Source organism: bacterium (genome assembly GCA_028820935.1).
GTDB lineage: Bacteria > Actinomycetota > Acidimicrobiia > Spongiisociales > Spongiisociaceae > Spongiisocius.
On sequence record JAPPHZ010000036.1, the window covers coordinates 1 to 57,163 of the forward strand.

The window sequence follows — 57,163 nt, forward strand, 5'->3', positions numbered from 1 at the left end:
GGGGTGGGGAACTTCGACGATCAACTCCGGGGAATCTCACTGATCGCCATCACCATTCCGTTCAACTCCTCACTCAAGATGGAGTATCCATCCGGTATTGCGTTATTTATGACTCCTATACCGAACAGATTGGGTTGAGAGCGGGCTGAGTCTAGGCGGTGTGGCCACCGCGCCGATCTGGTCAGGGGACCGGGTCTGTGGCGGTTGAAGGTGCCGTCCCGAAAGGATCGCCCTCGAGCAGGCTCAGGTCGCAGTCGCGCGCCTGCTCCGCCATCGCTACCGACTTCCGGATGCCGCCTATCGTTACGCGGATGGGAGGGGAGTTGACAGCTGTCGGACGCAACATGGCCGGCCTGAAGGACGGCCGGTCTCCGCTTGTCAGACCTGGCGAGGGCGGTACCTCTTAGTGCTCTTCCTTGCCGTCGCGGTCCTGCTGGTTGCGCGGCCGGCAGTTGGCCAGGACGATGACGGGACGGATCCGCTGGGCTTGATCACCGGCTACGACCTGACCTCGCTCTACAGCCTTGGCGATGATCACTGGGAGGTCTGGATCTGCGAGTCCCCCGAGGGTCAACTCGACATTTCTGCGGCTGCGCTTACAGATGTACTGGAGACGGAACTGGTGCCTTACTTCGATTGGTTATCAGGTGGTCGCTACGTTCCGGTGTTCACGACCGGTAACCCGGGCCAAGTCGCCGCTCCGGGCTTCAGCAAATGTATCGATGAGATAGGGGAGCGGTCGAAGCCGGGCACCGAGGGTGTCGTCGCGCTCGTCAACCAGGAAACCAACTGGTGGCAGGGTCGACCGGGAGACGGCCCAACCTACTATGTGGAAGCGCGATCCTTACGGCTGTCCAGCACTTCATTTCCCGATAACGGACGTTACGTGATCGGAGGTGGAGAGGTTGTCGAGACACCTTCCAACCCTGGCGATGGGAACTCATCCGCGATTGCGATTCTTGCGCACGAGCTGGGACACGCCCTGTGGCTCCCTCATTCGTACAACTTCTATGCAGGTGACTATGACAACCCGATGGACATCATGGGTGATCCCGAGGCTGCTCCCGGACTGCAAGTGGGCACTATCGCGATCAACCGTTATGCCGCAGGTTGGATCGACGGAGAGGACGTCGAGATCTACGGCGGTACCGCAAGAGAGCGTTTCGTCTTGGCACCTCCTGGACACAGCGGAACACAGATGCTCGTGATCCGCTCTGACGATGGCGGCTTCATCACCCTCGGGGCCCGCGTGAAGAAAGGCTACGACTCCGGTATACCCAAGGAAGGGGTGGAATCCTATTTCATCCACACCACCACACCGGAGTGTGGCGTACCGACCGGGTTCCCCTGCTTCGGCCTGACGAGGAATACGCAAACCGTGATCTCGTATCCGACCGTTCCTCTCGACTACTCCGATACCACCGGCCATGTCATGCAAGTAGGCGATGGTTACGAACACGGGAACATGTCGGTCGAAGTGGTTGCTCGCATGGGCGACCGGTTCGTAGTCGATGTGGTGGATACATCATCTGTCGACGTTCCTCGCCGCGATCGCCCGTCGCCGCCGATAAACCGCGACGAGTTGCCGGGATTTGATAGCTCGTCCTACAACGCCGATCCGCTCGGTCTGCTGGCCGGTTACGACGAGTCGACCTTCTACACACTTGACCGTGACCTGTGGGAGGTATGGATCTGCAACGATCCCGAGGGCGAACTGGACATTCGAGCCTCCGACGTCATCGGCGTTCTGGAGTCTCGTGTCACCCCATACTATGCATGGCTTTCACGCGGACGCTACCGGCCCGTATTCAAGGTGGGTGGTGCGATTGACATAACACCGAGTCCCGGTTGGGAGTACGGAGACTGCGAGACGCGGGTCACAGCTGAAATCAGGGATCGGAAGGGTACGGAGGCGATCGAGGGAGTCATCTACATAATCAACAGGGACATAGGCGTCAGTTCAGGAGGCATGGGCGACAACGACAGAACGCAGAACCGAATCTTGCGTAAACACGCCCACGAATACCCCGAGAGCAATCGAGATGTGTGCCTGTCAGGAGGCATCGTATCTGTCTCCGGAACTTCCTCTTCACGGGGATCGGAGGACGGTGAACTCGAGTTCCTGGCGGTGGCAGCCCACGAGCTGGGCCACGCTCTGGGGTTTCCACACACCGGGCGGCTCAGAGACTACGACAACCCGATGGACATCATGAGTCGAGTCGATGACCGGTCACAACTGCAGGTGGGGACTATCGCGATCAACAGGTACGCGGCAGGATGGATCGACCCTTCCGAAGTAGCGATACACGAAGGTACGGGTGCGCGAAGTTACCTGCTGCGGCCGCTAGGTGATGGTGGTGTCCAGATGCTGGTCGTGAAGTCGGGGGGAAGCGGCTTTCTTTCGCTCGGCGTCAGGGTCAGAAAGGAGTTCGACGCTCTGGTGCCGAAGGAGGGAGTCGAAGTCTATCTGGTCGATGAGCACTCTCCGACTTGTCCCCACTTCTGGTCATGTGTCTGGACGGGGCGCTTCACACGAGCGGTCACGACGAAAACGTCCGTACCACTCGACGTGCACGACAGCGTTGGACATGTGATGGACGTAGGGGATGGATTCACAACCTGGAACAACACCTCCATCACCGTCACACGGCGGATCGGTGACGACTTCGTTGTCGACGTGCGTCGTGGGCAGCCTATCGCTCCAGGGCACCACGGGACCTTCGCCGACGACGATGGGAACGTTCACGAGCCCAACATCGAGACTATCGCCACCTTGGGTATCACCACCGGATGTGGCGAGTTTGAGGACTACACCTACTGTCCGTCGAGCCATGTGACGAGAGCGCAGATGGCGGTCTTTCTCGGCAGGGCGCTAGGTATCCGTCCGGAGGAGAGGACGGCCAGCCGGTTCCACGATGTCCCCGCCGACGCCTGGTACACGGCGTACGTGGAGGGGCTCGCTGATCTGAGTGTCGTCAGAACGGTCCCTGGGCAGGCATTCAGACCGTCGGATCCGATCACACGCGCAGAAATGGCCGTTTGGATGGCGCGGGCATTCGACTCCATCCACGAATTGAGTCCCACCGGGGCCTTCTCGGATGTCCCGGTGGACGCGCCCTATGCCGGCGCCGTCGAGGGTCTGCTCGAAGCAGGCGTCACCAAGGGGTGCGCCACGGACCCACGGGCCTACTGCCCCGATGAGCCCGTCAAGCGCGACCAGATGGCATCATTCCTCGCTAGAGCTCTGGCGGCAGAGGCCTAGCGGGCGTCTTCTGGAGTTTCCTATCCCCGGTTGACCACTCGCACCCTTCGACCCGTTGGGATGTGCCCGATAGTGGATTGCTGTTCATACGCTGCCTCCCCCGCGTGGGGTTAGCACTCGCCACTAATAGCGGAGCGTACTATTATCCCGTGGTGATTCGGAGCTACCGGAACAAGGACACACGGGCGGTTGCCGAACGCCGCCGTGTCCGCAGACTGCCGGAGGATATCCAGCGTCGAGCACAGAGGAAGCTGATGGTCCTGAACAACGCCATGAACGTCAACGATCTACGGGTGCCACCGGGAAACAGGTTGGAGGCACTGTCCGGAGATCGCGATGGGCAGCACAGCATCCGGATCAACGACCAGTGGCGGATCTGCTTCGTCTGGAGTGACGGCAACGCGTACGAAGTCGAGATAGTGGACTACCACTGACGTGGAGGAACGATGAGCACCCAGGCGAAGCTACCCCCCATTCACCCCGGAGAGGTTCTCAATGAGGAGTTCCTCGGCCCTATGAACATCACCCAGTATCGGCTGGCGAAGTGCGTAGGTGTGGATCCGAGGCGTATTCATTCCATCGTTCACGGGCAGAGGTCCATTACCGCGGAGACGGCCTTGCTGCTGGGGCGCTTCTTCGGGAACTCCCCAGCCTTCTGGATGGGACTACAGGCCCAATACGATCTCGAAGTCACCCGAGACCGCCTAGCAGAACGGCTTGCTGGCGTAGTCGTTCACCCTGCCGCTCGCGCTGTTTAGCCACCCTCCCCGCTGGACTCAGGGCGTAGAACCGGGTTCGGGAAACTCGCTCACCGGGAACACGCTGTTGACGATCTGCAGGTCGGCATTGGGGCAGTGCGGGAGCCATGTCCGGCGCCACTCGTCTTCGGGGATGTGGTAGAGGATCTCGCCACCGGCAACGATCTCGGCCTCCAGCTCGTACCTGCTGTGGCGGCTGATCTGCACGCCTTCGTGGGGGAGTGAGAACTCGATCGGGAACTTGTCGAGGTCGCCCCGGACGGTCTCGGTGACCAGGAGCGGAGTTGCGGGATCGGTGACGTCGATCAGCCGGACGTGGAGCACGGCCTCTTGGGGCAGGTCTTCCTCCTCCATCTCGACGTGAATCTGTCCCGGTAGGGGCTCGATGCAGGTGTCGAAGGGGTTGGTGGAGATGACCACCACATCGGAGTTTGCGGGAGCGCCCCCGGTAAGCACGGGGTGGACGGTGTCGTTGACGTACAGCAGGTCATCGCCGAGTCTGACGTCGGCGCTCAGTGAGTACTCGTTGCCGCTGACGATCAGGTCGCGGTCGTACTCGATGCGGAAGCGGGCCGGGAGGCGGTCGGCGTTCTCGATGACATCGAGCCCCAGTTCCACGGATGGGGCATCGGCCAGCGTGATGTCCAGCAGTCGGACGGTGATGACCGCGCCCTCGGGCAGCTCGACCTCGCGGGCAAAGCGCACCTCGCCGGAGATGGATCCCGAAGACCCCTGCGGCGCGCAGGCAACCGTCGCCGCAAGAGCCGTGACCACGACCGCCATCATGAATGGACGCGCTAAACGATGAGCCACCGGGTCACCAGCGAATCGGCTCCTACGGCGCCGAAGAGCAGGGCCAGATACAGGAGTGAGAACAGGTACAGCGCCCTGGCGCCCTCGGTTCCCTCACCGCGTACCAGGCGGACCGCCAGGACTATGAACCACACGCCCGGGCCGACGGCGCCGACCAGGTAGATCCAACCGACGGCGCCCGTCGCGACGAACGTCGCGGAGAGCACCACCAGCACCACGGTGTAGGCCAGGATCTGGCGCTTGGTCGCGGCCAGCGTGGCGACCACCGGCAGCATCGGGATCCCGGCGCGGGCGTAGTCGTCCTTGATCAGCAGGGCCAGGGCCCAGAAGTGCGGCGGCGTCCACAGGAAGATGATGGCGAACAGGTAGACGGCCGGTAGCTCGACCGTCCCGGTCACCGCCGCCCAGCCGACCAGGGGCGGGACCGCGCCGGCGGCGCCGCCGATGACGATGTTCTGGGGCGTTGTCCGCTTGAGGCCCTTGGTGTACACGAACAGGTAGAAAAGGGTGCCGACCATGGCGAGCAGGCCGCTCAGAACGTTCACGAAGGCAGCCAGGATCACGAAGGCGCCCAGGTTGAGGAGGATTCCGAAGCCGTAGGCCTGCCATTTGGAGACCCTCCCGCCTGCAACGGGGCGGGCGCTGGTACGGACCATCTTCTGGTCGATGTCGCGTTCGGCGCCGTGGTTGAGAGCGTTGGCGCCACCGGCCGCCAGGTAGCCGGAGACGATGACAAGGGCGGTCACCAGGGGATCGGGCCGGCCCTCGGCGGCCAGGAACATGCTCCCCACGGCCGTGATCAGGAGCAGGACCGTGATCCGGGGCTTGGTGAGCGCGATGTAGTCGCTCACCACCCTGGATGCGCGAGTGCCTGGAGCGAGCATCAACCGGCGCGCCCCGGGTACCGGGACCTCACCCGGAAGGTTCCAGGATCGAACTGCACCGCGACCATCAGCACCATCGACACCCAGGACATCGTCGCGAAGACCAGATGCAGGGACGCGATGAGAGGGGTCGAGCCCATCCATGCCGTCAGCGCGCCGACCTCGATCTCGATCACCAGGAACCCGGCCGTGAGCGCGGCCAACCAGCGGAGCTGGCCCCGCGCCGCGCCCTGTTTCCAAGCCACGTAGCAGGTACGTAACACGAGCACGGCCACGATGGCCACCATGTATCGATGGGTCATGTTGATGACGAAGGGCGTGCCTCCGGGGATGCTCGTACCGATGCAGAGCGGCCAGCTCGGACACGCGGCGCCGTAGTTCATCCCCACCATGTAGGACCCGAAGAGGATGGTTGCCAGCAGACCGCTCAAGCCGGCCCACGCCAACCTCCGATCCTGCCTGGAGACCCCGGTGTCGAGTTCCTGCGGGCCATCGGACCGATCATCGGGCGGACCGGCCAGCCAGGCGACGGCGAGGCCGGCCACGGTCAGCTCGGCCAGCCCCAGGTGGATCAGGCGCGTCCACCAGGAGAGTTCGCTCAGTACGGTGAGGCCACCGAGGACCGCCGCCGCAACCACCAGTGCCGTGCTCGCGGCCGTGGCCATGATGGCGGGTTTCGACGTTCGCAAGTGCCGCCAAGCCAGCACTAGCGAAGCCACCACCAGGACCCCCACGGCGGTCGCTGCCAGGCGGTGGGTGAACTCGAGCCAGATGTGGTAGTCGAAGGGTGGGATTATCTGTCCGTGACAGAGCGGCCAATCCGGGCATGCGTCTCCGGAACCGGTCACCCGGACGACCCCTCCCAGAGCGACCTGAGCGATCGCCGCTACCAGGCTTGCCAGCGTCACCGTTCTGTATCTGGCCCGACCCGATCGTGTACCCGCGGCGACATGTGGCATGGCTGATCCGCTCCGAGATTCGAATAGGGATTCCCTCTGCGCCATCCTGAATTCGCGGTTGCAGGAGGCTCCCGGAAGCTACCGGATCGGATCCCCTCCGATTCTAATCCGTCCTGCGTGATGGACCGGTCGCCGAGGACCGCCTGCCGGAGCGGTCGTTCCGCCACGCCGCAGGCTGGACGTATCGTCCTCACGGACCCGAGCGGTTCAGGCATCCCGACCAGGACATGGGGTCCCCATATAGTTGCCAAATGGAGGTACTCACCGTCATCGGCCGACCTGATCGGCATCTGTGGTGAGCCCGCGATCAGCGTTTCCCGCCGCGCCCGAGTTGGCGGTTACCCGCTGGTTCAATACCGCCGCCAGTCCGACCCTGGCCGACCTGCGGGGCGAGGTCGTGGTCATCGAGGCGTTCCAGATGCTCTGTCCGGGTTGTGTCTCCCACGGGCTGCCGCAGGCCAAGCGCATCCAGCACGTGTTCGGAGACGATGTCACCCTGCTCGGGCTCCACTGTGTGTTCGAGCACCACGAGGCCATGACCCCGGTCTCGCTCGAGGCGTTCCTCTACGAGTACCGCCTCACCTTCCCGGTCGGTGTCGATGCCCACGATCCCGGGTCGGCTCTGCCTGTCACGATGCGTCGATTCCAGCTCCGGGGAACCCCGAGCCTGGTTGCCATCGACCGGGCCGGACGTATCCGCCTCAACGCGTTCGGCCAGGTAGACGACCTCATCGTCGGCGCGACCCTCGCCCGTCTCATCGACGAGCCCCGGCCAGTGGCGGCGGATGAATGCGAGCCCGACACGGGAAACGCGTAACCCCGAGGTTCGGAACGCTACCGAGGTCGGGGTAGAGTTCGCGGACCGTGATTCATACATCTGGCACGAGTTCACGCTCCCTCGGCTTCCTCGGACCCGCCGGTACTTTCACCGAGGAGGCGCTGGTCACCCGGAAGTACCTGGCCGCCATGCGCCGGCAACCGTTCAACTCGATGCTGCAAGTTCTGAAGTCCGTGGAGTCCGGCGTGGTGGACGTCGGTTTCGTACCGATCGAGAACATGATCGAGGGGGCCGTCACCTCCAGCATCGACACCCTGGCCTTCGGAACCGGCCTGTTGATCCAGGACGAGGTGATAATGGATGTCAGCCTGGCGCTGATGGCGCTTCCCGGCACGGAACTCCGGAATGTCAAGTACATCCTCTCCTACCCCCTCGCCTCGGCACAGTGCAGCCGGTTCATCACACGGCGACTACCCGGCGCGGTGATGGTGGCGGCCAACTCGACGGCCGGCGCCGCCCGCGACCTGGTCGCCCGGGGGGACCCGGACACGGTGGTGATCGCTCCGCAGAGAGCCGCCGAGGTCTACGGTTTGGAGGTTCTCGAGGCGGGTATAGAGGATCGGTCCGGCAACCAGACGCGCTTCCTGCTGGTGGGCCGCGACACCGTCCCGCCACCGACCGGCCGGGACAAGACCAGCCTGGTCGTGTATCAGCGCGCCGACGCACCGGGGTCGCTGGTGGGGATCCTGGGCGAATTCGTCGCCCGGTCAATCAACATCACCAGCCTGCAGAGCCGTCCCACCAAGGCCAGCCTGGGGAGCTACTGCTTCCTCATCGACTGCGAGGGTCACGTAATGGACGAGAAGCTGGGCGACGCGCTACGCAACCTCCAGATGAGGGCGGCCAGCGTCAAGTTCCTCGGCTCCTACCCGGCGGACTCGGTCAGCCCGGTCGACGGTCCGGCCAACCGAGCATTGCGCGAAGACGTGGATGCTTCCTACGTCGACGATGAGGGATACCTGGTCCTGGCGGGCGTGCCCGACCAGACGAGCCGCGACGAAGCCGATGCGTGGCTGGCCGAAGTGCGCTCCAGAGTCGCCTGACGACGAGTCGGGGCGTCCGGGCTCAGGACTCGATCAGACCTTCCTGAGGCCGCGTCCAGGGCAGTGTGCTGACATACGCGGCCAGCGGGGCCGATGGGATCCGCATGGTGCCGAAGGGCACGTCGATGACCACCGGCGCTTCGCGTTCCAGGGCAAGCGGGATCAACGTCTCGAGATCGTGGGGGTCGTCCGCTCTCATCCCTACCGCTCCGAAGGACTCGGCGAACTTGACGAAATCCGGGTTGTGCAGGTCGGTCCCGTAGGTCCCGCCGAACGACCGGTCAAGGTCGCGGGCCACGTTGCCGTAGGAGTCGTTCCTGAAGACGACCACCACCACGTTGAGACCGTACTGGACCGCCGTGGCGAGCTCGGAGGAGTTGTACATGAAGCCTCCGTCTCCGGCCACGCACACCACGGGGTGGCCCGGCTTTGCGACCTTGACCCCCAGAGCAGTCGGGAAGGCGTAGCCGAGGTTGAACGAGTAGCCGGAGTCGATGTACGTCTTGGGCCGGTACACCTTGTAGTGCGTGCGGGCGTAGAAGCCGAACTGCGTCACGTCCCAGACCACGAACGCCTCCTCCGGGATGCCGCGCTGCATCGCCTCCAGGACCGCGTACTGGGGTTCCTTGAGCCGGATGTCGTAGTAGGCGATGAGCTTGCGGGCCGCCGTGACGGCCTCGGCCGGTGACGGGCGCTCGCCCGCGCCGGCCTCGACCAGGAGAGGAAGCAGCGCATGGATGGTGGCTCTGGCATCGCCGTGCAGGGGGATGGTGTTGGACTGGATCCTGCCGAGTTCGCTGTCGTCGATGTTGATGTTCACCAGGGTGGACGACTCGCCGGCCGGATTGCCGAGCGAGAATCGTGAGCCGATCCCTATGACCACGTCAGCGGACTGCATCACTTCGTAGAGCTGGTTCATCTCCTGCCGCTCGCCTCTGGGGCTGAAACACGAGCCGTAGGACAGCGCATGGCTGTCCGGGATGGTCCCCTTGCCTCCACTGGACGTCACCACCGGTATGTTGGTGGCCTCCGCCAGCTCGACCAGAGCGTCCTCCGCATTCGAGCGCGCCACACCGCCGCCGGCGAAAATCAGCGGCGTGCGAGAGGCGGCGATGACACGGGCGGCCTCCCGGAGGTCGTCGCGGCTCGGCACGATCCGGGGAATGTGGGCGGGGTTCCGCAGCCGGACCTCTTCCCGTTCCACTCCGGTCTCGGGCGGGATCTCGATCAGGACCGGACGCGGACGGCCCGTACGCATCTGCCTGAACGCTTCGAACACCGCATCCGGCACTTCGCGGGGTCTGAGCACCCGCCGTTGCCACTTGGTAACCGAGCGCACCGTGCCCGGCTGGTCCATGACCTCGTGAACGGCCCCGGCACCCTTGCCGATGGCGCCGCGCGGAATCTGGCCGGCGATCACGAGCACCGGCGAGGAGCGCGCGTACGCGTTGGTCAATCCGGACGCCGCGTTGTACAGGCCCGCCCCCGGAACCACGAGGGCCACCCCCGGCCTTCCCGAAGAGCGGGCATAACCGTCGGCCATGAAGGTGGTGGCCTGCTCGTGGCGGGTCGTGATCATCCGGATGCCCGGCTCGTCCCGCAGCGCGGCGACGATCCCGTATACCTGAATGCCCGGCACGCCGAACACGACCTCGACACCCTCGTTCGCGAGGGACTTGACGAGTGCTTCGCCGCCGCTCAGACTCACCATCGCGACACCGCAACCAGGCTTCCACCCAGATCAAGCATGCTCGCTCCGCTGGATCGACCCCGAACAGCGGAGTCCGACGCAGCATCGCACTCGAAACGCTCTCCAACTCTCAGCAAGACACCGGGCACACTACAACACGGTTCAGCGAGCAAGGGCACCAATCCGGATCGCCTAGGAAGGCGCGAGCCAACTGCCGGGGCCGCCGGCTGGTCTAGGACGGTTCCTCGGCGGCCTCGTTGCGGCGGTATATGGCATCGATCGCCTCGTCGAGTTCGTCTGCCCAACGCTGCGTCCTCGAGCGGAGTCGCATGTTCTGGTAGGCGCCCCACAGTGTCATGGCGGGTGGCACCAGCACGATGGAGACGATCAGCGAGTACGCGATCGTGATGGCCGCCGTGATGGCGAACTGCTGGGATGCGGCCAGGGGGGAGAACACCAGCACTCCGAGCCCGAGCGCCGTCGTCATGGCGGAGCCCAGCAGCGCCGATCCAGTGACCGAGAGTGTCTGGACCGCTGCCCTCTCAGGGTTGCGGTGGTGCCCGTACTCCTCGCGGTAGCGATGGATCATGTGGATGGTGTAGTCCACCCCGATCCCGATCGAGAGCGCGGTGATGATGGACGTGATGAGCGTGTACGGGATGTCCAGCAACGCCATGGTGCCCAGGACCGAGACAAGCACCAGCACTATCGGGAACACCGCCACGAATCCCAGGGCGGGCTGGCGGACCGTCATCCAGAAGAAGAGGGCGAGGACGGTCAGGGCCACCGCGATGGTGGTGCTGATGGCCTCGGTCTGCTGCTCGGTGATGGCGTCGGTGACGGTGAACGAGATGATGCTGGACGAGGTGGCGGTGAGCGCGCTGTCGTCGCCGAACCAGAGTTTCTCTATCTCGCGCTGGGTGTTCCTGGCCTGGGAGGTATCGCCTGCGAAGGCCGGGAACTGGAGCAGCATGGCATCGATTCCGTCCGGGTTGTTGACCAGGAGACGCCCGATGACGGGATCGACCGCCACCACCCTGTCGAGCACCTCCTGCATCAGCCGCGCATCGAGTTCGATTCCCGCAGCGGCCTCCTGGAACAGGGCGGCGAGCTCCGGGTCGTAGTTGTCGCCGGGCTGCCCGCTGTCGTTGATCCAGTCGTGCACTATCAGGTCGAAGGAGGCCTGGATCGGTCCTGCCGCTGCCCCGGGGCGGCGCGCCTCGTCCGCGAAGGCGGTGGTGAGGTCATGAAGGTCGATGAACGTGCGGGCCTCGGTGGCCTCGGCCTTCAGCAGCAGGGTGACCATCTCCGTCGAGCCGCCGATGGCCACATCGAGCGCCTCCATATCCTCCAGTAACCCCCCACCCCTGGGAAGGATGTCACGGATGCTGAACTCCGACTCGAGGTCCCGGGCCGCGAACCCGAGCCCGATCGTGATCGCGATAACGGCCACGATGTAAGGCGTGGGCTTGCGCGTCACCCCTTTCCCCAGGAATTCCGCCATCCGGCTGACACCGGGCAGGGCGGTCGATATCGGGCGGGGCTCCTTCAGCTTGCCGCGAGCCGCCCGCCTCCGGTCGATGATCGTCCGTCCGGCGGGAATGAGCGTCAGCATCACCAGGAGGGCCATTCCCACGCCCAGCCCCGCGATGACACCGAAGTCGTTGACTATCCCGATCGGGGAGAACAGGCTCACCAAGAGGCTCACGATCGTGGTGACCGCGGCCAGCGTGAGGGGCAGGCTGACGTGCCGAAGTCCCATCTGGACAGCCCCGGCGACATCCTCGCCGGCGAGGCGTTGCTCGCGGTAGTGCGAGACGATCTGGATGGCGTAGTCCACCGTGAGGCCGATCAGGATGATCGGCACCATCGTGGTGAGCGAATTGGGAGGGCCGACCAGGCCCAGCGCGTTGGGTCCTAGCCATCCCTCGGCGCCGACGACCCAGATGATCGACAGCAGGAGTCCTCCCAGCGTCAGGAGGAGGTCCGATACCGTCCGCATGAAGAGCAGGATCAGCACCGCAATCAGGAGGAAGGCCGCACCCACGAGCGGGGCCATTCCTTCCTCTGTGGCCTTCTTGTACTCGTCTTCTATTACCACGGGCGAGATGCTGCTCACCCGCAGCGGGCCCTCGTCCGCATCCGCCAAGTCGTCGACCGTCCGCGAGGCGGCGTAGATCCGCTCGTCGTTGGTGTCCGTCAGGTTGATAGTGGCGATGGCGATCGGAGTCCCGTCCGCGTCCACTCCGGTCATGGCGTCGAGTGCCTCTCCGATGCCCGGGACGTTGCGGACGGAGTCGATTTCCGCCTGCGTGACCGACCCGAGGGCGTCCACCTGGAGCACGGCCTTGACCAGGAACGAGGGCGCGAAAACGGGATCGGGAGGCGCTAGCATGTCCCTTACGCTGGGATCGGTGACGATCTCTCCGATCAGGCTGTCCATCTGGGAGAGCCCCTCGGGCGTGAGCGCATCCCCGCGGAAGATGAGCGTGGCTACGTGCGCCTCGGCCTCGCCCCCGAAGAGCTCATCTATCTCGTCCAAAGCCTGGGCGACGGCGCTGCCGTCGGGAAGGGTCTCGGCGGTCTCCGGCGGCTCCGCGCGCTGTGCCGAGCCGGCGCCCAGGAAAACGGTGACGACGAGGAGCGCGGCGATGGTGACCCATGGGTAGCCGGTCACCAGCCGGCGCAGCCGATCGAGTGCCTTGCTCATGGCTGAAGAAGGATCACGTCGCTACTAATCATCCCAACTTCCCCTAAGAGCGGACCCTTTCATGGGCTGAAAGCCAGACCCGAATTCACCTTGAAGTCATGGTTCAGCGCCACGAATCCTAACAGTGACCTGACTCGGCCATCGATCGTGTCATCCCTTGGCCTTCTTGAATCGCCAGCCGTGCATAAGGCTTCCATAGTGGTTGAACGAGCGCTTTGCCTCCAGGTCGTCGAAGGGGTAGTCCGCGCCCATCTGGGTCGCGGCTGCGAGTCCGCTAACGAAGCAGGTCTCCTGGCTGTTAATCAGCGTGTGGGCTCCACAGTGCCAGGTTCTTCTCTTGCCCTGGATGAAGCGGAACAGGTAGATGAGCAGTGTGGCCTGGCGTACGTCGTGCACGATGTGTTGAAACCACCACCTCCCTACGATCTTCTTTTCATCGATCCGGCTGGTCGGGTTGTAGGTGACAAGGCAGGGTTTGTCGGACTGGTTGGCCCACGGCTGCTGGTTGTGCATAATGTACGTTATTTCATAGTTGTCGGGCCTGGCACCGTATTGTTCGATGTGGTTACTCCGCGTCTTCAGCGGCCTCACCTCATTGTCCGGGAGGACCGTGAAATCCGAGTGCACCACCGTGTGGTTGTGGAGTTCGCTCTCGTAGCGTATCGACGACAAGATGTAGCGCTCCAGCATCGTGGGTTTGTCGAGGATCATCATCGTCTGGTTGGCATTACACGCCAGAATCACGTCATCGAACGTTTCTTTCACACCGTCCTCATCCTCGATCACGACGCAGGATGCCTGGCGATACACCTTCCGGACCGGCCGGTTGAGATAGATCTTGTCCCTGAACTCGGCCGACAGGTGCTCGTAGATCCGTCGCGTGCCTCGGTCCCATGTCTGCATGGGAGTCGCCGCTTCGATGTCGAAGAACTCGAGGTACCTCGAGAACAGGGCCGCAGGCATGTCGAACACATTGGTCGCCATCAGGAAATTGACGAACATGGGCTTCAGTATCTTGTACCGGAAGTCCCCGGAGAACCCACCCATATTCAGCACCGTTCCCATGCTGATGTAGTTGAACGGGTTGAGAGCGTTCACCAACTTCGACCGGGAACGGCTCAGGCGGCCGAACCGATGCAGGCGCCTCAGGATCCGTTGGAACTTCTGGATCTCGGATCCGAGCTGCGTCCTGATCTCGGAGTCGAAGTCGTGGGCGTAGACATCGCCACGGTATCTCACGCTGTAGCTGAACCTGGTGTCGACCAACTCGATCCCGAATCGCTCCATCAGCAGCACGATGTGGTGGTAGACCGACGGGATGCAGGCGGTCACGGAGATATCGAACGGGATCGAACCCCCATCATCCTGGGGCATCTCTACCGTCACCGCATTCCCCCCGAGCCGGTCCCCAGCCTCGAACAGCCTGAAGTCGAACCGGTCAGGATGATGATGCAGCCCCCAGGCGGCGCCCAGCCCGGAGATCCCCCCACCAACAACAGCAATACGCCTCGACATCGGTTAGCTCAACCTTCGGAGCGGCTCTCCGTCATCCCGGTGTCCTCCAGCTTCATCGACAGCGCCGGCAGGATGGCCAGGAGGGAGAAAATTCCGGCCACCCTGAACAGGCTTTGGAACACCGTCACGCCGGCTTCGATCAGGGGGGCCGCCGTTTCTTCGTACGACCCGCCGATCGTTACATCGGCGGTCATGCTGTAGAACTGTTCTATCCCCCAGGTGGACAGGGCGGCGAGGCCCAGCGCCATACCCACCATCCGGGCCGCGGTGATCAGCGAGGCGGCGGTGCCCCAGTAGTGGCTGGGGGCTGCGCTGAGAGCTGTGACGCTGATGGGGGGGATGACCAACCCGAATCCCAGGCCCGCCGTCACGAGCGGCCCCGTCAGCTCGAATTGCTGCACCTCGGTTTCCCAGTTACCCATGAAGATCAAGCCCACCCCGATGAGCACCAGCCCGGCGATGGTGGCGGCCCTGACTCCTGTCCAGCGCATGATGTAGCCGCCTATCAAGGCTCCCGGCGGGATGGCGGCCGTGAGGCGGACCAGATGGAGGGCGGCCTCCCAGGTCGGCTTCTCCATGACGGTGTTGGCCATCAGGGGAACGGCGACCAAGCCGATGATCAGGGCTATACCCACCACGAACTGGACGGCGTTGGCGGTTACGAACGCCTTGGAGCGGTGCAGGAACGCGGCCACCAGCGGCTGCTCGGCCCGCTTCTCCACCCTGACCAGAAGGGCTACGAGGCATACACCCACGGCCAGCATCAGGTACGGGACGATGGACTCGAGAGAGAATATGGCCCGCTGGGACAGTGCGGCGGTGATAATCAGGAGCGCCGCTCCCAGGAGTAGCGCGCCGAGGTAGTCCATCTTGGCCTCGCGGTTGGGACGGTTCGGCAGGACGGCCAGAAGCGCCATCAGCAGCAGGCTCTGTGGTACGTCGAACCAGAAGATCCACCTCCAGCCGATCCACTCGATGATGGCGCCACCGTAGAGAGGACCGAGGACCGACCCGGCCTCGGCCGCGGCGGCCACAAGACCGAGCGTCACCCCTCGGTGGCGGGCCGGGACGGCCGCCACCGCCATGGCCATGGCGATCGGCACCGTGGCGCCGCCGCCGGCGGCCTGGAGGACCCTGGCCGAAACGATCCACGGAAAGTTCGGCGCCACCGCCACCAATGCCGACCCGATGGCGAACACGAGCAGCGCCAGCTGGAAGATCTTCACCCGGCCGTGGACGTCGGACAGGCGCCCGGCCAGCGGCATGGCGACGGTGTAGCTGACCAGGTACCCGGTGATGATCCACGAGGCCGAGTCCAGGTCCGTCAGGGGGATCTTCAACTCCAGCATGACGGTGGGCAATGCTGTGTTGACCACCGTCTGATCCAGGGCGGTCGAGAAAACCCCTAGACAGATGATCGTGAGGATCCCCGTCTGGGAAGACCCCCACGCGACGAGGCGTGACCTGACCGCGTTCACATTCAGGAGGTGGAATCCGGCAGTTGAATGTCGACAGGTGTGTTGTAGTCCGAGAGGATGATCAGACGGCTGGTGCCCTCGCCGTCGTCATCGAAGATCTGGCCGGCTATGCGGATCTGCCGCAGTTCGTGGTCCGTCTCACCGATCCAGAGGCTCAGATCGATCGGGTGACCGGTATCCGCGGACGTGATGAGGGTGGACAGGTCTTCGGACATGAGCGTTCCATCAACCCGGATCGCCGGGCCACCCCCGATCGACTCCGTGGCTGTGATGGCGGCGTCCTGGACCAGGGGCAGCAGATTGCTGAGAGTGATGCCCAGTCCGACGAAGTTGAAGGGAACCTGATCCAGGGGCAGGGGGCTCCAGGGTGCCCCGGCCGAGAACTTCATGAAGGCGACGTCGCCGACAGCCACGATCTCTATCTCCGCGAATCCCATCGCCGGGGACTCGACCTCCACGACTATGTGGGCGCTGTCGGGAGACTCAACTTCTCCGTCCACGTTCTTCAGCGTCGCGCCGAAGAACTTCGCTCCCGTCTCGTTCTCGTCGATCATCTGGAAGGTCGCCGTAGAGAAGCTGGCCAGATTCTCTCCCGTGCGCGCCAGCACCTCCTCCAACGACAACTCGGGTTCCGGTTCGGTCGTCGTGGGAGCAGGGTCGCTCCCGCAGGCGGCAACGAGGAGCAGGAAGGCCAACGCCAGTGCGACGAGCGATGGGATCCGGATAGCTGATCTGACTACGTTCATCCGCCCACCTCCGTGGCCATATCGGCACCGCCCCGGTGCATCGAGGCCCTAGTCCGAAACGATAGCCGCCGGAACTGCGCGAGGCGGGTGGCTCCGACTCTCGACATTGTTCACCGTGTCGGGTTAAGCCGCCGTGGGTAGACTTCCTGATCGGTAGCCAAAGACGTCAGCGAAAGGTGGTTGCCGTGGCGGACACACGCCCTGACGAGCACGGATCTCGCGAGCATGATCCTCCCGGCCACGATCACCATGGGCATGATCATTCCCGGCATGCTCATGATGAACACGACGACCACCACGGCCATGACCATTCCGGCCACGATCACGATGGGCATGATCATTCCGGCCACGATCATGATGACCATGGTCACCATGGGCATGATGACCACTCCGGCCATGATCATGACGACCACGACGACCATTCCGGCCATGACCAACACGGCCACGACCACCACGGGCATGGTCATGGGCATGGTGGCCATGACCACTCTCACGATCTGCGAGGCGTCAGCAAGCGCGCCCTGACCATCGCGCTAATACTCATCGCCGGGTTCATGTTCGCCGAGGTCATCGGCGGCGTACTCACGAAGAGCCTGGCCCTGCTTTCGGACGCCGGCCATATGGTCTCGGATGCCATGTCGATTGCTCTTGCCCTGGTAGCCCTTCGCTTCGCGGAGAGGGAGGCCACGGTGGAGCGCACGTTCGGCTACCAACGCCTTGAGGCTCTCGCCGCGATGGTAAACGCCCTCACCCTTTGGATCGTCGGCTTTTGGGTGCTCATCGAGGCCTATCACCGGGTACAGGACGTCCCGGATGTGGAAGGTGTCGGCATGCTCATCGTGGGCGTGCTCGGGTTACTGGTCAACGTGTTGGCGGCGTGGGTGCTCCACCGTTCCGCCAAGGACAGCATCAACGTAGAGGGCGCCTTCCAGCATGTCATGGCCGACCTGCTGGGGTCCGTGGGTGTGGTCATCTCGGGCATCGTCATCATCACGACCGGATGGAACACGATCGATCCCATCCTCAGCGTGGTCATCGCCCTCCTGATCCTCCGGAGTGCTTGGCCGCTGTCGGTCAAGGTCTTCCATGTGCTGGTGGATTCGGTTCCCGCGGACATCGACGTCTACAAGTTGGGGAGCGATCTCGAGGTCGAGGGGGTCACCCTGATCCACGATATCCATGTCCGGGCCGTCAGCTCGGATGAGACAACGTTCTCCGGCCACATCATGATCGATCCGGATTACGAGGGAGACGCAAACCAGCTGCTTCGCAGGCTCCGTGACATCATCAAGGGACATGGCATCAACCACATCACCATCCAGGTGGACAAGACCATGTCACCCAGTGGCGAACTGGGATGCGATGAGAACCACCACGTCAACTACCTGGCGGCCCGCTCGAGAACTCGTTTGTAACGAGTTCTCGGTAGCCGGCAGGACCAATTACCGACTACCGACCAGCAACTAGTAGGGGCTACTCGTCGTCGAAGTTCTCCGGCATGAGGACGAACTCGGGATAGGACTCCATACCGAGTTCGGCCACGTCCTGGCCCATCTGCTCGGCCTGTACGGATACCCGCAGCCCGATGGTCCGGTCGAGAAGCGTCCAAACAGCCCACGACACGGCGAACACGAACGCTCCGACCGCGATGATCCCGACCAGTTGTACGCCGAAGTTGATGTCGGGGCTGGCGATAGTGGCGGCCAGAGTCCCCCAGATGCCGCAGACAAGGTGGGCGGGAATCGCTCCCACGACATCATCGACCTTGAGCTTCTCGAGGCCTTTGATCCCCAGCGTGCAGAGGACGCCGCCGACAGCGCCGATGATTACCGCCCAGTAAAGACTGTTGTGGGTCGGGGCGGCGGTGATGGAGACCAGGCCGGCGATGGCGCCGTTCAGTCCCGCAAACAGATCGATACGCCCCAGGAGCGGCCTGGAGACGGCCAGGGCGGCCAGCACGCCGGCGCAGGCGGCCAGGTTGGTGTTGACCAGCACAGTGCCCATCGCCACCGCGTCGAGGGCCGACCCGAGGGCCAACTGGGAACCACCGTTGAACCCGAACCATCCCAGCCACAGGATGAACACGCCCAGCGTCACCGCCAGAACGTTCGAGGGTGGAGTGGGCTTGACCGATCCATCCTTTCGGTACTTGCCCAGCCGGGGGCCTATGACCAGCACGCCGGCCAGGGCCGCCCAGCCTCCGACACTGTGCACGATGGTCGAGCCTGCGAAGTCCGAGAACCCCATCTCGGCCAGCCATCCTCCGCCCCACGTCCATGCCCCGACGACCGGGTAGATGAAAGCGGCCAGGATGAGCGTGAATCCGAAGAAGGGCCACAGCTTGGCCCGCTCGGCGATCGCTCCCGACACGATGGAGGCGGTCGTGGCGACGAACACCATCTGGAAGAACCAGTCGGACAGGACGCTGTAGCTGTTCGAGACGACATCCTCGACTGCCCCGGCGGAGCCGGAAAGGAGGTCGATCTCGGCAGGGGATGACGAGTAGAAGAGTTGGAAGGACCCGATCAGACTGCCCACGTCCACGTACATCAGGTTGTAGCCGATCACGAAGAAGGCGAGACAGGCGATCGAGTAGATCCCGATGTTCTTCAGGCAGATCATCGACGAGTTCTTGGTCCGGACCGCGCCCGACTCCAGCATGGTGAAGCCGGCGCACATCCACATCACGAGCGCAGCCCATACCAGGAAGGAGAAAGTGTTGAGGATGAAAGCTACCTCGCCCTCCGCCATCTCCGCGGCCGAGGCCACGGTGGGGCGCAGGAGGAGCAACCCGAGGGTCAGTATCCCTGCCACCATGATCCTCATCCTCGACTTGGAGCGCCCCCTCTGCGCAACTAGGTCCATACCAATCCTCCCTCAACGAACGGATTCGCCGAGTCTAGAGGATCGGATTGCGCGGGGCCGGTTACGGAGGCTCGCAGTGGCCTCGTGTTGCGATTGCGATATCCCGTTCTACACTGTGGGTCCCGCACCCGCACCGATCCGGGGAGTCGACATGTCCAGAATCTGCATGGTCACCGGCAAGAAGCCGACATTCGGCAAGAAAGTGTCGTTCTCGCACAAGCGATCCAGCCGGCGCTGGACTCCCAACGTTCAGAAGAAGCGCTACTGGGTTCCCTCGCAGCGGCGCTACGTGACCCTCACGGTCAGCACCAAGGGGATCAAGACCATCGACAAGAAGGGGATCGAGGCGGTGATGGCGGATCTCCGGCGGAGGGGCATCAAAGTCTGATCCCCCGGCGCCGGTCCTGCCCGCCCGCCCGGTGTCCTGATTCGGTAGTTCGCCATCGACACCCCCGAGCCGACCAGAACGCGAAAATCGCCGGAACACGCCCCTCCCCGGCGGGCCCATCCCCCAGCCACCACCTCCTTCGGTCCGAACGCGTTCCGCCATCCCCTGACGGGTCCGCTCCCGAATTGATCCCGGTTCCGGTTTCCTCGACGTCGAAAAGCAAGAAACCGGCGGTGCTTGTGACTGCCGGACAGTATGCGACGGGTCTGTGACGTGTTCAACCCCCTTGTTGGGCGCCGGACCCACGCCGCCCGCGACGGGTCGCAGAACGCGGCGAACGAAAGACACGGGACGTCTTTAGTACGCGCCCATCGCCTGATAGCGACCGTTCGACGACTCCACCACCAAAGGCATGCCGTAGATGGCGGTCAGGGTCTCTCCCGTCATTACCTCCCGGACCGGACCCGAGGCCCGTACCCGTCCCCCTGCCATGATCAGGATGTCCTCGAAGCCGGGTGGGATCTCCTCCGCGTGGTGCGTCACCAGGATCACCGTCAGGCCGCCTGCTCCGTCGCCCATGGCGGCCAGGGAGGCGATCAGGCGTTCCCGGGCTCCGAGATCGAGGCCGGTTCCGGGCTCGTCCAGTAGCAGCAACTCGGGTCGCGCCATCAGTGCCCGGGCGATCAGCACCCGCTTCCTCTCGCCCTCCGAGAGGGTGGCGAACTCCCGGTCCGCCATGGCGGCCACTCCCATCACCTCCATCTGCTGCTCGGCGTAGCACCGGTCCTCCGGTGTGTAGGAGTGCCATCTGGTGTCCACGAACGCGGCGTGGAGCCCGGTCATGACCACGTCCCGGCACGGCAGGTAGCGCCGTACCAGCGAGGACGGGGCGGGGCCCACGTATCCGATCCGGGGCCGGAGCCGGCGGACGTCGGTGCGTCCCATGCGTTCGCCCAGGATGGTGGCTGTGCCGCCGGTCGGGAACTGGTAGGTCGATATGACCTGGAGGAGGGTGGTCTTGCCGGCGCCGTTGGGTCCGAACAGTACCCAGCGCTCACCGGTGCCGACCCTCCAGTCGATGCCGGAGACGAGCCGCTTGCCGGCCTTCAGGACGGTCACGTCTCGGAGATGGATGGCCGGGACGCCCATCCCGGCCTCAGTAGCCTTGTCGCGGGTCGTAGACGGGGAAGGGCGCCTCCCCGCGCTCGAGGCGCCGGATGTTGGCCGCGATCAGGGGCGCCGCAGTCGGTGCCCTGGTGAAGCCGCTGGTGTGGGGGGTGATACGGACCCGGGGGTGGTCCCAGAGCGGCGATCCGGGGGGGAGGGGCTCGGTCTCCGTGACGTCCAGCACCGCGGCAGAGAGGACACCCTTGTCGAGTGCCGAAACGAGGTCGGGCTCGATCGTGGTCGCGCCCCGACCGAGGGAGATGTAGATCGAACCGGGCGCGAAGTGCGCCAGGACGCTTGCATCGATCAGCCCTCGCGTCGCGGGCGTGTCAGGGAGGACGTTGATGACGGCCCTGGAGGCGGAGACCATGTCCTTGAGACCGTCGCGACCCCGGTAGTGGGTGACACCCTCATCCTTGCCTCCGGTCCGGGTCCAGGCGTTGATCGGGTAGCCGAGTCCGGCCAGGCACTTCCCGATGTGGCGACCGATGGCGCCGAAGCCGAGGATGCCGACCGGGAAGTCGCCCGTGGCGGTGGCCCGGATCGGCCTCCACACTTTCTCGTCCTGCCGGTCGAGGTAGGTATCCATCTTGCGATGGAAGTGCACCACCCAGTGACCGGCGTAGGCGGCCATTTCCCCTGCCATCGTCTCGTCGGCCAACCGCACGATGGGAACGTCCGGGTAGTCACCGCCGGCGAACTGCTCCACCCCGGCCGTCGTCGCCAGGATGGCGCGCAGGTTCGGGTAGCGGCGCATGTCTTCCGTGTCGTGGACCCAGAAAATGGCGTACTCCACGGAGTCAGGGTCGTGGATGTCCGGCCAGAGCTGGATGTCCATGTCAGGCAACTCCCGAGCCAGCATGTCGAACCACTCGGCTCGCTCCGAATACGGGTTCAGCATGATCGACACGGGACAAGTCAACCAGATTGTGGGGACCGTTACGTCGAATGGCCGGACGGCGTGGCCCCGGACCTCTGCCCCGGCGCATCGGGCCCAAGCGGAGGTACCCTCAGAGCGAGGCATGCCGCTTCGGGGCCTACCCGGGCGACCTGACTCGATTCGACGAAACCGGGGCGATCGCTCCACAGAAAGGGAGGATTCATGCCCGACGCGCTTCCGTGGACCTCTTCGGAGGATGCCAACCGGCTTCTCGCCGCCAGTCCGCTGGCTCTCATGATCGGGATGCTGCTGGACCAGCAGGTGAGGATGGAGGTGGCTTTTCACTCCCCGCACGCCCTTCAGGAACGGTTGGGACAGCCGCTGGACGCGGCCGGCATCGCCGCAGTCGACGGGGACGAGCTGGAGGCTATCTTCCGGGGCCCGCCCGCCCTCCACCGCTTTCCCAACGCCATGGCTCGGCGCACGCAGGCGCTGTGCCAGGCGCTTTCCGATCAGTACGACGGTGACCCGGCCGCCATCTGGAGGACCGCCTCGGATGGCCGCGAGCTGCTGAGGCGGCTCAAGAAGCTCCCCGGATTCGGCGACGCCAAGGCCCGCATCTTCGCGGGCATCGTCGGAAAGCGGCTCGGCGAGGGCCCGCCGGGCTGGGAGGACGTGGCCGCCGACTGGCCCTCCATCGCCGACATCGCCGAGTTCGACCAGATCGATGCTCTGCGCCAGGCCAAGGCGCGCATGAAGGCCGAGCAGAAGGCGGCCAAGGGCAGGCGGTGAGGACGTCCGGCGGGGTCCGGGTGGGGGAGGGAAACCGGGACCGGTCGGAGGGGCGCCCCTTCGTGATCGGTGTTGCGGGCGGGTCGGGCTCGGGCAAGAGCACGATCTGCAAGGCGATCGTCGACCGGATCGGCCCTGAACACGTGGCGCTGATCGCCCACGACGCCTACTACCGGCACCGGCCCGAGATCTCGTACGAGGAGCGGACCAAGGTCAACTACGACCATCCCGACTCGCTCGAGACCGAACTCCTCCTGGTCCACCTGGAGAGCCTGGCGGCCGGGGAGACGATCCAGCACCCCCTGTACGACTTCTCCCGGCACCTGCGCAGGTTCGAGACCGTTTCCATCCCGTCGCGGCCGGTGATCCTGATCGAGGGGATACTGACGCTGGTGGAGCCCGACGTGCGCAAGGCGCTGGACCTTCGAGTGTTCGTGGACACCGACGCCGACCTGAGGGTGCTGCGCCGGGTGGAGCGTGACATGCGGGAGAGAGGGCGATTGCTCGAATCGATAGTCGCCCAGTACCAGGCCACCGTGAAGCCCATGCACGAGCGGTTCGTGGAGCCCTCGAAGCGGCACGCCGACCTGGTCATCCCCGAGGGTTACAACCGTAAGGCCGTCAGCGCGCTGGTGGCCATGATCCGCGAGGTCCTAGACCGTCGATAGTCCCCCTGGGACGAAGTCCTGGCGAAGCCGGATCGGTCCTGCGGCGCGCCATATACTCCGACCATGGATCGGTCCTCCATCGCAATCGTCGGGGTCGGCGCCATGGGCGGCGCCCTCTTGTCCGGCCTCCTCGAGGCCGGCTGGACCCCTCCGGACCTGACGCTGATCGAGGCCTACGAACCTCGGGCCGCGGAGCTGCGCGAAACCACCGGCTGCCGGACCGTGACCGCACCGGCCGATGGCATCGACGGCCAGGACATCGTGGTGCTGGCGGTCAAACCCCAGGACATCCACGGTGCCCTGCTTCAACTGGCCGAGGTGTTGACCGCCGATCAAGTACTCGTGGCGCTGGTCGCCGGGGTTCCGATCAGCGTGTACGAGCGGGCTCTCGGCGAGGTGCCGGTGATCCGGACCATGCCCAACACGCCCGCACTGGTAGGTGAGGGGATCACCGCCTGCGCGGCCGGCGCCCACGCCACCGCCGATCACCTGGCTATGGCCCGGACCGTACTGTCGGCCGTGGGCCTGGTGGAGGAGGTCGACGAGGCCCTGATGGATGCGGTGACCGCGGTGTCGGGGAGCGGACCGGCCTATGCCTACCTGCTCGCCGAGGCGATGGTTGCCGAGGGAATCCGCCAGGGACTCGATCCGGCGACAGCGCTGCGGCTGACGGCGCGGACCATCAGGGGCGCAGGGACGATGATGGAGACCTCCGATGACGACCCATCCGTGCTGCGCCAACGGGTGGCGTCTCCGGGCGGCACCACCGCCGAGGCCCTGGCGGTCATGGACCGGCGCGGTTTCGTGGACGTGGTCCGTGAGGCGGTAGCCGCCGCGACGGACCGCTCCATTGAGCTCGGAGAGATCGCCGCCGGCTCGTAACCGTTTGGTCGACAAGTCCGGCAAGGCTGCGCTCTACACTCGGGCGACCGTCCGAAACACGGAGGGAGCCCGGATGCGCCGCAAGTTCACCGCCGCCGAGATACTGGTGTTCCTGGGAGTGCTGGCGGCGGTCGGAACCCTGGCGAGTTGGTTTGCCGGACAGTTTCCGGGCCACGCCGAGAGCCCCGTATCCCGCAAGGTGTTCGTCAACATCCCGGCCGCGCTGGAAGGCATGTTCTACGTGGCGGTGGCGGGCTTCCTGTTCCTGACCTTCTACCTGTTCGCGCTCCGGGCCAAGAACTGGCAGCGGGGCGCGCCCGACCGGCGCACCGGTCACTGGAGGGAGCGGCTGGAGGCCATGGGCGCCGGACTCCGGATGCAGACGCTCATGCGCGACCGCGGCGCCGGGCTGATGCACTCCATGGTCTACTACGGGTTCGTGGTGCTGTTCCTGGGTACCGTGACCCTGGAGATCGACCACCTGCTACCGGCGGCTTTCAAGTTCCTCCAGGACGATGTCTACCGGGCCTATTCCTTCATCCTGGATGCGGCGGCGCTGGTGTTTCTCGGGGGGTTGGCCTGGGCCTTCGTGAGAAGGTACGGGCAGGCGCCGTGGCGCCTGCGGTCCAAGACCCGACCCGAGGACTTCTGGATCCTCGTGACCCTGGCCCTGATCGGCGTTAGCGGGCTGGCAACCGAAGCGGCCCGGATCGCGGTCGAGAACCGGCCGTCCTATGAGGTGTGGTCATTCGTGGGCTACCCGCTGTCGCTGCTCGTGCCGCAGGTGTCGGCTGCGGGGATCCACCAGGTCATCTGGATAATCCACGTGGCTTCCTTCCTGGCATTCCTGGTGGTGCTGCCCACCACCAAGCTCCGGCACATGGTCACCTCGCCGGTCAACATGTTCCTGGGCCCCAAAGAACGGCCACCGGGGGCCATGCGGGAGATGCCCAACCTGATGGAGGTCGACGACATCGAGACCGTGGGCGCGTCGCTCGTGGGGGAGTTCACCTGGAAGCAGCTGCTCGACACCGACGCATGCACGGTGTGCGGGCGGTGCACATCGGTATGCCCTGCCACCGCCACGGGCAAACCGCTGGATCCGCGCGAGATCGTGCTCAAGCTCGGTGAGGTGGCGGCCCGGACGGCCGACCCGGCCGTCACGCCCCCGGTCTCGGTGGACGAGGCCATCACCGTGTCTGCCGACAACGTGTTCGAGCGGATCACCCCCGAGGAGCTCTGGGCCTGCACGTCGTGCAAGGCATGCGACGAGATCTGTCCGGTCGACATCGAGATCCTGGACAAGATCCTCGATATGCGCCGCTACCTGGCTTTGATGGAGGCGGACTTCCCGGCCGAGTTGGGGAAGGCCTACCTGTCGATGGAGAACTCCTCCAATCCTTACGGTATGGGCCAGGCGGACCGAGCGGCGTGGACCGCCGAGTTGGACTTCGAAGTGCCCATCCTCGGCCAGGATGTGGACACGGCCGAGTATCTCTACTGGGTGGGTTGTGCCGGCTCGTTCGATGACCGTAACCGGAAGGTGACGGTGGCGACCGCCCGCCTCCTTCATGAGGCCGGGGTCAGCTTCGCCATACTGGGTCCAGCCGAGTTGTGCACGGGTGATCCGGCCCGGCGGTCGGGAAACGAGTTCGTCTTCCAGATGCTGGCCATCCAGAATGTCGAGACGCTCGAGGACCGGGGGGTGCGGAAGGTCATCACCCAGTGCCCGCATTGCTTCAACACCCTGAAGAACGAGTACCCGCAGTTCGGCGGGGACTACGAGGTGATCCATCACAGCCAAGTCCTGTCCGACCTGGTGAGCCAGGGCCTGCTCCGGACCAGGAACGGGAAGTCCAAGACGGTCACCTATCACGATTCCTGCTACCTCGGGCGCCACAACGGCGTGTACATGGCCCCCCGGGGAGTGGTGGCTTCCATCGGCGGGATCAACGTGGTGGAGATGGGCAGGTCCGGGACCCGCTCTTTCTGTTGCGGCGCCGGCGGTGCACAGATGTGGATGGAGGAGCGGGTCGGCAAGAAGGTCAACATCGACCGGGCCGAGGAAGCGGTGGCAACCGGCGCGGACGAGGTAGCGGTGGCGTGCCCCTTCTGTTACGTGATGCTCGATGACGGCGTGCGCGAGCTTGGCGAGGAGGAGTCGGTGGCTGTCCGAGACATCTCGATGATCCTGGCCGACTCCGTCTTCGAAGACTAGTCTCTAGTTGTTAGTCTCTAGTCTCTAGTTATGACTAACAACTACCAACTAGCGACTACACGTGTGGGGGGAGTGACTGCCAGAGGTCGTCGAGCTGCTTATGAAGGACGCCGGCCTCGGGCGCCACGTATCCGGAGTCACCGCGACGCTTGACGATCACTCCTATCTGCCTCAGCCAGCCCAGCACGACATGTCCTTGGTAGGCAGGAGGCGTCGAGCCGTCTTCGGAGAGGGCGGTGAAGATGTGCCGGGTGGGGATGGGGTTGTCGGGCCCTCCGTTGGCGGCCAGGTAGCCCACGATGGCCTCCACCTGCTGCCGGGACGCCCGTACGGTGTAACGGTTCCCGCTCTTCTTCGAAGTCACGGTCTTGACGAGGACGTCGCGGTCCCTGGTGTACCAGGCCGGCCGTCCGGTGCTTCTAGCGAGGTAGGAGGTCAGCCGCGGGTCCTCGAACTGAGCGTACGAGAGGGCCTGGCGGTTGCCGGACACTTTGGAGAGGCGGACGCTCTCGGCGCGGGTGGCGGTCTCCTTGACCGCTCGGGCGAAGGAGGCCAGGTGGACAGCGTCGTCGTACCGCCCTCCGGACAGGGCGGTCTCGGCCCTCGCCCTCAGTATTTCTTCACAGGCGCGAAGGGCGGCCTCGGCCCAGGCCATACTGTCGGTTTGTGTCGAAGTGTTTCGGCGTGCCATACTTGTCCGAGACTATTGAACGTGTCCGATCTCCATAGGACTCTATTAACTGTGTGATAGGACGGTTCGGGAGTAGTGACCCGGCTCGACGAACCTGTCTCTGCGAAGAATCAGGCTCCCAGCCTCTCGCCGGCTCAACGGAGCTACCTGCCGGATCCCGCCACAATAACCACGGCCTAGACCGCGAAGGTAGCACCGAACGGGCTCCATTCACAGGATTTACACACCGGTCTCGCCTTGCCGAGTGGACATCCGTTCCGATTACCCTCCGGCCCATGAGGATCGGTTATCAAGGCGAAGGCCTTTCATACTCGGACCAGGTGGCGATCCGGCTCTTCCCGGAGGCACAACGGGTCGGTTTCGGCAGCTTCGCTCGGGCCTTCCAGGCGCTCGGGCACGGTGATGTCGATCGGCTGGTGCTGCCGATCGAGAACTCCACCGTCGGGAGCATCCTGCCGGTTCTCGACCGCCTGGCCCGGCACCCGGTATCGATCATCGGCGAGCACCTCATCGAGGTGCGCCATGCTCTGATCGGCCTCCCGGGATCGACCATCGACGGTATCGAGGAGGTCTGGTCCCATCCCCAAGCCCTCTCACAGGCGGACGACCGCATCGAGCAGGCAGGATGGAACCCGATTCCTTTCTATGACACGGCGGGCGCGGTAAGGGCCGTTGTCGAGAGAGGCGATCCTTCGGTGGCGGCGCTTGCCCCCCGCCACACGGCCCGGCGCCATGGCGGGAAGGTACTCCAGGAGGACTTCCTGGATCGGGACCACAACACCACCCGGTTCGTGATCCTGGCCAGCGACGGATGGGAGGTGAGCGAGGACGCAAACAAGACTTCGATGGTGTTCGAGACGGCGCACTCACCCGGCGCGCTGGCCCTTGCCCTGACCGAACTCGGCCTGCGGGGCGCCAACCTGACCCACCTGCAGTCGCGGCCCGCGGACGAGGCCTGGAAATACCGGTTCTACGCCGACATGATCCACAAGCCCGGTCCGCAGGGAGTGAAGGACGTCCTCGAGCCCCGCCCGGCCACCCTGGCTGCGTTGCGGATACTGGGTACCTACCCGGCCGCCGAGGTCCCCTGATAACAAACGAGCCCAAGAGGTGGGACAGGTTCCACCCTGGTCGACCTCGCCGCCCATGCGTCGAGGGGAATCAGCGCCCGCCGGCACTCCCATTGTGGCCGACGCTCTCGATGTAGAAGAGGGCGACATCGACCGGCCCGTCGCCGGTCTGTATCTCGGCGAAATCGACCCCCACCTCGGTCAGCACCCCGGTGAAGGACCTACCGCCGGCAGTGCGGAGTCGGATCGGATGACGGAGCTGTTCCGCTTCGATCAGGGAGTCCCTGAGGGTCCGCCGCAGCGGTGGGGTACGGGTCGGGGGGTGGTGGTCATGTGTAGCACTCATGACGTCAGCGTGCCGAGGATCCGGCCGGGTTTCAATACCCATGTGTCCGGCGCCACCCGAGGAGGGTGCCGGAAGAGACGGGATGGGTTGGTCCTCGAGGTCTTGACCTGGGGTCTCATCTCCTACTAAAGGGCCAGCGGGACATTTGTCAGCCCCCCTAGCCTCGTGGCCGGCGCCCGGATATCCTGCGGTCATGAGCCCGATCATCAGGAGGCCCGCGGGGTCGCCGGCTGCCACGATCGCGCCCGAGCGGATCGATGTACCGGAGGTGGACGATCGAGCCGTCCATGATCGTGGTTGGAACGTGGTCGTCTGGAACGACCCCGTGAACCTCATGTCCTACGTGGTGCTCGTGTTCCGCCGGATCTTCGGCTACTCGGAGGAGAAAGCGACCCGGCTGATGCTCGAGGTGCACCACGAGGGCCGCTCGATCGTCAGCACGGCGCCGCGCGAGAAGGCGGAGATCGACTGCTACACCCTGCATCGCTACGCGTTGTGGGCGACCATCGAACGGGCGTGATGCCACGCTTCAAGGTATCGGCGGATCGCATCGAGATGCGTCCCGTGGGAGACGACCTGATCGCCCTTTCCCTGATGCAGGAGACGCTCGCGTCGGTGGGCGAGCAGCCTGACGACCCGGCGGTCGGGCGGCTGTCGGTGGCGGCGTATCCGGATGATGGGGACGCTCAGTCCGAGTACGAACGGCTCATGAATCCGGAGTTGGATCGCCAGCGACGCATGGACCGGGACGCGGTGGCTTCCGTCCTCAAGGCGGCCGAGAGCGGGAGTGTGGACCTCACCCCTCCGGAGGCGGAAGCGCTGTTGATGGTTCTCAACGAGGCTCGCCTGGCCCTCGGCGCCCGGTTGGGGATCGTGGAGGATGGCTGGGGGTCCGACGAGAGGCGAACGTCCGATCCGGTCGCGTTGCTACTTCGTTACCTGACCGCCTACCAGGACGATCTCATCCGGGCGCTTTCTAGTTTCTAGTTGTTAGTCTCTAGTTTCTAGTGTATAGGTTGTAGTTATTACTAGCAACTAGCAACTAGCGATTAGCAACCAGAATCAAGCCTCGGAGGTGCCGGTGACCAGGGCCACTCGTTACGGGATCTGTACCGATCAGTCGCTGCCCTATCGCACTCTCGTGGACCGGTGGAAGTACTACGAGGAGCTGGGGTTCGACAGCATCTGGGATTGTGACCACTTCAACCGGCCCAGCAATCCCTCCGATCCCTACTTCGAGGGGTGGACTCTTCTGGCTGCGCTCGCCGCGGAGACCGACCGGATCAGGGTCGGCGTGCTCGTGGCCAGCAACACCTTCCGGCATCCGGCGCTGGTGGCGCAGCAGGCCATCACCATCGACCACATCTCGGGCGGGCGCCTGGAACTGGGCCTCGGGGCAGGGTGGTTCGAGGCCGAACACGAGCAGTTCGGCATACCGTTGGAGGACCCGCCGGTCCGGGTAGCCAAGTTCAAGGAGGCGGTCGAGGTGATCGACTCCCTTGTCCGCGGCCGCACCACGACCTACGACGGCCGGTATTACCGGCTCCGGGACGCGCAGCTGCGACCGCCTCCGCTCCAGTCACCCCGGCCCCCTCTGACACTGGGCGCCCACCGGCCCCGCATGTTGCGGATATGCGCCGAATTCGCCGATCGCTGGAACTCGCACGGCACGGTCGGCGAGATGGCCGAGCGCAACCGTTTGCTCGACGAGGCCTGCCTGGAGATCGGGCGGGATCCGAGCGAGATCACCAGGTCCCTCTACGCGTGGATACCCAGCCTGACGACCGTGGGGATGCCGGATCCGTGGACAGGGCCGGAGGCTTTCGCGGAGGTGGTGGGCCGTTACTCGGAGGTCGGGGTGAACGAGTTCATCTTCGATCAGCCCCGCGCCGACCAGCTGGGGAATGCGGAGGCGATCGCTGCCCGGGTTCTTCGGTAACCGTAGGCGTCCGGATTCCCCGTTTCACCCGGCGCTGATCCGGCCCGGCCGGACGTCAAAACACGGGCATATCTCGACAAGAATCCGGCGATTTTGATACCGTTTAGGTAGCCAGCCGCTCCGAAAGGAAGACGCTTGATGAAGGTGTCCATGTCAGTCAATGGAAGGCAGGTCTCCGGGGAAGCCGAACCACGCACGCTGCTGGTTCACTTCCTACGGGAGACCCTGGGGTTGACGGGCACGCACGTGGGATGCGAGTCGTCCTACTGCGGTGCCTGCACCATCAGCCTGGACGGCAAGGCCGTGCTCTCCTGCACCATGCTGGCCGCCCAAGCCGATGGTGCGGATATCACCACCGTCGAGGGTCTGGCCAGCAACGGCGAACTGCATCCGGTCCAGGAGGGCTTCTGGGAGCGCCACGGCCTCCAGTGCGGCTTCTGCACCCCCGGGATGATCATGTCGGCCGTCACCCTCCTCGAGGAGAACGACAACCCCTCAGAAGAGGAGATCCGGCGCGGCATCGAGGGCAACCTGTGCCGTTGCACCGGGTACCACAACATCGTGCGGGCAATCGAGTACGCCGGCGCCAAGATGCGCGGTGAAGAGCCCGCCCCGGCCGAATGGGAGAACGCATGAGCTCAACGAGTGTGCTTGGCGGGGTCGTACGGCGCCGTGAAGATCCTGCTCTGATCCAGGGCGGCGGTCGCTATACCGACGATGTGAAGCTGCTGGGCACCGCCCATGCGGCCTTCGTCCGGAGCCCGTTCGCCCACGCCAGCGTTCTATCGGTCGACACGTCCGCCGCCGCGGCGATGGACGGGGTGCTGGCCGTCTACACCGCGGCCGATGTGGAGCACCTGGGGCCGCTGGTGGCTCAGGCGCCGGTCGGTGCCCTGCGGCCGCTGCTCAACAACGGCACCGTGAAGCACGTCGGCGAAGCGGTGGCGATGGTCGTGGCCGAAGATCCGTACGTGGCCCGTGACGCCGCCGATGCGGTCGATGTCGACTACGACGCTCTGGCAGCCGTGGTGGACCTGAAGCACTCGCTCAGCGACGAGGCGCTTGTCCACGAGGACATGGAGTCGAACACCCTGGTTTCCTGGACGGGCCCGTTCGGCGCGGACGCCGATGCCCTGGCGGCCGTCAAGGCGGGTATCGATGCGGAGAAGTCCAGGGACGATGTGGTGGTGGTCTCCCAGGAGATGATCAACCAGCGGCTCATACCGGTTCCGATCGAGCCCCGCTCGGTCATGGCCGACTACCAGGCGGGCTACGGACGCTTTGACGTCTACTCGTCCACCCAGATCCCGTCGGCGCTCGCCGGGGCCATCGGCAAGTACTTCGGTCTGGCCCTCAACCAGGTGACCGTCAAGGCGATGGAGGTGGGCGGCGGTTTCGGCTGCAAGCTCAACGTCTACAACGACGAGGTGCTCGTGGCCTTCGCCTCCAAGCAGCTGGGATGCCCGGTCAAGTGGACCGAGACCCGCCGCGAGGCGGCCAACTCGACCATCCAGGGACGGGGCTGGATAGCTACCGCCACCATGACCGGCACGACCGACGGTGAGATTCTCGGATTCGAGTTGGAAGGCATCGCCGACATGGGCGCCTACTCCCAGAACTTCACCGTCGCCATCCCGTTCCTCGGGGTGTTCGTCGGGTCGGGCCAGTACTCCTTCCCCACTCATTGGAAGATGGACTGCGTCACCACCCACACGATGACCACCGACGCCTACCGGGGCGCCGGCCGGCCGGAGGCCGCCTACTACCTGGAGCGGATCCTCGACATGTACTCGAGGAAGATCGGGGTGGATCCGGCGGAGGTGCGGCGCAAGAACTACATCCCGGCGAGCGAGTTCCCGGGGGCGGTGTCGCCGATGGGGTTCCCCATGGATACGGGGGACTACGAGACCAACCTGGATGCCGCCCTCGAGTCGGCCGGCTGGTCCGGCCTGCTGGCCGAGCGGGACGCCGCGCGCGCCGAGGGACGCCACGTCGGGGTCGGGATCGCCACCTATGTCGAGGTATGCGGATTCGGACCCTCGGGCCTGGTGGACCTCGGCTTCTCGTGGGCCGAGTACCAGATGCCGTCGGCGTTCAACGGCTCAAGCCTGGTGAGAGTGCATCCGGACGGGTCGGCCACCGTGTCGATCGGAACCGGACCCTCCGGCCAGGGCCACCAGACGACCTGGGCACAGATAGTCGGAGACGGCCTCGGAATGGATGTCGACCGGATCCGGGTGATCCACGGCGACACCGAGGAGTCCCCGCCCAGCATCGGCACGTTCGGGTCCAGGTCCGCAGCTGTGGACGGTTCCGCCTGCTACGAGGCCACCCAGAAGGTCCAGGCCAAGGCGGCCAGAATCGCGGCTCACCTGCTCGAAGCATCCGAGGATGACATCGAGTTCGCCGACGGAGGCGCCCATGTGGCGGGGACCGACAGTTCGGTCAGTTGGGGCGAGATCGCCAAGACCGCCTACCAGCCTCATCTCCTGCCGGAAGGTATGGAGGGCGGATTGGAGGCGCACGCCATCTTCAGCCCCGGCAACGCCACCTGGCCGTTCGGCACGCACATCGCCATGGTGGAGGTCGATGCCGATACCGGGGACGTGAGGCTGTTGCGATACATCGGGATGGACGACTGCGGCAACGTGATCAGTCCGATGATCGTGGACGGTCAGATCCACGGTGGCATTGCGCAGGGTGTCGGCCAGGCCATGTTCGAGGATGCGGTCTACGACATGGACGGGAACCTGTTGTCGGCCTCGTTGGTGGACTACATCCTGCCTACCGCCGTCGACCTGCCTTCGTTCGAGTTGGGCCGCACGGTGACGCCCACCGATATCAACCCGCTCGGGGTGAAGGGCATCGGCGAGGCGGGCACCATCGGCGCCGCGCAGACGGTTGTCAACGCGGTGGTGGACGCCTTGGAGTCGTTGGGTGTGACCCATATCGACATGCCGTTACGCCCCCAACGGGTGTGGCAGGCGATCCAGGACGCCCAGGCGTAGGGAGGAGGAGCCCATGTATCCACGACAGTTCGACTACGAAGCGCCCTCCAGCCTGGATGAGGCGCTGGCTGCTCTCGATGCGAATCCGGGAGCCAAGGTGCTGGCCGGCGGCATGAGCCTGCTGCCGATGATGAAGATGCGGCTGCTGTCGCCCGAGATGGTGGTGGACATCGGCCGGATCGGCGGGTTGGGTGACATCACCGACAACGGTGATTCCATCTCGATCGGTGCGCTGGTGACCCATGCCGAGGTTGCGGCCAGCGGCCTGGTCCAGGACCACGGCGCGGCGCTGGCCACGGCTGCTTCCTGGACGGGTGATCGCCAGGTCCGTAACCGGGGTACGTGCTGCGGGTCGATGGTCCATGCCGATGTGGCGGCCGACCAGCCGGTTGCGGCACTTGCTCTGGGCGCCACGATGGTGGCGGCGTCGTCGGGTGGCACGCGTGAGATCGCGGCTGCCGACTTCTTCGTGGACACGTTGATGTCCGCGTTGGAGCCCGGCGAGATCCTGACCGAGATGCGGATTCCCAAGGTTGGCGCCGGCACGGGTTCGGCTTACGACAAGCTGGGCCGCCGGGGTGGTCACACGGACTATGCGGTGGCCGGCGTTGCTGCTTCGGTGACCCGTTCCAACGGTTCGGTCAGCGCGGCCACGGTGGCGGTGACCGGTGTGGGCAACCGCCCCGTTCTGGTGCCCGAGGTTGCGGACGCACTGGTCGGTTCCGACGGATCCGACGCCGCCGTCGAGGCGGCGGCCGCCCACGCGACCGCCGGGATCGATGTGCTGGAGGACCTATACGGGTCGGTCGGCTACAAGACCCACCTCGCTCAGGTGTTCGCAGCCCGCGCAGTCAAGGCAGCCCTGGCCGCAGCCGGGTAGCCCGCAAGACCGAAGAAACACAGCCCAACAGAGACCGGCCGCCCCACCAGACCCTCGGGGCGGCCGGTTCGCGTGTTGGGTGCGAGTCTGATGCAGCGTGGGTCAACTCGCTTCGCCTCGCCGGATGAGGTGTTCCCGGTGCTTCCCGGATAGGCCGCGACGAAAAGCTGTACTCGAAGCTGTGAAATAGTTGTACTCAGGATGGCGAAAAAGCCGCACTCGAGCTCGATCGGCGAACGGGCGGCATGAGATGGCACGCCGTGGGCATAGGCGCGGACGTCTCTTGGTAGGGGACGTGTATCCTCTTCTCGATGATCCCCGCCACGGTCCGAGAAGTCGCCGACGCGCTCGCCGGCCAGCGTTACATCGCCGACCGCTCGCTGGCGGTCACGATCCACCTCGCCCTGCAGATGGGCCGTCCGCTGTTCCTAGAGGGAGAGGCCGGAGTCGGCAAGACCGAGGTTGCCAAGGTGCTGGCCGCAATCCTCGATCAGCCCCTCATCCGGCTCCAGTGCTACGAGGGTCTTGACGCCGGACACGCCCTCTACGAGTGGGACTACGCCCGCCAGATGCTGGCTATCCGGCTGATCGAAGCTCGTGGCGAGGGCGGAGGGGCGGCCATCTCCGACATCATGAGCCGCGAGTACCTGATCGCCAGGCCGCTGCTAGAGGCTGTGGAGATGGCGGCCGGTGGATCCCGGCCGGTCTTGCTCATCGACGAGCTCGATCGGGCGGATGAGGAGTTCGAGGCCTACCTTCTGGAGTTGCTGTCGGACTTCCAGGTCACCATTCCGGAGGTTGGAACGGTGGCCGCCCAGGAGCCCCCTGTGGTGGTGATCACCTCCAACCGCACCCGAGAGATCCACGACGCCCTGAAACGCCGCTGCCTGTACCACTGGATCGACTATCCCAGCTTCGAGCGAGAGATGGAGATCGTCACGGCCAAGGTGCCCGGCATCGACCAAGCCCTGGCCGCCGATCTGGCCCGGGCGATGGAGAAGTTACGGGACCTGGACCTGTTCAAGCCCCCCGGGATTGCCGAGACGCTGGACTGGGCGGCCGCCCTGAACGTGCTAGGCGCGGAGGTGCTTTCGCCCGAGGCGGCCGGCGATACGCTAGGGGTCATCCTGAAGTACGAGGAGGACATCGAACGGGTACGCACGGCCGGGGTCGGGGGACTCCTCGTAGCCGGTTGATCCCTGATGACCGTCGGCGTGTTCGCTCAGAACGTGATCCACTTCGCGCGCTACCTGCGCGCCAAAGGCCTCGAGGTCGATCCGCGTACCGGCATGGAACTGCTCACCTCGGCCCACGTGTTGGGTCTCGAAGATGTTCGGGACATCAGGTGCGGGTTCCGGTCGCTGGTGGTAACCCGTCCCGATCAGCTGCCGGTGTTCGAGCAGGCGTTCGACCTGTTCTTCGGGTCGGGAGGGCGGAAGCGGCCCCCCGTGGAGGCGGAGTCCGACCGGATGGTTCAGTCCTACCTACCCGTGCTGACCTCGGCCGGCCAGCTCGACGACGAGGACACGGAGGACAGCAGCGAACAGATGGGGGCTTCTCACGCGGAGCGTCTCGGCACCCGCGACTTCGGCGAGCTGACACCCGACGAGATGGCCGAGGTGCGGAGGCTGATTTCTCGCATGGTGTGGAGACCCGCCGAAGCGCTGAGTCGCCGCTGGATGCCCGACTCGATGGGACGCCGCCCCGACATGCGGAGGACCCTGCGGAATGCGGTCGGTCCCCGCGGCGAGCTGCTGGAGATGGAGTTCCGATCCCGCCGGCCTCGCCGGCGTCCGCTGGTGATCATCGCGGACGTGAGCGGATCGATGGAGAAGTACGTGGAACTGCTGCTGTACTTCGCCCACTCGGCCCCGGCACGGATGGGCCGGGTCGAGACCTTCGTGTTCTCCACCCGGCTGACCCGCATAACCCACGAGCTGCGCAGGCGGGATCCGGCCATGGCGCTCCGGCTGGTGGCAGGCCGCGTGCACGACTGGTCGGGCGGCACGCGGATCGGAGAGGCTCTGGCAACCTACAATCGGCTCTGGAGTCGACGGGTGGCTAGAGGTGGTCCGATCGGAATTATCATCAGCGACGGATGGGACCGTGGAGATCCCGAACTGCTGAGCCAGGAGATGGCGCGGTTCTCGCGCTCCGTCCATCGAACCATCTGGCTGAATCCCCTGGCCGGCCGCAAGGGGTACTCGCCGGAGACCCGAGGGCTTAAGGCGGCGTTGCCGTACGTGGACGACTTCCTGCCCGCCGCCCGGCTGGTGGATCTAGGTGGGGTCATCCGGCTGTTGGAGTCGATACCTCCCCACCCGAACCAGGCCGCAAGACGAACATCTAGGCGAGGAGCCCGGGCATCATGAAGGATGAGCTGAGTGTCTACAACCGATGGATCGAGGAAGGGAAGCAGGTCGCGGTGGCGACCGTGGTGCGGGTCAAGGGTTCGGCTCCCCGGCCCGAGGGCGCCAAGTTCCTGGTGTCGTCCGACGGTGACATGGAGGGCTCGGTCAGCGGGGGATGCGTCGAGAACGACGTGTTCCTGCACGCCCAGGAGGTGCTCGCTACGGGAGAGCCTCGCCTGGTGACCTACGGCATCGCCGACGAAGACGCCTTCGAGGTAGGCCTGGCTTGTGGAGGGACCATCCAGGTGCTGGTAGAGAAATGGTGAGGACCCAGTTGGAGGCGGTCCGTAGCCTCGTCGAGAACGAGCGGCTGGGGGCGGTCATAACCGTGGTCGAGGGTCCCGCCACCGGCGCCAAGGCGGTGCTGGATCGGGCGGACGGGCTGGTGGCCGGGAGCATCCCCGGCGAGATACTCGATGCTGTAATGGCTGATGCGGCCAGCCTGATGGACCGTGAGCAGAACCGTACCCTCGGATACGGGGAGCACGAGGTCTACATCGAAACGGTGGCGCCCCAGCCCCGGCTCCTGATCATCGGTGCCGTTCACATCGCGCAGGAGCTCTGCCGGATTGCCCATAGCCTGGGCTTCAGGGTCGTCGTCACCGACTCCCGTCCGTTCTTCACCACGCCCGAGCGCTTTCCAGAGGCGCACCAGGTGATCGTCGGGTGGCCGGGAGAGATCGAGGACCAGTTGGACATCGACCGTCGGACCTATGTGGTGATGCTCAGCCATGACGCCCGGTTCGAGGATCCGATGCTGCCCCTCGTCCTACCCAGTGAAGTCAGATACATCGGGGTGATGGGAAGTCGCCGCACCCACCGGAAGCGGGTGGAACGGCTGCGCAAGGCTGGATTCCCCGACGACCAGATCGCTCGGATCCGCGGACCGGTCGGCCTCGACATCGGCGCCGAGCAACCCGGTGAGGTGGCCATATCCATCCTGGCTGAGATGATCCAGGTCCGGTACGGGTCGGGTACCGGGGAGTCTCTCGTCGGGCGGAAGGGCCGTGTCCACCTTCAACGCACGGAGGATGCCGGCGACCTATGACCGTTCCTGGTCGGGTTCCGTCCAACCGTCAACGCTCGTTCGCCTGGTCATGATGACTGCGGCGCTCGTCCTGGCAGGAGGTGAGTCGAGGCGCTTCGGCCGCCCCAAACAGCTCGCCGACTGGAGAGGGAAGCCGCTCCTGGCGCACGTGGTGGCCCAGGTGCAGGGTTGGCCGCAGGTGGGCGCGGTCTACGTGGTGCTGGGCGCCCGTGCCGAGCAGATCATGCAGACGGTCGATCTCGGCGATGCCGCGGTCATAGAGAACCTCGAGTGGCAGGAGGGGATGGGTTCGTCGCTACGGGTCGGACTGGACTTCCTGATCGGCGAGCGTTCGGTCGATCAGGCCCTGGTGGTGCTAGCGGACCAACCGAACGTGCCCGGTGACGTCGTGCCGAGGCTTCTCGAGGCCCGGAGGCGCTCCCGGCGACCGGTTGTCATTCCCCGATACCGGTTTACGCGCGGACATCCGGTGCTGGTCCATCGTTCGCTGTGGCCCGCCCTGATTACCGGGCTGAGCGGTGACCGGGGGGCCCGCAATCTCTTCCTGGCCCATCCCGAATGGGTGGAGGAGGTGCGGGTGGAAGCCATTCCTCCCGGCGACGTCGACACGCCCGAGGATCTCCGCCGCATCGACAGATCCTGACAGCCAGGCCACGTCGCGACGCGCTAGCCCGGTTGCCCCGATCTTCATGGATGGGGGTTTGCAGGCCGAGTGGGGTGAAGCCTCGGACGCCTGGCCGGGGTCAGCGATCTCGACGGCTCCGATCGGGTCTATCCTCTCGGGATAACGCGCGGAGGATGTCAGATGATCATCGTCATGAAGTCGGGGGCTTCACAAGAACACATCGACAAGGTGGTGCGACGCCTGGTTGAGATCGGATGCGAAGCCCACATCTCGGTGGGACAGGTCCGTACTGTCATCGGGGCGATCGGGGATCGAGAGGTGATCCAGCAACAGCCGTGGCTGGCCATGCCCGGAGTGGAGCGGGCGGTACCGGTGCTGAAGCCGTACAAGTTCGTTTCCCGTGAGTTCCAGCCCGAGGACACGGTCATAAAGGTAAGAAGCGCCCAGATCGGAGGCGGGGTTTTCGCTCCGATCGCCGGTCCATGTGCGGTCGAGACCCGGGACCAGCTGTTCGAGACCGCCGAAGCGGTGCTCGAAGCGGGCGCCACCATCCTGCGGGGGGATGCCTTCAAGCCCCGGACTAGCCCCTTCTCCTTCCAGGGCCTGGCGGAGGACGGTCTTCAGCTCCTGACGGAGGCCCGTGAGGAGTTCGGCCTGCCGTTCGTCGCGGAGGTCCTTGACCCGCGGGAGGTGGACCTGGTCGCCGGCTACGCCGACATGTTGCGAATCGGCACCAGGAATATGGCGAACTTCGCGCTGCTCTCGGAAGTAGGCCGGGTCCACAAGCCGGTGCTGCTCAAGCGTGGGTTCACGGCCACTATCGATGAATGGCTCAACGCCGCCGAGTACATATACAAGGAAGGGAATCACGAAGTCGTCCTGGTGGAGCGGGGGATCCGGACCTTCGAGACCGCCACCCGGAACACGCTCGACATCTCGGCGGCGCCGGTCATCAAGCATATGTCCCACCTGCCGGTGATCATCGATCCCTCACACTCGTCAGGACGACGCCACCTGGTTGCCCCGCTGGCTCGTGCCGCCATAGCCGTGGGTTCCGATGGGTTCATCGTGGATGTGCATCCCAATCCCGAGACCGCTCAGGTCGACGGTGATCAGGCTTTGCTACCGGGCGAATTCGCCGAGCTGATGGACCAGATGCGAAACCTGGCCGCAGCTCTCGACGTCACCATATAGCTGACCAGAAGTCCGGATGCGTCGCGCCGCAATCTTCGGCACGGGGTTGATCGGGGCCTCGCTCGGCATGGCCCTGCGGCGGGTCGGCTGGACAGTCGCCGGGTGGGACCCCGACCCGACAGCGCTGGAAGTGGCAACCGAACGCGGCGCGGTAGATGACCCGTGCGAGCGGCGGGAGGACGCTCTGGAGGGATCGGACCTGGTGGTTCTGGCCGGTCCCCTCACCGCCACCCTCGAGACCCTGCCGGGCCTGCGCACCGACGCCTTGGTAACGGATGTGGCCGGTGTCAAGGGTCCGGTAGTCGATGCACGACCGGTGGGTTTGCGAATGGTGGCCGGGCATCCGATGGCGGGTCTCGAGCAGGCCGGTCCGGCCGCGGCCTCGCCCTCTCTCTTCAAAGGCGCCGCCTGGGTCATCTGTCCGGATAAGGCTGTTGCGGACGATGTCGAGACCCTGGAATCGATAGTCGAGTCGGTAGGCGCCATACCGTACCGGCTTCCGGCTGCCGAGCACGACCGGGTGGTGGCCGACATCTCGCACCTTCCCCAGGTACTCGCCGTCTCGTTGATCAACCTGATCACGCGCCAGGACCCGGCCGCGACACGCCTGGTGGCCGGTTCGTTCCGCGACCTGACCCGGGTGGCCGCCTCCGAGCCGCGCTGGTGGCCGGAGGTCCTGGCCGCCAACGAGGGCAACCTCAGCGACTCCATCGAACGGCTGATGAGCCTGCTCGAAGAGGTTCGTCAGGAGGTGGCGCATGGTGATTCCGGTCCGCTGACCGCCCGGATCGAAGAGGCCAGGAGCAGGCGGCAGGCCATGGCGCCCCCGGTGGTGAGGGTAGGAGTGGTGCTCCAGGACCGTCCGGGCGAGATCGCCAAGGTGGGGCGGGCACTGGAGCGGAGTGGCGTGGACGTCCGCGACCTCCAGCTCCGCCATGCCCTCCACGGGGGAGGCGGCATCCTGACGCTGTCCGTACGACCGGCGGAGGCGGACGTGCTACGCGCCGCGTTGCTGGAGGCGGACTTCTCGCTGGAGTAGTCGGCCCAAGGCAAACGAAGGTGGCTCTGGTCCGTTCACAGCGGCAGTTCTCGGCGGGCCTGTTCGAGGCCTTGCGCGGCCGGGGGCCTCGGGCATGGCTTTCCTCGGTGCGTTCCAGAAGTCCTGGGAGTGGTTGCGTCGAATGAGGTCGGGTAGCCCCTCAGGTGGAGACGAGATGGGCCGTGGCTTGGGGTTCCGGGACGAGGTCTCCATTCGCCCGGAGCATCTCGATGTGATAGCCGACGGCTTCACGGATCAGGGACTCCGTCTCCTCCAAGGTGTCGCCGGCGGCGATACATCCCGGCAGGTCCGGAACGTATGCGCCGTAGCCGTTGCCGGTTCGTTCGATGACCGCGATGTAGCTCGTCATAGGGACCCTTTCTCGAGGCCGGCTTGCTTGACGATGCTGGCTCTCATGTCCGGCGAGAGGTCTTTGCCCATGTGCCCGGCAATCGTAACGGTGCCTGGCTTGTCCGGGTGGTTGTACTGGCGGTGACTTCCGCGGGTCCGCACGAGGTACCAACCATCGCGCTTGACCACTCGGATCGCGTCTCTAACTTTCGGCGGCATATCCGAGCTCCCACGAGTGGTCTGCGAAGTTGAGTACATATCCGTACATTTGTTCATATGCTAAAATATGGGTGTGACATAAACAGACCGATACATTTCTTGATCGTTATATGATTTACAGAATCATGTCTTTGATGAGCACAGCTCTGGGACACCGCGGAGCCGCTGCCGGAAACCTGCCGACCAACCACGCAGAAGCTCCGGCTCCGTAGCGCCTCCTAGACTCCGCGGACTATGGAGACCATCCGGGTGGCCGGGGCTCAGATCAACCTCCGGGTCGGCGACCTCGCCTATAACGAAGGCCGGATTCGGGACGCGATGAACTGGGCGGAGGCAGAGGGCGCTGACGTACTGCTCCTGCCCGAACTGGCCATTCCCGGCTATCCACCCGAGGATCTGGTGATCCGAAAGGGTTTCGTGGACGCCAACCTGGGGGTGCTGGAGCGGCTCGCCGGCCATGCCGGGTCCACCGTCACGGTGGTGGGATTCGTGGATCGGGTACCGCCCGCCGGTCCGGTGTCCACCGGTCGTGACTCCTGTCCGGTAGCGAATGCAGCAGCCTTACTCCACCGAGGTCAGATCAAGGGGATCTACAACAAGGTTCTGTTACCCAACTACGGCGTGTTCGACGAGGAACGCTACTTCGTGGCCGGCTCCGCGCCGGGGGCGGTCTGGAACGTGGGCGGCGTGGTGGTGGGAGTCTCCATATGTGAGGACATTTGGGTGCCCGATGGACCACCCTCCGCTCAGGTCGCGGCGGGAGCCCGGCTGCTTCTCAACATCAACGGATCGCCCTTCCACGTCTCGAAGGACGCGGAGCGGGTTCGCCATATCGAACGGGAAGCTGTCAGCGCCCGGGTACCCGTGGTCTATCTCAATCTGGTGGGCGGGCAGGATGAGCTGGTCTTCGATGGCGGGTCGATCGTGATGGACGGGGAAGGTTCCATCCAGTACCGGGCCCAGCGCTTCGAGGAGGACCTGTTCGTGGTCGACGTCGAGGTGGGTGATCCGGCCGGCGAGCAGGCGGAGGCACCCGCAGCCCGGGCCGACTCGTTGCGCCAGGGTTCCGGACTCCGGTCCTCCGGCCCCGCTCCTGCCGCGGAACCCATCGAGCTCATCTACCGAGCGCTCGTGCTCGGGCTGGGCGACTACGTGAGGAAGAACGGCTTCTCGAAGGTGGTGGTGGGCCTCTCAGGAGGCATCGACTCGGCGCTGACGGCCGTGGTCGCCGTCGATGCGCTCGGTCGGGATTCGGTCCGGGGCGTCACGATGCCCTCCGAGTTCAGCTCCCAGGGATCGGTACGTGACTCCGAGGAGCTGGCGCGCCGGCTTGGAATCCGTCTTGATCGTATCGCCATCGGCGACCTGTTCGACGGATACCGGGACGCGCTCGAAGCCGTGTTCGCGAGCAGCGAGTTCGGGGTCGCGGAGGAGAACCTCCAGCCCCGGATCCGCGGCACCCTGCTGATGGGCATATCCAACAAGCACAACGAGATGGTCATCGCCACCGGAAACAAGTCCGAGATGGCGGTGGGCTATGCGACGCTGTACGGCGACATGGCGGGCGGCTATGCGGTGCTGAAGGATGTCTTCAAGACCACCGTCTACGAGCTGGCCGATTGGCGCAACCGCGCCCGAGAGGTGATCCCCGAAGAGATAATCCGGAAGCCGCCGTCCGCCGAACTGAGGCCCGGCCAACTCGATACCGATAGCCTCCCGCCCTACGAGGTGCTCGATCAGGTGCTCGCCGCCTACATCGAGGAGGATCGCTCCATCGATGCGATAGTGGATGCCGGGTTCGACCGGGACATCGTCACCCGGGTCGCGGCCATGGTGGATCGCAACGAGTACAAGCGGCGCCAATCCCCACCGGGAGTGAAGATAACCCCCAAGGCGTTCGGGCGGGATCGCCGCCTGCCGATCACCAACGGATGGCGGGGTGGTTGACCAGGTCTTTGCCCGGCATCGCATGGTCCGGGGGGTTCGAGTCGCCTAAGTGTGTCAATATCGCACCGGACAGGGTTAGCCTTTGGCTGGAAGGCGATCAGGGACTGATGCGATGATGGCTGTTCGAAGGGCCGTACCGGTTGTCGCGGTTGTCCTGGCGCTCGCCGCCTGCGGCGGGGATGACTCGACGTCCGAAACGACTGCGGCTCCGACAGGCGCATCGCCGACCACCAGCACCGCGGTCACCGAGATGGTGGAGACCGGTGCCGATACCTCCGTCACCGCGGTAACTGCCGCAGAGGACGCTGTCGAGCCGGAGGGTGAGGGCGACTCTCAGGAGGAGGGGCCGGACACGACCTTGCCACCGGCCATCCCACCGTACGAGGTGATACACCGTCTCATCGTCGATGATCGCACCACCCTCGTGATCCTGGTCGAGCCCGGCGCCTATTCCACCGTCCAGTTGGAGAACCTGGTCTACGACATCGTGGATACATATTCCCCCAATACGGCCATCGTCGTGGACGACCGGGCGGCCGCCGACCTGGCCATCGAGGACGATCTGACCACCGAGGAGCAGTCGACCCTCGACGATCGGACGTTTCTCCGGATCGAAAACGGAGTTGACGTCACGTTCCACGGGCCGTATGCCGATGCCGGGGGCATGACAGTCGGTAGCTAGCCAATCGTGGTCGGTCTGTGCGGCGGTCGGCGTGCTCTGGACCGCCATCGACGCCTCTGGCTGCGTCCTGCCTCCTCAACGTACCCTGCGGGTACGCCTTCGTCAGCAAGTCCTTGCCACAGACGCCGCTGGCGGCGCCATATCCCACCGCCACCCCACAGACTGACCACGGGACCCGCGATTACCTACGAACGCGCATAGCGTGAACACGCCCTAGTGTCCTGAGTCTTCGGCCACCGCGTTCCATGACCGCCGCCGCCGGACGCAGGCCGGCCGCGGGACAAAGGGGTTGAAAGCTTCACAAACCCGTCGCATACTGTCCGGCAGTCAGAAGCACCACCGGTTTCTGCTTTCGACGTCGAGGGGACCGGATCTGGGTTCAATTCGGGAGCGACCCCGGTTGGGGATGGCGGGACGCGCTCGGCCCGAAGGAGGTGGTGGCTGGGGGATGGGCCCGCCGGGGAGGGCGTGTTCGCGCGTTTTTCGCGTTCTCGATGCCTGGGGTGTGGGTAACGAGCTATCGAATCAGGACGGTAGTTCCAAGGACACCTAGTACATCGTCAGCGCGCCGCTCACGTTGATGGTGGCGCCACTGACGAAACTGGCGTGTTCGGAAGCCAGGAAGGCCACCACCCGGGCCAACTCCTCGGGTCGTCCCATCCGCCCCAGTGGGCATTGCTCGACTCCGGCCGCCACGATTTCGGGGGGAGCGTCAATGTGCTGCATGGGCGTGTCTACCTGCCCGGGCGCCACGCAGTTCACCAGAATGTCATGAGGACCGTAGGCCCGGGCAAACCCCCGGGTCATGGAGACCACGCCCCCCTTACTGGCCACGTAGATGTGGCTGCCATGCACCGGTCCGGTCAGCCAAGCTCCGGACGTGAAGTTGATGATGCGCCCCCCTCTGCCGGTGGCGATCATCGCCTCTCCAACCGCCTTGTTGAGAAAGAATGACCCCTTCAGGTTCACATCCAGCTGAGCGTCCCAGTCCTCCTCGGTCACATCTCCCAAATCCTTGCGCCTCAGGTACGCCGCCACATGAGCCAGCACCCACAGAGGGCCCAGCCTCGCTTCGATTCCGGCCACCATCGTCGGCATCGATCCGCTGTCAGCCAGATCGAAGACCAGCGGCAGATGTCTCCCGGGGTCCTCCAGTTCCGCCACCACCTCCCGCACCGTTTCCTGAACGTCCAATGCCGCCACCCGGGCGCCCAGGGTGGCCATGACCTGGGCGGTCGCCCTACCGATGCCGCTCGCCGCTCCGGTCACCAGCACTACCCGGTCTTGGAGACCTGCGCCGAGCGACCAATCCTGTGCAGTCATACCGGTCCCCATCCGTCGGCGGTTTCTTCGGACCCGAAGCCCGAGATCATTTCGGCGGGCATCTGGAAGGGCTCGGGATCGAGGAAGCGGTTGAGGACGTTACGGCTCACCGCCGCCACGTTGTTGTCGTAGCCCGCGGCGCTCAGACTCCCCGACCAGGCGATCGAGCCCACCGAGAACACCGCGCCACCTCCGGCGGTCTCGTAGAACACCATGTCGGCCCGGATGCGGTCGGGATCATCGGGATTGCTGGGCGGCAACGTATCGACCAGGGAGGTGACCATCAGGTCGTACAGGTTGGAGTGGCCCTCCGAAGAGGCGACCACCAGAGCATGCCGAGGGGTGCCCATGAGGGCGTCGGCACGGTCGATCTCGTATCCGGCCGCCCCGCCCATGAGCAAACCGAAGTCGCCGATGAGTTCGTCGTCCACTCCCTCGAAGATGAAGGCGGCGCGCTCATCCTGGGAAGCAGGAGTGCGCCGGTAGTAGGAGCACTCGTCGAATCCCTGGGTTATGAAACACACCCCCAGGAAGGTCTCGGGGGGACGGCCCGCCCAGGACCAGGTACCGGCGCGCTCCCCGGAGAACGAGAGATGCCCCTGGCTGACGTCGGCGGCCCACAGGCGGGGAGCGTCGGGCCGGCGCACCTCGACGATTCCCGAGCGGGTGGGGTGATAACCGGTCACCCAGTACCAGCCGTTGCCTCCCAGGTACATCATCCGCCCACCCTGCCTGACATGGTCCTCGGTGGCGTCGAACATCTGGGTGCTGAAGTATTCGGGATGGGAACTGGTGATGACCACCCGATAAGGCGCCAGGGCGGACAGGCCCTCGCGGTGCACATCCTCGTCGGTGATCACGTCGTAGTCGTACCCGTCCTCCTCGAGCCAGGAGACCAGCAGCATGTCCTGGCAGAACTTGTAGATGCGGCCCTTGGGGCGGAAATTGGTGACCGGGCGCCGCATCGAGGCATAGACGACGGTGCTCCCGTCGGTGTGGCTGTCGTAGGTGGAAGAGCCGATCTCGGGGAACCGGAGCATCAGCAGATCGGTGTCGTCCAGCACCGTCAACCGGCCGTGGATCAACTCGTTCCAGGGGAAGACGACCCGAAGCCTCAGGTTGGCGTAGGCGCCGTAGGTGGCGGTGGCGAGCAGCAGCACCGCGTCGGCCTCCCTGCCGGGAGTCGGCCGCACCACGAAGGGCACGTAGAACTCGGCGTCGTCGGCCCGAAGGCGAGCCGCATAGCATCCGCTCTTCCAGTCCTCGGGTACCACCAGCGTGAAACTGGTCCGCCACCGGGCGTCGTCGACGTCGTCGTCGTGAAAGTGGATGGCGCCGTACTGCTCGGTCCGCAGTTGCCAGTTGTCGGTCTCACCCGCCCAGTTGGAGCCTCCCACCGCGCGGGTGGGCAGGTTGACCGTCTCTCCGTGACGGCCGTTGCCCGACACGTCGGTGACCGAATCGGTGTCGATACCGACCGAGAGGTCCCAGTCTGCATGCGCTCCTCCCACCGGCGCCGGACCGGCCACCTGCGAAAGGAGGGAGATGTCCTCACCATCCAGCAGTCGGGCGTAGACCCGGGGCCTCTCGATCCGGCCATTGAAAGAGAGCACGGTGTGCTCAACGCCGCGGTCGTCCACGTCTCGGACGGCGCCTATGTGGAAGTGGCTTCCTCCCGATGCTCCGGGCGCCGCCCCCTCCATCCGCTCTCGGGATGACAGGGCGGATTCGAGGCGATGGGTCTCCATTCCCCAGGCGTGGAACTCCACCGTGCCGCCGTCAGGCTCATAGGTGACGGCCACCGCCGTCCAGCGGTGCTCCACCGGGGCAATCGAACTGGTGACGATGGCCGTGGACCCCCCACTTCCGACCGCCAGGGCAAGCGCCCCGTCCTCAAGGATCAGGCTGAGGCCCGAGTCGTCGGTGGGACTGTGGGTGCCCAGGATGCCCTGGCGACCCGCCGATGCCAGGGTGGGAAAGATGTTGGCGCTGAGGGTTACGCCCCCACCAAGGGGAAGACCCTCCGGCATCGGGACCCGCACCGCCGAGCCGGGATGGATGGGCTGCCACTCCGTTGGATAGTCACCGCAGACCTCGGTACCGAGTTCGATCTCGCAGAAGTCCGGACAGTCCTCGCCCAGACCCACCTCCGGAGCGATCAGCCGCACGATGTCCGCTCGGTAGGTCTCCGGACCCAGTGCGCTCACCTTGAACTCGATGGGCTCTCCGGGCCGCACGCTCTGGCGGTCCGCGTACCCCATGACCGCGGCCTTGACGCTCACGACTCCGCTCCCGGGTCGGCGCCGAACATCTCCTCCCAGCGGCGGCGGAACACGAAGTACTCGGCGTCTTCGATGGTGGTGAAGACGTGCTCGGGCAGAGTCTCGGTGGTCAATGGGTAGGTGTCGCTGAAACGGGCCAGCGTCCACTCCGAATGAGGGCCGGTCAGCTTCAGGAAGTACTTGCCGGTGATGGGACCGCCGCGCATGTATTCCAACAGCGCCTGCAGGTCGGGAGAGTGCTTGCCGAACGGCTGTCGCCGGAATTCCTCCCACAGATCGCGGCGGGAACCGTCGATGCCGGCAGGAAGTCTGGGGCGTTTCAGAAAGTCGGACATCTCTTACCATCCCATGGTACACATCTTTGGCGGATCCCCCTTTTCTGGGGAATTGCCACTTTGGTAGTTTTTTTCCCCTTTTTCGGGAGACGCAATCTGCATATTGCCTATCCTGACTCTCAGACGTCTTGTCGCGTACGGGCATAACGACGACAAAGGAGCATTCTGATGAAGAGACTGATCGCACTGCTGGCGGTCCTGGCCATGGTTGCGATGGCCTGTGGAGATGACACTTCGGAAGCTGATGCCGCCGCCGCGGCCGCGGCCGCAGCCGAAGCCGCCGCCGCGGCCGAAGCCGAAGCCGAAGCCCGCGCCGCGGCCGAAGCACAGGCAAGCGAAGCACAGGCGGCAGCCGACGCCGCCGCAGCCGACGCCGCGGCCGCGGCCGCGGAAGCTGCCGAAGCGCAAGCTGCCCTGGATGCGGCCAAGGCGGAACTGGAAGACACCAAGATGGCCGCCGAAGAAGGCGATGAAGCAGCCATGGAAGCGTTGGCTGAGGCCGAAGCGGCCGCAGCCGAAGCCGAAGCAATGGCAGCCGAAGCCGAAGCGGCCGCAGCCGAAGCCGAAGCAATGGTAGCCGAAGCCGAAGAGGCAGCGGCCATGGCCGAGAAGGAGTTGGAAGAGGCCGCAATGGCAGCGGAGATTCCCCGTGGTGGGACTCTCGTCATCGCCCAAACGGCCGATCCAAACCAAATGCATCCCAACCGGTACGGATCCACAGCTGGCCGCAACGTCGTCACCAACATGTATGAAACCCTGGTTGAGTTCGACCTGAACACCTACGAGATCAGGCCTTTGCTGGCCACTCACTGGAATGTCTCAGAAGACGGTCTGACGCATGAATTCCATATTCGTCCGGACGTGGTCTTTCACGACGGCTCGGATCTGGACGCCGTTGACGTTGTTCGCTCAATCGAACGCGCGCAGGAGCCCGGGGCGGGAAGGACAGCTTCCTTGCTGACTCGAGTCGCGGAAGTCGTAGCGACTGGCGACCTCACCGTGGAGGTTCGACTCTCAGAGCCGGATCGCATATTGCACAGCACGCTGATCGACGTGTATATATCGCCTGCCGAGGACATCGACTTGAACGCGACGCCTATCGGCACCGGCCCGTACAGGTTCGTCTCCTGGGAGAAAAACCAAAAGGTTGTCATAGAGCGCAACCCCGACTACTGGGGCGAGGCTTACCTGGACAGGATCGAGTACGTCACCGTTCCTGATGAGAGCGTCCAGTCGCTTCAGCTTCGATCCGGCGAGGTCCACATGCTGGCCCAGGGTCCGTTGCCCGAGTTGGCAGCCCTCAGCGAAGCGGGCATGGTAATCGCCAGTCCTCCATCGGGGAACACCGGCCTGTATCACTTCCACGTCAACACCCGCAGGGACATCTGGTCGAATCCCCTGGTGCGCCAGGCGGTCAGCATGGCGATTGATCGCCCTGCGCTGCAACGAACCCTGCTGGGCCACATGCAGGTTATTTCCAACCCCATGGAGAGCAACGCGCAGTTCTTCAACCCGGACGCGGCCTCATACAACGCTCCTGACGTCGAGGGAGCGAAGGCTGTTCTCGCGAGTGCGGGGTATGCCGACGGCTTCGACGGCGGGGAGATGATTGTCTGCGATACTGACCCAGAGCACACCTGGCTGGCCGAGGCCGTTCAGGAGCAGCTGAGATCCGGCTTGAACGTCCAGATCGAGCTGAACATCATGGACGTGGCGACCTATATCGACAGGACGCTCCCCACGCATACGAATGATCCTGACCAGCTTGGCCTGTACGACCTGGCCCAGTGCGCAATGGTGCCCAAGCCGGACGAGTATGACTTGCTGAACCATCCCTATAACAAGCTCTTCGTTGAGACCATGGGATGGATCGACCACAAGCCCGAGTTCTTCGAGTTGCTGGCCAGTGCCCGATCCATCGCCTCCAACACCGAGTACAAGGAAGCCATCTACCAGTTGCAGGTGTGGGCCATGGAGGAACAGCCCCAGATCGTCCTCGGAGGGCGACTGAACCCCATACCCCACAGTCCCGACGTGAAAGGCTTCATCTCGCACACACAAGGGACCCTCTACCTCACCAATGTCTACCTGGCAGACGGTGGCTAAGTCCCGCTAAAGGCAACTGAGGAAGGAGGGGACGTTCCGGCGTCCCCTCCCCTCCTCCCGCCCAAACCTCGCACAGCAAGGTATCTTCAATCTCGATGCAAGTTCCGTTGCTAACCGTCGAGAACCTCTCGGTCCGGTTCAATATGCCTGATCAGGTGATCAATGCCGTCAATGGCGTGAGCTTCTCCCTCAACACCGGGGAGACCCTCGGAATAGTCGGCGAGTCCGGATCCGGCAAGACGGTGACGGTGCTGAGCATCCTGGGACTCATCCCCAAACCCCCCGGGGAGATAACCGGTGGAAGGGCTCTCTTCGAGGGGCAGGACTTGTTGCCCCTGTCCACGGAAGCCCTCCGCTCGATCCGGGGACAGGAGATCTCCATGGTGTTCCAGGATCCCATGACCTCGCTGAACCCGGTTATCAAGGTGGGGGAGCAACTGCGGGAAGCTCTGTGGACCCACAATCCTTCCGATTCCAGGTCCAATCACCGCCGGCGCGGCGTCGAATTGCTGGACATGGTGGGGATCCCGCAGCCGGAACGGCGCTACAACCAGTTTCCCCACGAGTACTCAGGCGGTATGCGCCAGCGGGCCATGATCGCCATGGCCATGGCCAACCGGCCCAAGCTGCTGATCGCCGACGAGCCCACCACCGCCCTGGACGTGACCATCCAGGCGCAGGTGATCGAAACCCTCAAGGCAGCCCGCCAGGAGACGGGGGCGGCTTCCATCCTGATCACCCACGACCTGGGGCTGGTCTCCCAGATTGCCGACCGGGTGATAGTGATGTACGCCGGTCGGATCGTGGAGGAAGGGCGCATCGGCGACATCTTCTCCCGGCCACGGCACCCCTACACGATCGGACTGCTGGCTTCCATTCCTTCGACCACGCAAAGGAGGACGAAACTCTACTCCATTCCCGGCCAGCCTCCCGACATGGCCAACGTCCCCCCGGGATGCCCCTTCCATCCCCGGTGCGCCGTCGGAGGGGAGCGTTCGGTCTGCCGATCCGACTCCCCGCGGCTGGCCGAAGTGGGAACCCGACACCAGGCAGCCTGTCACTTCACCGAGGAGGCGGCATCCTGGCTCACCGGGAGAGCAACGTGAACACCGCCGCCGCCCAGAAGCCGATTCTCGACATCCGGGACATCACCACCAGTTACCACATCCGCCGCAGCGGCGCCCAGAAGGCCACCACCCTGGTGGCGGTGGAGGACGTCACCCTGTCCATCAAGCCCGGGGAGACTGTGGGGCTGGTGGGTGAGTCGGGGTGCGGCAAGTCCACCCTGGGAAGAACCATCATCCGACTGCTGGAGCCCTCGGCCGGAATGGTGAGTTTCGCGGGACAGGACATCACCCACTTCAATCACCAAGAGATGCGTCCCCTGCGCCAGGAGATGCAGATCGTCTTCCAGGATCCCTACGCCTCCCTGAATCCCCGGTTCAGAGTCCGCCAGATCCTGTACGAGCCCTTCCGGATCCATGGCATCTCCAAAGCGGTGGCCAGCCAAAAGATCCCCGAACTCCTGTCCCTGGTCCAGTTGCCACCCGACTCGCTGCGCCGGTTCCCCCACGAGTTCTCCGGCGGGCAGCGACAGCGGATCGCCATCGCCCGAGCCCTGGCTCTGGAGCCCTCTTTTCTGGTGCTGGACGAACCGGTGTCGGCGCTGGACGTCTCCATCCAGGCCCAGATTCTCAACTTGCTGGAGGACCTGCAAACCGAACTCGGCTTGGCGTATCTCTTCATCGCCCACGATCTATCGGTGGTGGGCCAAGTCTCCGATCGCGTGGCGGTCATGTACCTCGGCCGGATCGTGGAAGAAGGCCCCCGGGACGCGGTTTTCAACTCCCCCCAGCATCCCTACACGATCGCCCTCCTGTCGGCGATCCCCGACATCTCCGCCGCCCAGGGTCAACAGACCCGGGAGCGGATAATTCTCACCGGCGACCTGCCCAATCCCCTCGATCCGCCATCCGGCTGCCGCTTCCGCACCCGGTGCTGGCGAGGCGACCAACTCTGCGTCGACCAGGAACCACCATTGGCGCCTGTCTCCGACAGCTTGGTAGCCTGCCATTACCCGGGCCCCGAAGACTCCGGCGCCCGATCATGACCAGATACGTTGCCCGCCGCCTGTTGCACGGCATCCTGGTCATGTGGATCGTCTCGACCGCCGTGTTCGTGATCTTCCGGCTGGTCCCAGGCGACCCCGCCGCCATGACACTCGGCTTCGACGCCTCACCGGAGGACTACGAAGCACTCCGAGAGGAGTTGGGCCTCAACGACCCCATCCACGTCCAATACCTGCGCTGGATGGGGAACCTGGCCCGCGGCGACTTCGGGAAGTCGATTACTCACGGCTACGCCGAGGTGTCCAGCCTGGTCTTTCCCGCCTTGGGGAGAACCTTGGAACTGGCTGCTCTCTCCATACTCCTGGCCGTGATTGTGGCCGTGCCCCTGGGGATGATCTCGGCCATCCGGGAAGGGACATGGGTGGACCACATCGCCCGGGTGTTCACCACCCTGGGATTCAGCATGCCCACCTATGTGATGGGAATCGGCTTGCTCATCCTGCTGGCGGAAGTGTTCCCCCTTCTACCTCCCGGGGGGTACGTTCCCTTTGGAGAAGATCCCGTCAAGCACCTCAGTCAACTGATAATGCCGGTGCTCACCATCGCGTCGGTGACCGCCGCCCGGCTGACCCGGTTCATGAGAGCAGGGATGTTGGAAGTGCTCAGCGCCGACTACGTGCGCACCGCCCGCGCCAAGGGCCTGACGGAGCGTCGGGTCAACTACTGGCATGCCTTCCGGAACGCCGCCATCCCGCTGGTCACCGAGGTGGGCGTCAACTTCGGATTGCTGGTGGGAGGGATGGTGGTTATCGAGCAGATCTTCATTTGGCCGGGGTTGGGATGGCTTATGATCCAGTCCATCCTCACCCGGGCGTTCGACGTGGTTCAGATAGCCGTGCTGGTCTCGGCCGCCACCTTCGTGATCGTCAACCTGCTGGTGGACCTGACCTATTCCTGGCTCGACCCGAGGATCGCCCGTTCATGAGCGCACAAGGACCAACCCGGATATGACATCTGCCGCACAGTTCTCGGAGAGACGCAAGATCTGGAGGAGGATCGTCCGCAATCCCCTTCACCTCTTCACGCTCAGCATGGTGGCGCTGCTGGTGCTGACGGCGGTGTTCGCCGATCTCCTGGCACCTTACGGCGCCACCGAAGTGGTCGCCTATCCCTTCGAGTTGCCTACCGGACAGTTCTGGCTGGGCACCGACTCGATAGGAAGGGACATCTTCAGCCGTCTCATCCACGGATCACGGGTCTCGCTGTACGTGGGCTTTGCCTCCACCGCCATAGCGGTGGTATTCGGGGTTCCGATGGGCGTTGTCAGCGGGTACTTCGGCAAACTCACCGACACCTTAATGATGCGCACCACCGACGGCCTGCTGGCGTTTCCCCCCATCATCCTGGCCATGGCCATGGTGGCGGTGCTGGGAACCAACCTGCGCAATACCATCATCGCCATCGGGGTAGTTCAGATCCCCCGCTTCGCCCGTCTGGTGCGAGGAATGGCCCTCTCCCTCAAAGAGAGTGAATTCATCACCGCCGGCAGAGCCTTGGGCGCCAGTCATGTGTATCTGATGCAGCGGTCGCTTCTGCCCAACCTGACCTCGATCATCCTGGTGCAGTTCACCCTCACCTTCGCCACCGCGGTGCTGACCGAGGCGGCCCTCAGTTTCCTGGGTCTGGGCGCTCAGCCTCCCGCCCCGTCCTGGGGCTCCATGCTGCTGGTCGGAAAGACCCTGGTCTCCACCAATCCGTACCTGGCGTTGGGAGCGGGAAGTGCCATATTCATTACGGTGCTGGTCTTCACCCTTCTGGGCGACACCCTCACCGACCTCCTCAACCCCTACCGCACCGACCGTTAAGCCTGGATCCACCGATGGGTTCGGTGGGGGGTGTGGGGTCGTATTCCCTCCTCCGAGATCCGTCTGCTCTGGTGACATCGGACTCGAATTCGGGCGCGCCCATCGTCCTGAAGTAAGCGGGTCAACTGCCTATTGTCTCCAGCCAGCCCGAGAGCACGGTCCCCACCGGTCAGGGATAACACATACGCGTCCAGATTTACGAGACTGGGCTGGGTCACGCCGCCGTCCCACCCTCGTAAACTGAATTAGGGCTCATTCCGTGGGTGGCCCTTTGGTCGCCTCTTCTCGAGCATCGGTGACGGCAAGTCAAGTATTCGAATACGCACACGAACTGAGAAGTCGACATGCAACCCAAACCGCTAAACGGAAAAGTGGCAATCGTTACCGGCGCCGGCAGCCCCATCGGCATGGGCCGCGCCATGACGTTTGCCCTGGTGCAGGCCGGGGCACGCGTCGCGATGCTGGACATCAACGAGGAGTGGCTGGAGCAGTCCGCAGGCGAGGTGCGAGCGGCCGGTGGGGACGACTGTGTCCTGGACTTGGTCTGCGATATCTCAGACCCCGAAAGCGTGGAGGACGCTGTCCGCAAGACGATAGCCGGGCTCGGCGGGCTCCACGTGCTGATCAACAACGCTGGAACGATGAACCTTGCGGACCTCGCCGGCGGTAATCTTCCCAAGTTTTGGGAAATCACTCCCGAGACGTGGAGCAGGATAATCGCTGTCAATTCCAGCGGATCGTTCTTCATGGCCCGGGCGGCAGTGGGCCACATGCTCGACCAGGGATGGGGCCGGATAATAGGAGTCACGACCAGCGTCGACACCATGTATCGGCCAGGCTTCTGCCCCTACGGTCCGTCCAAGGCAAGCCACGAGGCGCTGGTCGCTCTCATGTCCCGTGAATTGGACGGGACCGGAGTAACCGCCAATGTACTCGTCCCCGGCGGCCAGACCGACACCCACATGATCCCCGATGGCATCGCGGTGGAACGGGCGATCCTCATACGGCCGGAAGTGATGAACGGGCCCGCAGTGTGGCTCGCGTCAGAGGAGTCGGACGGGATCAACGGCATGCGCCTGATCGCCCACTATTGGGACGAAAGCTTGCCCCTCGACCAACGGCTCGACCAGGCCGCCGCGCCCGCCGCCTGGCCGCAACTTGGCATGCAGGGCATATTCCCGGGACAAGACTTGTGAATCGGTTGATCGCGAATACCGACGAGTCACTTTTCGAGACCCGCCCTCTTGTCGCCCCCAGCCGCACATTCACTGCGCATTCTCATAACCTGTGGGGCGAGTGCCCGTAAACTAACCATCGAAGCGAACATACGGTAACCCCGCGTCGGTAGCGGCGCACACGCCAACGAGGAGGCCAACCTTGGAAGCGAAGACTGAGCTCATAGTCCCGAAGGTGATCCCCGGCGCCGTCCCGATGGTGGTCCGCGGCACCCGGCCGCCAAGCGACACGGCACAGACTCCCGGCCTGATCCGCCGTCCCGCAATCGACGCGGCAGCGGTAGGAGCCAGCAAGATCTGGTTCGGCACCGTCACCTCAGAGCCCAATCACACGGGTCCGCCCCACATGCACGGTGAGGCCGAGACCGCCGCGTACGTCATTTCCGGCCACGTCCGGGTCTACTACGGCGAGGACTTCAAGGAATGGGTAGAGGCCGGACCAGGTGACTTTCTATTCGTGCCTGCCCACATGTGGCACATCGAGGAAAACCCCTACGACGTACCGTCGGAACAGTTCCTGGCCCGCGGACCGGACAACATAGTTATAAACATGGAGGAGTAGGGCCTCGGTCCTGCCTCGGAAGGTCGAGCCGATGGCAAGGTTGTGGTCGGTGGGGCGGACACGCATAGGGATACCCACGTTGGGGCGGTAGTCGATAGCACGGGTCGGCTGTTGGGATCGGCCCAGTTCCGGACTGATACAGCCGGCTATGGATATCTAGTTTCCAACTACCAACTACCAACTACCAAATCAGCAGAGTGGCGACCATCAGGAACCCGCCGAACCCGACCACATCGGTCACCAGCGTCAGGAAGATGTTCGAGGCCAGTGCCGGGTCCAGCCCCAACTTGCGAAGCATCAGAGGGATACCGGTACCGGAGAGCGTTCCTATGACGAGGTTGACGACTGTTGCTATTCCCATAGTGACGGCGAAGTTCACCGTGCCGCCGAACACCAGGCCCACGGTTCCAGCGAGCAGACCGACGGGTATGGAGTTGATCACGCCGATCGCCACCTGATTCATGAGCACGCGCCCTGCCCGACTGGGTGTGACGCCGTCAATCGCCATCGATCGGATGACCACGGCCAGGCTCTGTGCCCCGGCATTGCCGCCCATCAGCGCCACCACCGGCATCAGAGCGGCCAGGACCGGGCCGATGTCGTCGATCACCGCGGACTGCCGTTCGATGACCAGCGCTACCACCAGCGCCATCGCCAGATTCACCAGCATCCAGGGAAGGCGCATGCCGGCCGCCCGTGCTACGGGCGTGAACACCGTCTCCTCGGGCCCGGCTCCCATCGCGGCGGCGAAGTCCTCCGAGGCCTCGGCCTGAACCGAGTCCACCACGGCCTCATGGGTGACCATGCCGAGCAGGACACGCGAGTGATCGACCACCGGTAACCCGAACAGGCCGTAGCGTTGTACCAGCTCGGAGACCTCCTCCCGGTCTGTTTCGGGACGTACTGCAACCGGTCGGTGCACCATGGTCTCGTCTAGTCCCACCCCGGGCCGCGCGAACACCAGGTCCCGGAACGAGACCACGCCGACCAGCTGGCGCCGATGGTCGACCACATAGACATACGAGAGGTCCTCGATCTGGTCGTGGAGTTGGCGGAGCCGTTCGATGGCCTCACCCGCGGTCATCCCCACCTGCAGGACCGCCACCTCGGTCGTCATCAGCCCGCCCGCCGAGTCGGGGGCGTGCTGGAGCAGAGCGAGCAACTCCTGGGAGATCTCAGGATCGAGGCCGGCTAGTACCTGCTCCCGGTTGCTCTCGTCGAGTTGTCCGAGCAGGTCGGCCGCCATGTCGGCATCCATGGCAGCGATGAGGTCCGAGGCTCGGGCCAGGTTGAGCCCTTCGAGAACATCGACGCCCAACTCGGGGCGCATCTCGTTGAGGATCCCGGCTGCGTCGGCGATGTTGAGGTCGGAGAGCAGGT

The 57,163-nt window shown here is 64.7% G+C and carries 54 protein-coding genes (1 of these 54 cut by a window edge); 34 read left to right on the forward strand and 20 right to left on the reverse strand.

What is annotated here, in order from left to right; genetic code table 11:
* Window positions 1-406 precede the first annotated feature (406 nt).
* The 3 genes from OXM57_10370 to OXM57_10380 all read left to right on the forward strand — a co-directional run bounded on the left by OXM57_10370 (window position 407) and on the right by OXM57_10380 (window position 4,020).
* Complete coding sequence (locus tag OXM57_10370) at window positions 407-3,262, forward strand: S-layer homology domain-containing protein (protein ID MDE0353081.1); 2,856 nt, start codon at window positions 407-409, stop codon at window positions 3,260-3,262.
* A 152-nt stretch (window positions 3,263-3,414) separates the two neighbouring features.
* Window positions 3,415-3,696 (forward strand): type II toxin-antitoxin system RelE/ParE family toxin, encoded by a 282-nt coding sequence (locus OXM57_10375; GenBank protein ID MDE0353082.1) that lies wholly within the window; start codon window positions 3,415-3,417, stop codon window positions 3,694-3,696.
* A gap of 12 nt (window positions 3,697-3,708) precedes the next feature.
* Entirely contained in the window at window positions 3,709-4,020 is a 312-nt protein-coding gene (locus tag OXM57_10380; GenBank protein ID MDE0353083.1) for a HigA family addiction module antitoxin, read from the forward strand.
* Window positions 4,021-4,038: 18 nt separating this feature from the next.
* On the opposite strand, the gene OXM57_10385 is transcribed toward OXM57_10380, so the two are convergent.
* Genes OXM57_10385 through OXM57_10395 form a run of 3 tightly spaced genes read right to left on the reverse strand, consistent with a single transcriptional unit; the run spans window position 4,039 to window position 6,625 of the window.
* On the reverse strand, window positions 4,039-4,794 hold the full coding sequence (locus OXM57_10385; protein ID MDE0353084.1) for a YbaY family lipoprotein: 756 nt from the start codon (window positions 4,792-4,794) through the stop codon (window positions 4,039-4,041).
* A gap of 23 nt (window positions 4,795-4,817) precedes the next feature.
* Entirely contained in the window at window positions 4,818-5,717 is a 900-nt protein-coding gene (locus OXM57_10390; GenBank protein MDE0353085.1) for a heme o synthase, read from the reverse strand.
* Entirely contained in the window at window positions 5,717-6,625 is a 909-nt protein-coding gene (locus OXM57_10395; protein ID MDE0353086.1) for a COX15/CtaA family protein, read from the reverse strand. Before OXM57_10395 ends, OXM57_10390 begins: the two co-directional genes overlap by 1 nt.
* A 346-nt stretch (window positions 6,626-6,971) precedes the next feature.
* Between OXM57_10395 and OXM57_10400 the strand changes: the two genes are divergently transcribed.
* On the forward strand, window positions 6,972-7,493 hold the full coding sequence (locus tag OXM57_10400) for a TlpA family protein disulfide reductase (GenBank protein ID MDE0353087.1): 522 nt from the start codon (window positions 6,972-6,974) through the stop codon (window positions 7,491-7,493).
* A 47-nt stretch (window positions 7,494-7,540) separates the two neighbouring features.
* Window positions 7,541-8,557, forward strand: coding sequence for a prephenate dehydratase (gene pheA, locus OXM57_10405; protein ID MDE0353088.1), 1,017 nt, complete (start codon window positions 7,541-7,543; stop codon window positions 8,555-8,557).
* Window positions 8,558-8,579: 22 nt separating this feature from the next.
* Here pheA and OXM57_10410 read toward each other — a convergent pair whose 3' ends face one another.
* From OXM57_10410 to OXM57_10435, 6 genes are all read right to left on the reverse strand, one after another.
* On the reverse strand, window positions 8,580-10,268 hold the full coding sequence (locus tag OXM57_10410; GenBank protein MDE0353089.1) for a thiamine pyrophosphate-binding protein: 1,689 nt from the start codon (window positions 10,266-10,268) through the stop codon (window positions 8,580-8,582).
* 211 nt (window positions 10,269-10,479) lie between these two features.
* The gene (locus tag OXM57_10415) at window positions 10,480-12,957 is read right to left on the reverse strand and encodes an MMPL family transporter (GenBank protein MDE0353090.1); all 2,478 of its coding nucleotides are present in this window, start codon (window positions 12,955-12,957) and stop codon (window positions 10,480-10,482) included.
* 150 nt (window positions 12,958-13,107) lie between these two features.
* Window positions 13,108-14,472, reverse strand: coding sequence for an FAD-dependent oxidoreductase (locus OXM57_10420; protein MDE0353091.1), 1,365 nt, complete (start codon window positions 14,470-14,472; stop codon window positions 13,108-13,110).
* 8 nt (window positions 14,473-14,480) lie between these two features.
* Entirely contained in the window at window positions 14,481-15,950 is a 1,470-nt protein-coding gene (locus tag OXM57_10425) for an MFS transporter (protein ID MDE0353092.1), read from the reverse strand.
* Window positions 15,951-15,952: 2 nt separating this feature from the next.
* Window positions 15,953-16,696: an LppX_LprAFG lipoprotein gene (locus OXM57_10430; protein ID MDE0353093.1), complete on the reverse strand. Its 744-nt coding sequence runs from the start codon at window positions 16,694-16,696 to the stop codon at window positions 15,953-15,955.
* A gap of 110 nt (window positions 16,697-16,806) precedes the next feature.
* Window positions 16,807-17,190: a hypothetical protein gene (locus OXM57_10435; GenBank protein ID MDE0353094.1), complete on the reverse strand. Its 384-nt coding sequence runs from the start codon at window positions 17,188-17,190 to the stop codon at window positions 16,807-16,809.
* Between the two features lie 27 nt (window positions 17,191-17,217).
* On the opposite strand from OXM57_10435, the gene OXM57_10440 reads away from it, so the two are divergent.
* The gene (locus OXM57_10440; GenBank protein ID MDE0353095.1) at window positions 17,218-18,111 is read left to right on the forward strand and encodes a cation diffusion facilitator family transporter; all 894 of its coding nucleotides are present in this window, start codon (window positions 17,218-17,220) and stop codon (window positions 18,109-18,111) included.
* 58 nt (window positions 18,112-18,169) lie between these two features.
* Here OXM57_10440 and OXM57_10445 read toward each other — a convergent pair whose 3' ends face one another.
* Window positions 18,170-19,561: an ammonium transporter gene (locus OXM57_10445; protein ID MDE0353096.1), complete on the reverse strand. Its 1,392-nt coding sequence runs from the start codon at window positions 19,559-19,561 to the stop codon at window positions 18,170-18,172.
* Window positions 19,562-19,712: 151 nt separating this feature from the next.
* Here OXM57_10445 and rpmB point away from each other — a divergent pair, with 151 nt between their 5' ends.
* Window positions 19,713-19,949, forward strand: a complete 237-nt coding sequence (gene rpmB, locus OXM57_10450; GenBank protein ID MDE0353097.1) for a 50S ribosomal protein L28 — start codon at window positions 19,713-19,715, stop codon at window positions 19,947-19,949.
* Between the two features lie 357 nt (window positions 19,950-20,306).
* Here rpmB and OXM57_10455 read toward each other — a convergent pair whose 3' ends face one another.
* Complete coding sequence (locus OXM57_10455) at window positions 20,307-21,098, reverse strand: ATP-binding cassette domain-containing protein (protein MDE0353098.1); 792 nt, start codon at window positions 21,096-21,098, stop codon at window positions 20,307-20,309.
* 7 nt (window positions 21,099-21,105) lie between these two features.
* On the reverse strand, window positions 21,106-22,017 hold the full coding sequence (locus tag OXM57_10460; protein MDE0353099.1) for a glyoxylate/hydroxypyruvate reductase A: 912 nt from the start codon (window positions 22,015-22,017) through the stop codon (window positions 21,106-21,108).
* A 201-nt stretch (window positions 22,018-22,218) separates the two neighbouring features.
* Here OXM57_10460 and OXM57_10465 point away from each other — a divergent pair, with 201 nt between their 5' ends.
* From OXM57_10465 to OXM57_10480, 4 genes are all read left to right on the forward strand, one after another.
* Window positions 22,219-22,788: a Fe-S cluster assembly protein HesB gene (locus tag OXM57_10465; protein ID MDE0353100.1), complete on the forward strand. Its 570-nt coding sequence runs from the start codon at window positions 22,219-22,221 to the stop codon at window positions 22,786-22,788.
* Window positions 22,785-23,456, forward strand: coding sequence for a uridine kinase (udk, locus tag OXM57_10470; GenBank protein ID MDE0353101.1), 672 nt, complete (start codon window positions 22,785-22,787; stop codon window positions 23,454-23,456). The genes OXM57_10465 and udk overlap by 4 nt, the downstream gene beginning before the upstream one ends.
* Window positions 23,457-23,519: 63 nt before the next feature.
* Entirely contained in the window at window positions 23,520-24,338 is an 819-nt protein-coding gene (gene proC / locus OXM57_10475; GenBank protein MDE0353102.1) for a pyrroline-5-carboxylate reductase, read from the forward strand.
* A 73-nt stretch (window positions 24,339-24,411) separates the two neighbouring features.
* A complete protein-coding gene (locus OXM57_10480; protein ID MDE0353103.1) occupies window positions 24,412-26,556 on the forward strand; it encodes a heterodisulfide reductase-related iron-sulfur binding cluster in 2,145 nt (714 codons plus the stop codon).
* A gap of 55 nt (window positions 26,557-26,611) precedes the next feature.
* Here the strand turns inward: OXM57_10480 and OXM57_10485 are convergent, their stop codons facing one another.
* Window positions 26,612-27,211, reverse strand: coding sequence for a hypothetical protein (locus tag OXM57_10485; GenBank protein ID MDE0353104.1), 600 nt, complete (start codon window positions 27,209-27,211; stop codon window positions 26,612-26,614).
* Window positions 27,212-27,522: 311 nt separating this feature from the next.
* On the opposite strand from OXM57_10485, the gene OXM57_10490 reads away from it, so the two are divergent.
* Window positions 27,523-28,338, forward strand: coding sequence for a hypothetical protein (locus OXM57_10490; protein MDE0353105.1), 816 nt, complete (start codon window positions 27,523-27,525; stop codon window positions 28,336-28,338).
* A gap of 70 nt (window positions 28,339-28,408) precedes the next feature.
* Here the strand turns inward: OXM57_10490 and OXM57_10495 are convergent, their stop codons facing one another.
* Entirely contained in the window at window positions 28,409-28,663 is a 255-nt protein-coding gene (locus tag OXM57_10495; GenBank protein MDE0353106.1) for a hypothetical protein, read from the reverse strand.
* A 193-nt stretch (window positions 28,664-28,856) separates the two neighbouring features.
* Between OXM57_10495 and clpS the strand changes: the two genes are divergently transcribed.
* The 13 genes from clpS to OXM57_10560 all read left to right on the forward strand — a co-directional run bounded on the left by clpS (window position 28,857) and on the right by OXM57_10560 (window position 40,807).
* A complete protein-coding gene (clpS, locus tag OXM57_10500; protein MDE0353107.1) occupies window positions 28,857-29,183 on the forward strand; it encodes an ATP-dependent Clp protease adapter ClpS in 327 nt (108 codons plus the stop codon).
* Window positions 29,183-29,650, forward strand: a complete 468-nt coding sequence (locus OXM57_10505) for a DUF2017 family protein (protein ID MDE0353108.1) — start codon at window positions 29,183-29,185, stop codon at window positions 29,648-29,650. Before clpS ends, OXM57_10505 begins: the two co-directional genes overlap by 1 nt.
* A 94-nt stretch (window positions 29,651-29,744) precedes the next feature.
* Window positions 29,745-30,602, forward strand: coding sequence for an LLM class flavin-dependent oxidoreductase (locus OXM57_10510; protein MDE0353109.1), 858 nt, complete (start codon window positions 29,745-29,747; stop codon window positions 30,600-30,602).
* A gap of 138 nt (window positions 30,603-30,740) precedes the next feature.
* Complete coding sequence (locus tag OXM57_10515) at window positions 30,741-31,238, forward strand: (2Fe-2S)-binding protein (GenBank protein MDE0353110.1); 498 nt, start codon at window positions 30,741-30,743, stop codon at window positions 31,236-31,238.
* The gene (locus tag OXM57_10520; protein ID MDE0353111.1) at window positions 31,235-33,610 is read left to right on the forward strand and encodes a xanthine dehydrogenase family protein molybdopterin-binding subunit; all 2,376 of its coding nucleotides are present in this window, start codon (window positions 31,235-31,237) and stop codon (window positions 33,608-33,610) included. The genes OXM57_10515 and OXM57_10520 overlap by 4 nt, the downstream gene beginning before the upstream one ends.
* A gap of 13 nt (window positions 33,611-33,623) precedes the next feature.
* Window positions 33,624-34,490: a xanthine dehydrogenase family protein subunit M gene (locus OXM57_10525; GenBank protein MDE0353112.1), complete on the forward strand. Its 867-nt coding sequence runs from the start codon at window positions 33,624-33,626 to the stop codon at window positions 34,488-34,490.
* Between the two features lie 311 nt (window positions 34,491-34,801).
* On the forward strand, window positions 34,802-35,686 hold the full coding sequence (locus OXM57_10530; protein ID MDE0353113.1) for a MoxR family ATPase: 885 nt from the start codon (window positions 34,802-34,804) through the stop codon (window positions 35,684-35,686).
* Between the two features lie 6 nt (window positions 35,687-35,692).
* Entirely contained in the window at window positions 35,693-36,862 is a 1,170-nt protein-coding gene (locus OXM57_10535) for a VWA domain-containing protein (protein ID MDE0353114.1), read from the forward strand.
* Window positions 36,859-37,167, forward strand: a complete 309-nt coding sequence (locus OXM57_10540) for an XdhC family protein (protein MDE0353115.1) — start codon at window positions 36,859-36,861, stop codon at window positions 37,165-37,167. Before OXM57_10535 ends, OXM57_10540 begins: the two co-directional genes overlap by 4 nt.
* Complete coding sequence (locus OXM57_10545; GenBank protein ID MDE0353116.1) at window positions 37,161-37,949, forward strand: XdhC/CoxI family protein; 789 nt, start codon at window positions 37,161-37,163, stop codon at window positions 37,947-37,949. The genes OXM57_10540 and OXM57_10545 overlap by 7 nt, the downstream gene beginning before the upstream one ends.
* Window positions 37,933-38,592 carry a nucleotidyltransferase family protein gene (locus OXM57_10550; protein ID MDE0353117.1) on the forward strand — a complete coding sequence of 220 codons (660 nt, stop codon included), beginning with the start codon at window positions 37,933-37,935 and terminating at the stop codon, window positions 38,590-38,592. Before OXM57_10545 ends, OXM57_10550 begins: the two co-directional genes overlap by 17 nt.
* Before the next feature lie 162 nt (window positions 38,593-38,754).
* Window positions 38,755-39,768: a 3-deoxy-7-phosphoheptulonate synthase gene (gene aroF, locus OXM57_10555; GenBank protein MDE0353118.1), complete on the forward strand. Its 1,014-nt coding sequence runs from the start codon at window positions 38,755-38,757 to the stop codon at window positions 39,766-39,768.
* Between the two features lie 16 nt (window positions 39,769-39,784).
* A complete protein-coding gene (locus tag OXM57_10560) occupies window positions 39,785-40,807 on the forward strand; it encodes a prephenate dehydrogenase/arogenate dehydrogenase family protein (GenBank protein ID MDE0353119.1) in 1,023 nt (340 codons plus the stop codon).
* A 160-nt stretch (window positions 40,808-40,967) separates the two neighbouring features.
* Here OXM57_10560 and OXM57_10565 read toward each other — a convergent pair whose 3' ends face one another.
* Both OXM57_10565 and OXM57_10570 read right to left on the reverse strand, forming a co-directional pair.
* A complete protein-coding gene (locus tag OXM57_10565) occupies window positions 40,968-41,177 on the reverse strand; it encodes a type II toxin-antitoxin system HicB family antitoxin (GenBank protein ID MDE0353120.1) in 210 nt (69 codons plus the stop codon).
* The gene (locus OXM57_10570; protein ID MDE0353121.1) at window positions 41,174-41,377 is read right to left on the reverse strand and encodes a type II toxin-antitoxin system HicA family toxin; all 204 of its coding nucleotides are present in this window, start codon (window positions 41,375-41,377) and stop codon (window positions 41,174-41,176) included. The genes OXM57_10565 and OXM57_10570 overlap by 4 nt, the downstream gene beginning before the upstream one ends.
* A 234-nt stretch (window positions 41,378-41,611) precedes the next feature.
* On the opposite strand from OXM57_10570, the gene OXM57_10575 reads away from it, so the two are divergent.
* Together OXM57_10575 and OXM57_10580 are read left to right on the forward strand one after the other, a co-directional pair.
* Window positions 41,612-43,324 carry an NAD+ synthase gene (locus OXM57_10575; GenBank protein MDE0353122.1) on the forward strand — a complete coding sequence of 571 codons (1,713 nt, stop codon included), beginning with the start codon at window positions 41,612-41,614 and terminating at the stop codon, window positions 43,322-43,324.
* A gap of 115 nt (window positions 43,325-43,439) precedes the next feature.
* Window positions 43,440-44,006: a hypothetical protein gene (locus tag OXM57_10580; protein MDE0353123.1), complete on the forward strand. Its 567-nt coding sequence runs from the start codon at window positions 43,440-43,442 to the stop codon at window positions 44,004-44,006.
* Between the two features lie 549 nt (window positions 44,007-44,555).
* On the opposite strand, the gene OXM57_10585 is transcribed toward OXM57_10580, so the two are convergent.
* From OXM57_10585 to OXM57_10595, 3 genes are read right to left on the reverse strand one after another with little or no spacing between them, the layout of a single operon-like run.
* On the reverse strand, window positions 44,556-45,329 hold the full coding sequence (locus OXM57_10585) for an SDR family NAD(P)-dependent oxidoreductase (GenBank protein MDE0353124.1): 774 nt from the start codon (window positions 45,327-45,329) through the stop codon (window positions 44,556-44,558).
* Window positions 45,326-47,611, reverse strand: coding sequence for a hypothetical protein (locus OXM57_10590; GenBank protein ID MDE0353125.1), 2,286 nt, complete (start codon window positions 47,609-47,611; stop codon window positions 45,326-45,328). The genes OXM57_10585 and OXM57_10590 overlap by 4 nt, the downstream gene beginning before the upstream one ends.
* Window positions 47,608-47,946: a hypothetical protein gene (locus OXM57_10595; protein MDE0353126.1), complete on the reverse strand. Its 339-nt coding sequence runs from the start codon at window positions 47,944-47,946 to the stop codon at window positions 47,608-47,610. Before OXM57_10595 ends, OXM57_10590 begins: the two co-directional genes overlap by 4 nt.
* A 168-nt stretch (window positions 47,947-48,114) precedes the next feature.
* Between OXM57_10595 and OXM57_10600 the strand changes: the two genes are divergently transcribed.
* The 7 genes from OXM57_10600 to OXM57_10630 all read left to right on the forward strand — a co-directional run bounded on the left by OXM57_10600 (window position 48,115) and on the right by OXM57_10630 (window position 55,783).
* Entirely contained in the window at window positions 48,115-50,052 is a 1,938-nt protein-coding gene (locus tag OXM57_10600) for an ABC transporter substrate-binding protein (protein MDE0353127.1), read from the forward strand.
* Window positions 50,053-50,147: 95 nt separating this feature from the next.
* Complete coding sequence (locus tag OXM57_10605) at window positions 50,148-51,158, forward strand: ABC transporter ATP-binding protein (protein MDE0353128.1); 1,011 nt, start codon at window positions 50,148-50,150, stop codon at window positions 51,156-51,158.
* Window positions 51,155-52,162, forward strand: coding sequence for an ATP-binding cassette domain-containing protein (locus tag OXM57_10610; GenBank protein MDE0353129.1), 1,008 nt, complete (start codon window positions 51,155-51,157; stop codon window positions 52,160-52,162). Before OXM57_10605 ends, OXM57_10610 begins: the two co-directional genes overlap by 4 nt.
* Entirely contained in the window at window positions 52,159-53,106 is a 948-nt protein-coding gene (locus tag OXM57_10615) for an ABC transporter permease (protein MDE0353130.1), read from the forward strand. The genes OXM57_10610 and OXM57_10615 overlap by 4 nt, the downstream gene beginning before the upstream one ends.
* A gap of 22 nt (window positions 53,107-53,128) precedes the next feature.
* On the forward strand, window positions 53,129-53,986 hold the full coding sequence (locus OXM57_10620) for an ABC transporter permease (GenBank protein ID MDE0353131.1): 858 nt from the start codon (window positions 53,129-53,131) through the stop codon (window positions 53,984-53,986).
* A gap of 344 nt (window positions 53,987-54,330) precedes the next feature.
* Entirely contained in the window at window positions 54,331-55,182 is an 852-nt protein-coding gene (locus tag OXM57_10625) for an SDR family NAD(P)-dependent oxidoreductase (GenBank protein ID MDE0353132.1), read from the forward strand.
* Window positions 55,183-55,363: 181 nt separating this feature from the next.
* Window positions 55,364-55,783, forward strand: a complete 420-nt coding sequence (locus OXM57_10630) for a cupin domain-containing protein (GenBank protein ID MDE0353133.1) — start codon at window positions 55,364-55,366, stop codon at window positions 55,781-55,783.
* 181 nt (window positions 55,784-55,964) lie between these two features.
* On the opposite strand, the gene mgtE is transcribed toward OXM57_10630, so the two are convergent.
* Window positions 55,965-57,163, reverse strand: the 3' portion of a protein-coding gene (gene mgtE / locus OXM57_10635) for a magnesium transporter (GenBank protein MDE0353134.1). The gene runs 184 nt beyond the window's last position; 1,199 of the gene's 1,383 nt are visible here — the last part of the coding sequence; its start codon lies beyond the right edge, outside the window; the stop codon is at window positions 55,965-55,967.

What these genes read in the sequence shown, in the direction of transcription:
- OXM57_10380 (MDE0353083.1), top strand. Translation starts at nt 3,709, where the DNA reads ATGAGCACCCAGGCGAAGCTACCCCCCATTCACCCCGGAGAGGTTCTC.
- OXM57_10390 (MDE0353085.1), bottom strand. Translation starts at nt 5,717, where the DNA reads ATGCTCGCTCCAGGCACTCGCGCATCCAGGGTGGTGAGCGACTACATC.
- OXM57_10410 (MDE0353089.1), bottom strand. Translation starts at nt 10,268, where the DNA reads ATGGTGAGTCTGAGCGGCGGCGAAGCACTCGTCAAGTCCCTCGCGAAC.
- OXM57_10415 (MDE0353090.1), bottom strand. Translation starts at nt 12,957, where the DNA reads ATGAGCAAGGCACTCGATCGGCTGCGCCGGCTGGTGACCGGCTACCCA.
- OXM57_10420 (MDE0353091.1), bottom strand. Translation starts at nt 14,472, where the DNA reads ATGTCGAGGCGTATTGCTGTTGTTGGTGGGGGGATCTCCGGGCTGGGC.
- OXM57_10430 (MDE0353093.1), bottom strand. Translation starts at nt 16,696, where the DNA reads ATGAACGTAGTCAGATCAGCTATCCGGATCCCATCGCTCGTCGCACTG.
- OXM57_10445 (MDE0353096.1), bottom strand. Translation starts at nt 19,561, where the DNA reads ATGGACCTAGTTGCGCAGAGGGGGCGCTCCAAGTCGAGGATGAGGATC.
- rpmB (MDE0353097.1), top strand. Translation starts at nt 19,713, where the DNA reads ATGTCCAGAATCTGCATGGTCACCGGCAAGAAGCCGACATTCGGCAAG.
- OXM57_10455 (MDE0353098.1), bottom strand. Translation starts at nt 21,098, where the DNA reads ATGGGCGTCCCGGCCATCCATCTCCGAGACGTGACCGTCCTGAAGGCC.
- OXM57_10460 (MDE0353099.1), bottom strand. Translation starts at nt 22,017, where the DNA reads ATGCTGAACCCGTATTCGGAGCGAGCCGAGTGGTTCGACATGCTGGCT.
- OXM57_10465 (MDE0353100.1), top strand. Translation starts at nt 22,219, where the DNA reads ATGCCCGACGCGCTTCCGTGGACCTCTTCGGAGGATGCCAACCGGCTT.
- proC (MDE0353102.1), top strand. Translation starts at nt 23,520, where the DNA reads ATGGATCGGTCCTCCATCGCAATCGTCGGGGTCGGCGCCATGGGCGGC.
- OXM57_10480 (MDE0353103.1), top strand. Translation starts at nt 24,412, where the DNA reads ATGCGCCGCAAGTTCACCGCCGCCGAGATACTGGTGTTCCTGGGAGTG.
- OXM57_10485 (MDE0353104.1), bottom strand. Translation starts at nt 27,211, where the DNA reads ATGGCCTGGGCCGAGGCCGCCCTTCGCGCCTGTGAAGAAATACTGAGG.
- OXM57_10490 (MDE0353105.1), top strand. Translation starts at nt 27,523, where the DNA reads ATGAGGATCGGTTATCAAGGCGAAGGCCTTTCATACTCGGACCAGGTG.
- OXM57_10495 (MDE0353106.1), bottom strand. Translation starts at nt 28,663, where the DNA reads ATGAGTGCTACACATGACCACCACCCCCCGACCCGTACCCCACCGCTG.
- clpS (MDE0353107.1), top strand. Translation starts at nt 28,857, where the DNA reads ATGAGCCCGATCATCAGGAGGCCCGCGGGGTCGCCGGCTGCCACGATC.
- OXM57_10505 (MDE0353108.1), top strand. Translation starts at nt 29,183, where the DNA reads ATGCCACGCTTCAAGGTATCGGCGGATCGCATCGAGATGCGTCCCGTG.
- OXM57_10515 (MDE0353110.1), top strand. Translation starts at nt 30,741, where the DNA reads ATGAAGGTGTCCATGTCAGTCAATGGAAGGCAGGTCTCCGGGGAAGCC.
- OXM57_10520 (MDE0353111.1), top strand. Translation starts at nt 31,235, where the DNA reads ATGAGCTCAACGAGTGTGCTTGGCGGGGTCGTACGGCGCCGTGAAGAT.
- OXM57_10525 (MDE0353112.1), top strand. Translation starts at nt 33,624, where the DNA reads ATGTATCCACGACAGTTCGACTACGAAGCGCCCTCCAGCCTGGATGAG.
- OXM57_10530 (MDE0353113.1), top strand. Translation starts at nt 34,802, where the DNA reads ATGATCCCCGCCACGGTCCGAGAAGTCGCCGACGCGCTCGCCGGCCAG.
- OXM57_10535 (MDE0353114.1), top strand. Translation starts at nt 35,693, where the DNA reads ATGACCGTCGGCGTGTTCGCTCAGAACGTGATCCACTTCGCGCGCTAC.
- OXM57_10540 (MDE0353115.1), top strand. Translation starts at nt 36,859, where the DNA reads ATGAAGGATGAGCTGAGTGTCTACAACCGATGGATCGAGGAAGGGAAG.
- OXM57_10545 (MDE0353116.1), top strand. Translation starts at nt 37,161, where the DNA reads ATGGTGAGGACCCAGTTGGAGGCGGTCCGTAGCCTCGTCGAGAACGAG.
- OXM57_10550 (MDE0353117.1), top strand. Translation starts at nt 37,933, where the DNA reads ATGCCGGCGACCTATGACCGTTCCTGGTCGGGTTCCGTCCAACCGTCA.
- aroF (MDE0353118.1), top strand. Translation starts at nt 38,755, where the DNA reads ATGATCATCGTCATGAAGTCGGGGGCTTCACAAGAACACATCGACAAG.
- OXM57_10560 (MDE0353119.1), top strand. Translation starts at nt 39,785, where the DNA reads ATGCGTCGCGCCGCAATCTTCGGCACGGGGTTGATCGGGGCCTCGCTC.
- OXM57_10565 (MDE0353120.1), bottom strand. Translation starts at nt 41,177, where the DNA reads ATGACGAGCTACATCGCGGTCATCGAACGAACCGGCAACGGCTACGGC.
- OXM57_10570 (MDE0353121.1), bottom strand. Translation starts at nt 41,377, where the DNA reads ATGCCGCCGAAAGTTAGAGACGCGATCCGAGTGGTCAAGCGCGATGGT.
- OXM57_10575 (MDE0353122.1), top strand. Translation starts at nt 41,612, where the DNA reads ATGGAGACCATCCGGGTGGCCGGGGCTCAGATCAACCTCCGGGTCGGC.
- OXM57_10580 (MDE0353123.1), top strand. Translation starts at nt 43,440, where the DNA reads ATGGCTGTTCGAAGGGCCGTACCGGTTGTCGCGGTTGTCCTGGCGCTC.
- OXM57_10585 (MDE0353124.1), bottom strand. Translation starts at nt 45,329, where the DNA reads ATGACTGCACAGGATTGGTCGCTCGGCGCAGGTCTCCAAGACCGGGTA.
- OXM57_10595 (MDE0353126.1), bottom strand. Translation starts at nt 47,946, where the DNA reads ATGTCCGACTTTCTGAAACGCCCCAGACTTCCTGCCGGCATCGACGGT.
- OXM57_10600 (MDE0353127.1), top strand. Translation starts at nt 48,115, where the DNA reads ATGAAGAGACTGATCGCACTGCTGGCGGTCCTGGCCATGGTTGCGATG.
- OXM57_10605 (MDE0353128.1), top strand. Translation starts at nt 50,148, where the DNA reads ATGCAAGTTCCGTTGCTAACCGTCGAGAACCTCTCGGTCCGGTTCAAT.
- OXM57_10615 (MDE0353130.1), top strand. Translation starts at nt 52,159, where the DNA reads ATGACCAGATACGTTGCCCGCCGCCTGTTGCACGGCATCCTGGTCATG.
- OXM57_10620 (MDE0353131.1), top strand. Translation starts at nt 53,129, where the DNA reads ATGACATCTGCCGCACAGTTCTCGGAGAGACGCAAGATCTGGAGGAGG.
- OXM57_10625 (MDE0353132.1), top strand. Translation starts at nt 54,331, where the DNA reads ATGCAACCCAAACCGCTAAACGGAAAAGTGGCAATCGTTACCGGCGCC.